We start from the raw sequence: 57,671 nt of genomic DNA on the forward strand, positions 1-57,671 counted from the left end.
AATCCATATGTATATTTTGTGCATTCCTATTACCTGGATGCAAAGGACAAGGCTGTTGTTGCTGCAACTACAGACTATGTGGTGCACATTGATGCAGCGGTGGAATATGGCAATGTGTTTGGTTGTCAATTTCATCCAGAGAAAAGCTCTGAAATTGGATTAAAAATTTTAAAGAACTTTTTGGAGGTGTAGAATGCTGACAAAGAGAATTATTCCGTGTTTAGATGTCAAGGATGGTCGAGTGGTCAAGGGCACACAATTTGTCAATTTAAAGGATGCGGGAGATCCTGTGGAGGTTGCCAAATTTTACGATCGATCAGGTGCTGATGAGTTGGTATTTTTAGATATTACCGCTTCTTCAGATGCAAGAGCTACAGTGGTGGATATGGTGCGAAAAGTGGCAGAGAATGTCTTTATTCCTTTTACAGTTGGGGGTGGAATTCGCACGGTGGAGGACTTTAAAATGCTTCTTCGAGAAGGAGCAGATAAGATTTCCATTAATTCTTCAGCAATTGATCGACCGGAATTGATTTCTGAGGCAGCAGATAAGTTTGGAAGTCAATGTGTAGTGGTGGCGATTGATGCAAGAAGAAGAGAAGATCAAAGTGGCTGGAATGTCTATAAAAATGGTGGGCGAGTGGACACTGGTCTAGACGCCATTGAATGGGCAAAGAAGGCAAATAAGCTTGGAGCAGGAGAAATTTTATTGACCAGTATGGACTGCGATGGCACAAAGGCGGGATATGATTGTGAATTGACAAGATTGATTGCAGATAGTGTTTCCATTCCTGTGATTGCCTCTGGGGGGGCAGGGACAAGGGAACACTTTTTGGATGCTCTGACAAGGGGAGGGGCGGATGCAGCTTTGGCGGCCAGTCTTTTTCACTTTAAGGAGCTGGAAATTCAAGATTTAAAGCAATATTTGGCTAGTCAAGGTCTGAGTGTGAGGTTGTAAAATGGGAATGATACAGGGAAAGTGGTTAGAAATTTTAAAGCCAGAATTTTCAAAGCCATACTATAGGGAGCTCTATCAGTTTGTGAAAAATGAGTATGCAACAAAAACGATTTTTCCACCAGCAGATGATATCTTTAATGCCTTACATTTTACACCTTATGAAAAAGTTAAGGTGGTGATTTTGGGGCAGGATCCCTATCACAATTTTTTGCAAGCTCATGGGTTGAGTTTTTCAGTCTTGCCAGGGCAAGAAATTCCGCCATCGCTTGGCAATATTTACAAGGAATTGCAGGATGATTTGGGATGTTTTATTCCAAATCAGGGATATTTAAAAAAGTGGGCGGATCAGGGTGTGTTGCTTTTAAACACAGTATTGACGGTGCGGGCACATCAGGCTTATTCTCATCAAAATCATGGATGGGAAAGGTTTACAGATGCAATTATTCAAGCAGTCAATAAAAAAGATGCCCCTGTGGTATTTATGCTTTGGGGAAAACCCGCACAGAGTAAGGCGGTGATGTTAGACAATCCAAAGCATTTGGTTCTTATGGCACCACATCCAAGTCCATTGTCGGCCTATCGGGGATTTTTTGGATGTAAGCATTTTAGTAGGGCCAATGCGTTTTTGATTGAAAATGGAGAGAGTGAGATTGATTGGCAAATAGAGAATAGATAAGGAGTGCAAAAATGAATATTATAGAGATTATTAAGGTCATTATTTTAGGAATTGTGGAGGGCTTTACAGAGTGGCTTCCCATCAGCTCTACGGGACATATGCTACTAGTGGATGATATTCTTCATCTCAACGTCAGTCCTGAATTTAAGACTATGTTTATGGTGGTCATTCAATTGGGTGCCATTTTGGCTGTGGTTGTGATGTTCTTTGGAAAATTAAATCCATTTTCTCCAAAGAAGAGTTCTCAGCAGAGAAAAGAAACTTGGATTATGTGGAGTAAGATTATTATTGCCTGCCTACCAGCGGCCATCATTGGTTTAGCCTTTGATGATTGGCTCGATGAGCATCTTTACAAAACACCAGTGATTGCAGCGACATTGATTATTTATGGTATTTTGTTTATTGTCATTGAAAAGCGTCATCAAAATGTTGAGCCAAGAATCAAGAAAGTTGAAGATATTGATTATGTGACAGCTTTTTCTATTGGAGCATTTCAGGTACTTTCATTGATTCCAGGAACTTCAAGATCTGGCTCAACTATTTTGGGCGGAATTATTTTGGGGGCATCAAGAACATTGGCTTCGGAGTTTTCTTTCTTTCTAGGTATTCCGACAATGTTTGGAGCAAGTTTTTTAAAGCTAGTGAAGTTTGGCTTTCACTACAGTGCACAAGAGGTTGTGTATTTGTTATTGGGTATGATTGTGGCCTTTGTAGTTTCTGTCTATGTCATTCGCCTTTTGCTCAATTGGGTAAAAAAACATGACTTCACCTTCTTTGGCTATTATCGAATTGTATTGGGCGTGATTGTACTGGTTTGGTCTGCGGTTCGCTCAATCTTGCTCGCATAGTAGTGCAAAGAGGTAGAGATTACAAAATGTTGTTTTAGATAGAGATGGCAGGCAATTTCATTGCTCTGACTGACATGCAAGAGGATGTGGGTAAAACCGGCCTCTTGCATTTTTTTTAAAATTTGTACAAGAATATTTTGACCAATGCCACGGTGTCGATATTCTGGGAATACAAAAAAATCATAGAGAAAACAATGGCTCTGGGAGAGAGGAAAAAGTCCATATCGGGCAATGAATTTCTCCTTATCCCAAACTTCATAGAGTTTATCTTTTTGATCGTCAAATGGCAAAAGGTGATAGGTGGAAGGTCGATTGGGTAGAGAAGAAAGTGAACGCTCCATTGTATATTCTGTATCTAGATATTGGGCAGAAAATTTTTTGAGCAGATGTTTGGTCTTTGGTGAAATCTTTGCGAGTATCCAAGTGAGTTGATCAATGGGATGCTTTTTTTTGGCATGGGAAAGAAGGGCTTGAAAATATCCCCTATTTTCAAAGCTTTTGTGGGTAAAGGCAAGAACTTCAAAGGATTGATTTTTAATGTGCAATAAAACAAGGACAGCTGCAGGAAGAAGGTCTTGATAATAGATAAAGTGCAAAGCATCTTCATCAAAAAAGGGGTAGTCTAGTCCATGGAGGAAAAGAGGGTCGATGCCTTGAAGGATGGATTGAATGTCTTTACATTGATTTGGCGTTAAAGATGTTGCTGTGATGATCATAGTTTTGTCTCCTTGTTTTTAGATAAAAAGTAATGTACACTGATAGTATAATTGATTTTTGAAAAAAGTGGAGGAAATATGACAAAAGAGGAAATTATTCAGATTGTAGAGGATGAAGATGTAGAGTTTATTCGATTACAATTTACGGATATGTTTGGAATGTTTAAAAACATTGCCATTACGAGCAATCAATTGGAGGCTGCACTGGATAACCGCTTGATGTTTGACGGTTCGAGCGTGGAGGGCTTTGTTGGAATTGAGGAGTCTGATATGTACTTACATCCAGATTTAGATACATTTGAAGTATTTCCTTGGCGACCACAACAGGGAAAGGTGGCGAGGCTAATTTGTGATGTGTATTTGCCTGATGGAAATCCATTTACAGCGGATCCTCGATTTATCCTAAAAAAAGCCATTACAAGGGCAAAAGAAATGGGATTTTTCCTAGAAGTTGGTCCAGAGTGTGAATTTTTTTTGTTTGATATGGATGAAAATGGAAATCCAACGACGACAACTTCAGAAAAGGCGGGCTACTTTGATGTTGGACCATTAGATATGGCAGAAAATGTGAGAAGAGATATTGTACTCAACTTAGAAGATATGGGCTATGTCATTGACGCTTCTCATCATGAAACTGCACCAGCACAGCATGAAATTGATTTTAAGTATACCGATGCAGTGAGTGCAGCAGATGAAATTATGACTTTAAAGATGGCGGTCAAGGTGATTGCCAGACGCCATGGATTTCATGCAACCTTTATGCCAAAGCCAAAGGCAAAGGACAGTGGCAGTGGAATGCACATTGGAATGATTTTGCGAGACGGTGAGGGAAGAAATGTCTTTGAGGCACAGGGTGAAAAATTGAGCGAGTTGGCCAATTATTTTATTGCGGGATTATTAAAATATATTGGAGAGCTTTCGCTATTGACTAATCCCATTGTCAATTCCTATAAGAGATTGGTGCCAGGTTTTGATGCACCCGTCTATATTAGCTGGAGTTTGTCATCGAACCGTTCTTCTTTAATACGAGTTCCCTCCATTCGGGGTGAGCACACAAAGATTGAACTTCGTTCGCCAGATTCTGCAGCAAATCCATATTTTGCAATTGCTGCCTGTCTTTGGGCGGGCTTGAGAGGAATTGAAGAAAAATTACTGCCACCAGAGCCAGTGAATAAAAATATGTTTGTGTTAGCAAATGAAGAGAGAGAAAACATAGAAAGTCTTCCAAGAACCCTTGGGCAGTCCATTCATTTATTTGAAAAATCAGTATTTGCTAGGGAGATTCTTGGAGAATATGCATATCAGCGCTATTTAAATGCAAAAAAGCGAGAGTGGGAGGAGTATTTAGAGATAATTTCAGATTGGGAAATTGCCCAATATTTGGAAAGATTTTAAGTAGTATCGGAGGAGAAGAATGTCGGAGCTTGTCGTCGCTTTTCCAAAAATGGAGGATGCAAAAGCCATTAAAAATATTTTGGCAAAAAATGGCTTTCGAGTGGCAGGGCTCTCGCAATCGGCTGCTGGGGCAATTCAACTATGTGATAGCTATGGCAGTGGGATATTAATTTGTGCCTATCAATTTGCTGATATGATGTTTGAGGAGGTTCGAGAAAATCTAAATCCTAATTTTCAGATGATTTTACTTTGTTCAAAAGCAAGGTTGAATGAAAACTTACCCGATAATGTATTTTTCCTTCCGATGCCCTTAAAAGTGCATGATTTTATTGATACCGTCTATATGATTGGGGATCGAATGCGCAGGGAAAAGAAAAAGAAGAATAAGAGGATAGAGCGAAGTGAAAAAGATGAGGAAATCCTAAATCAAGCGAAATTGCTTTTGATGGAGCGAAATGGCATGAGCGAGGAGCAGGCGCATCACTATTTGCAAAAAAGCAGTATGGAAAATGGTTGCAATCTCATTGAAGTTGCACAAATGGTAATTAGCTTATATGACAGCTGAGCAAAAGTATTATTTACTTGAAAAAAAGTGTGCTGTCTGATATAATTCATAAGATTAAGCAAAAATTGACAACAGTATAGAAAGGCAGGTCTGAATGAAAGCGTATCTGATTTTAGAAGATGGTAGCGTGTACGAGGGAGAGAGCTTTGGCTCGACCAAAGAAGTCATCAGCGAGATTGTATTTAATACCTCAATGACGGGCTATTTGGAGGTTTTGACAGATCCTTCCTATGCGGGACAAGCAGTGGTAATGACATATCCACTGATTGGCAACTATGGAGTATGTTATGAGGATATGGAGTCTGTTAGACCATGGGCGGATGCTTGGGTTGTAAGAGAAGTATCTGATCTTGCGAGCAACTTTAGAAGTGAGGGATCGATTCAAGAGTTTTTGGAGGAAAATGATATTCCAGCAATTTGTGGGGTGGACACGAGAGATTTGACAAAGCGTCTCAGAGAACATGGCACAATGAATGGAATGTTGACAACCAATGCAAACTTCAACAAGGAAGAGGTGTTAGCAAGGATTAAGGAATACTCTGTAAAGGGAGTAGTATTAGCATCGACCTGCAAGGAAAAGTATGTTCTTAAGGGGCAGGGAAAGAAAGTCGCACTTTTAGATCTTGGGGCAAAGGATAATATTGCCATATCTCTCCAAAAGAGAGGATGTGAAGTGACTGTGTGGCCAGCAAACACATCCGCAGAAGAAATTTTGGCATCAAATCCTGATGGAATTATGTTGAGCAATGGACCAGGAGATCCAAAGGAAAATGTAGAAATTATCAAGGAAATCAAAAAACTCTATGATTCTTCAGTGCCGATTTTTGGCATTTGTCTAGGACATCAATTGATGGCTCTGGCTACAGGGGCAGATACTTACAAATTAAAGTATGGACATCGTGGCGGAAATCATCCAGTGAAAGATCACGAGACAGGCAGGACCTATATGAGTTCTCAAAATCATGGTTATGCGGTAAATACAGAGACCTTAAATCCAGAGGTAGCCATACCAGCATTTACCAATGTCAATGATGGAACAAATGAGGGGCTTCGCTATGTGGGCAAGGATATTTTTACAGTACAATATCACCCAGAGGCTTGTCCTGGACCACAGGATAATGGATATTTATTTGACCGCTTTATTCAAATGATGGAGGAAAAGAAAAATGCCTAAGAATAAAAATATTAAAAAAGTCCTCGTTTTGGGATCTGGACCGATTGTCATTGGTCAGGCAGCAGAGTTTGACTATGCGGGCACACAGGCTTGTCGTTCATTGAAGGAAGAGGGAATAGAGGTTGTTCTTGTCAATTCAAACCCTGCGACAATTATGACCGATAAGGATATTGCCGATAAGGTCTATATTGAGCCATTGACAGTACAAGTTGTGGAGCAGATTATTAAAAAGGAAAAGCCAGATTCGATACTTCCAACCCTTGGTGGTCAGGCAGGTCTGAATTTGGCAATGGAGCTTGAAGAGGCAGGATTTCTTGACCGATATGATGTGAAGCTGATTGGTACGACGGCATTGACAATTAAAAAGGCTGAGGACAGAGAGACCTTTAAGGAGACCATGGAAAAGATTGGGGAACCAATTGCTGCTTCCAAAGTTGTTGAAAATATTGAAGACGGTATCGCCTATGCCGAGGAAATTGGATATCCCGTTGTCCTTCGCCCAGCATATACCCTTGGTGGCTCTGGTGGCGGAATTGTCAACAATAGGGAGGAATTAGAGGAGACACTAGAGAATGGTCTTCGACTTTCTCGTGTGCATCAGGTATTGGTAGAAAGATGTATTTCTGGATGGAAGGAAATTGAGTATGAGGTTATGCGAGATTCCATCGGAAATGTCATTACGGTTTGTAATATGGAAAACCTTGATCCAGTAGGTGTGCATACAGGAGACTCCATCGTAGTAGCTCCTAGCCAGACCTTGGGAGACAAGGAATATCAGATGCTAAGAACTTCGGCACTCAATATTATTACTGAACTTGGCATTACCGGTGGATGTAATGTGCAGTATGCTCTTCATCCTGAGTCATTTGAGTATTGTGTAATTGAGGTAAATCCTCGAGTGAGCCGATCTTCTGCACTTGCTAGTAAGGCGACAGGTTATCCAATTGCAAAAGTTGCTGCGAAAATTGCTCTTGGCTATACACTGGATGAAATCAAAAATGCAGTTACAGGAAAAACCTATGCATCATTTGAACCAATGCTTGACTATTGTGTTGTAAAAATGCCAAGGCTTCCATTTGATAAGTTTATTTCCGCAAGAAGAGAGCTCGGAACACAGATGAAGGCAACAGGCGAGGTCATGAGTATCTGTACCAATTTTGAGGGTGCTTTAATGAAGGCCATTCGTTCCTTGGAGCAACATGTGGATTCCCTCATGAGCTATGACTACACAGCACTGGATGTAGAGGCCTTAAAGAAAGAATTGAAAAAGGTCGATGATCGAAGAATTTGGGTGATTGCTGAGGCAGTAAGAAAAGGAATTGACTATGATACCATTCATCATATCACAAAGATTGATAAGTGGTTTATTCATAAGATTGCTCGCCTTGTCAACATTGAAAATAGATTAAAGACAGAGGAACTATCCATTGAACTCTTGAGAGAAGCAAAGCGAATGGAATTTCCAGACAAAATCATTGCAGATTTAACAAAAAAATCAGAAAAAGAAATCTGCAAGATGAGAAAAGATGCGGGCATTGTTGCTGCATTTAAGATGGTAGATACCTGTGCGGGAGAATTTGCATCGGAGACACCGTACTATTATTCTTGCTTTGATGGTGTCAATGAGGCACCAGAGACCAATGACAGAAAGAAGGTTTTGGTTCTTGGTTCAGGACCAATTCGTATCGGTCAGGGTATTGAGTTTGACTATTGCTCTGTACATTGTACATGGACATTTGAAAAGGAAGGCTATGAGACAATTATTGTCAATAATAACCCAGAGACAGTAAGTACAGACTTTGACATTGCAGATAAGCTCTACTTTGAGCCGTTGACACCAGAGGATGTAGCTTCCATTGTTGATGTAGAAAAGCCAGATGGTGCGGTTGTCCAATTTGGTGGACAGACAGCCATTAAGTTGACGGAGGCCTTAATTGAGATGGGCGTGCCTATCTTTGGAACTAAGGCAGAAGATGTGGATGCAGCAGAGGATAGAGAACTCTTTGACCACATCTTAGAGACTTGTCATATTCCAAGACCAACAGGTGGCACGGTATATACAGCTGAGGAGGCAAAGGCTGTTGCCCATCGTTTGGGCTATCCTGTCCTTGTTCGTCCATCTTATGTGCTTGGCGGTCAGGGAATGCAGATTGCAATTTCTGACAACGATATTGATGAGTTTATTGGCATTATCAATCGAATTGCACAAGATCACCCAATTCTTGTTGATAAATATGTTGTCGGCAAGGAGCTTGAGGTCGATGCGGTGTGTGATGGAACTGATATTGTCATTCCTGGAATTATGGAGCATATTGAGCGAGCAGGTGTTCATTCAGGAGACTCGATCAGTGTCTATCCAGCACAGACCATTAGTGATACCGTGCGAGAGAAAATTGTGGACTACACAAGGAAACTTGCCCTTGCCCTTCATGTCAAGGGAATGATCAATATTCAATTTATTGCCAGTGGAGAAGATGTCTATGTCATTGAGGTCAACCCTAGATCTTCAAGAACTGTGCCATATATTAGTAAGGTCACAGGTATTCCAATTGTCTCATTGGCAGCAAGAGTAATTTGTGGACACACTTTAAAAGAACTTGGCTATACACCAGGATTACAGCCAGCAGGGGAGTACATTGCAGTGAAGATGCCAGTCTTCTCATTTGAGAAGATTCGAGGTGCAGATATTTCTCTTGGACCAGAAATGAAGTCAACAGGGGAGTGCTTAGGTATTGCAAAGACATTTAATGAGGCCCTTTATAAGGCCTTTGAGGGTGCAGGGGTGAAATTACCAAAGCACAAGAAGATGATTATGACGGTAAGGGATGAGGACAAGGAAGAGGCAGTGGAAATTGCTCGAAGATTTGAGGCTGTTGGCTACAAGATTTTTGCCACAACAGGTACAGCAAAGGTACTCAATGAAAATGGTGTCAAGGCCTACCGTGTGAAGAAGCTTGAGCAGGAAAGCCCAAATATTTTGGATCTCTTACTTGCCCATGAGATTGATTTGGTGATTGATACACCAGCACAGGGCGCTGAACACAGCAAGGATGGCTTTGTGATTCGAAGAAATGCCATTGAGACAGGAGTCAATGTATTGACTTCACTGGATACAGCAAAAGCTTTAGCTCTTTCTTTGGAAAATCGGGCAAAGGAACTCACCTTAATTGATATTGCCACAGTCAAGAATGTAGAAACTAAGTAAATAACAAAACGAAAAGGTGTCGCAATCGATAGATAGGATTGCGACACCTTTTGCTTATCATTATGTTTTATTCGTCACTACCAGGACCGTTGGTAATGACTGGATCAGATTCACCAGAGCTACCACTATTGTCATTGTCATTTAAGTTTGTGCCAGGACCAGAATTGATTCGTTCGGTATTATCTTTCAATCCTGAACCATGTCGGCTGGCCGTAGGTGCTTCTGTATTGACAATAGGAGACAGCGTAGTTGCCTCAGTTGTTGGTGTGGTTATAGAAGAGTTTTTCTTTGAACTCTTTTTTGAATTTGAACTCTTCGAATTTGAACTATTTGAGTTTTTTGAACTCGAGCGATAACTTCCACCAGAATAGTAGGAGTCATCGGTATTGCCTTGATCGTCACTTGGAACGAGGATGGAAACTCCTCGACCAGATTTTACATGCTTATCACAATCTTCTGTAGGAACAGTGCCCTTAGCAAAGTATTCCTTGTATCTTGCATCGCCACGAGGATCGTACTCACATACACCAGGAGTAGGAAGCTTTCCGGATTTTCTACAAATAATTGCACTTTCAATGTTGTCAGGAGCCTTAAATCCAGGATCATCAAGCCCTTGATTGACCTTGGTCATAATCTTTCTCCAAATGTCTTTGTGGAAGGCGGTTTGATTGGCGTCACTGTCCAGTTTTTGATTTTCATCATAACCAGCCCAAATACCACCAGTGTAATGAGGTGTAAAACCAACAAACCAAACATCATTATTTCCAGATGTTGTACCAGATTTACCAGCTGCGGACATATTACTCAAGTGAGCACGTGTACTGGTTGAGCTGATGTAGATTCCTGGTCGAGTGAATTTTTGATGTGTTTCCATAGAGTCCTTCATTGCGTCGGTCAAAAGGAAGGCTGTGGTGTTTTTAATTACTCTATGTGTCTCTGGTTCATTGTCAATAAGTGTTTTTCCATTGTGGTCAATAATCTTTGTAAAGAAGACTGGTTTGGTGTAAATACCACCATTAGCAATGGCTGCGTATGCAGCGGTCAATTCAAGATTTGAAACACCCTTTGTGATACCACCCAGTGCAGTTGCTGCGTTGACATCGCCATCAGTTAAGGTTGTAATACCAAATTTCTTTGCATAGTCAACACCAACTTGAGGCGTTACAGTTTCAACTAAGCAGCGGACGGCAACGATATTCATTGAATAGATAATACCATCTCGAATGCTTGACCAACCAGTGTAACCTTGTTCTTTTTGATACCAGTTTGTAAATTCTTTGTCACCAACTTTATATGGACCATCATAGTAGACAGTACCTAATGTGGCCTTGCCCATATCAATGGCTGGTCCAAAAGCAGTGAGTACCTTGAAGGTAGATCCAGGCTGGCGAGTGGTGTTTGTTGCTCGGTTTAGAGTCAAGGACGCCGTCTTTTCACCACGACCACCACTGATGGCCTTTACCTGTCCGGTTTGTTGATCCATTAAGACAAAGCTGGTCTGTGGTTCAAGTATGGTCTTTAGGGACTCCCCAATGACCGTGTCGCCATTTTGGATAATTGATTCTTTGTATTTATTGACATCAGCCTGAGCTTCAGCTTCTGTATTATAGAGTCCATCAAAGTTATCTTTTAAAATGTCACTGTGCCATTTCTTAATATGTTCTTGAGAGTAATTTTTCGTATTTCCATCTGTATCTCGAATGGACAGACGATATTCCAAAGAATACTTTACAATTGGATAGTTACTTGGATCGTTGATCTCTTTATCTACAATCTTTTGTAAGTCAGGATCTTGTGTTGTGTAGATGGACAAACCGCCACTATACAACAAATTATGTGCCTGCGTCTCTGTGTAACCCAACTTTTCTACGAGAGTTTCCACCACCTGCTCGACAAGTTCATCTGTGAAGTAAGAATAGGTGTTGGTTGTCTCTTTATTTGTAGAATTGACATTTTGTATGCGAGCATAGACATCATCGGCTAGAGCATCTTCTTCTTCTTCCTTTGTGATGTAACCTTGAGTGTACATATTTTGCAAGATCGTCATTCTTCGCTCTGCATTGTCCTCTTTTCCAGTAATTGGGTTGAGGCGGCTTGGATTTTTCGTAATTCCAGCAATCACGGCACATTCTGAAAGGGTAAGTTGACTGACTTCCTTTCCAAAGTATCTTCGTGCAGCAACTTTTACGCCCAAAGTATTATTGCCGAGGTTAATCGTATTGAGATAATTGGTGATAATGAGCTTTTTATCCATGGTCTTTTCTAGACGCACGGCCAAGTACCATTCTTGGATTTTTCTCTCTAAAGTTGCACCAAAACTTCTTTCACGGCCACCATTAAAGACATTGTTTTTAATGAGCTGCTGTGTGATAGTGGATCCTCCACCTGAAGAGGAATTGTGCTTGAGCACACCGACAATGGCACGCATAATAGATCTTGTATCAATGCCATTGTGTTGCCAAAAGCGGGAGTCCTCAATAGAAACAAAGGCATCAATTAAATTTTGTGGCAATTCATCATAGGTAGCTTCTTCACGGTTTGAGCCAGCCATAACGAGCGTATCCGTCTGTTCGCCTTTTGCATTGTATACCGTCGTTGCAAAGCCCATAGGGACAATGCTCTCCACATTAATATCAGGCGCATTATCAATAATGCCCTTAAATACACCGACGGCAAGACTGCCAATGAGAAGTGCGATAAAGAGCAAACATAAGAAGATAGTTTTTCCAAATGTAAGCATGACTTTATTGGCATATTTTTTCTTTCTTGACGAGACGTTTTTTAGCTTTCGTTCCGTGGATTTTTTTCCATAGTTCATTTTTTACCTCCAAACTAGTATGACAGTACACTGTCTGCTAAAAACAACTTTATTATATCAAATTGAAAAAAAAGTGCTACTATTAGATTATACAGAAAAAGAGATAAGGGGAAGAGATGGAACAATATCAAATCTGTTATATTGGCGGTGAGGGAGAAATTGTAGAGAAAAAATCACGCTTTATTGCACATATTGCACCAATTGATGAGGAACAAGACGCAATGGAATTCATTGAAAAAATTCGAAAACAATATTGGGATGCGAGGCATAATTGTTATGCTTATATCACAAAAGATGGAAAAGTTTTGCGTTTTTCTGACGATGGAGAGCCATCACAGACGGCAGGAAAGCCAATGCTTGATGTATTGACGGGGAGAAATATTCAAGGAATTTGTGTTGTTGTGACGAGATATTTTGGAGGAGTACTGCTTGGAACGGGAGGGCTGGTTCGTGCCTATCAGGCTGCGGTTTTGGCTGGGTTAGAGAAGGCAACGATATGTACAGTATATGATGGCATTTTGGCCAAGTGGACGATAGAATATGACTCCTATGGGAAGTTTAACTATTTGATTGAGACTTTTCAAGTTGTGCGTCCAAGTATTAATTATGGAGAAAAGATTGATATTTTAACGGTAATGGAAACATCGACATTTATTTCTTTTGCAAAGAAAATTTTGGAAGAGAGTGCAGGAAAGATTGAGCCTCGTGAAAAAGAGAGTATTTATTTTATTGTTGTAAATAATGAGATTAAGATGATAAAAAAATAACAAAAACTGTTGACATTCCCATTGAGGCGTGTTAGAATATAAGCGTTAAAAAAATAACGCTACGAGAGGAAGGAAAGCACAATGAGTAAGGATATCATCGATAGTGTGGAAAAATTGCAAGAGAGGTTAAAGAAGATGCGCGCTGCGCAGAAAGAATTTGCAACATTTTCACAAGAAAAGGTAGACGCAATTTTTTATGCGGCTGCAATGGCTGCCGATAAGGCAAGAATCCCATTGGCAAAGTTGGCTGTTGAAGAGACAGGAATGGGTGTCATGGAGGATAAGGTTATTAAAAACCATTTCGCTTCAGAGTATATCTACAACGCATACAAAGACACAAAGACAGTAGGTGTTGTCGAAGAGGACAAGGCAGCAGGTTTGAAGAAGATTGCTGAGCCAATCGGTATTGTCGCAGCGGTTATCCCTACGACGAACCCAACATCTACAGCAATCTTTAAGACATTGGTTTGCTTAAAGACAAGAAATGCAATTATTATCAGCCCACACCCAAGAGCAAAGGCTTGTACAATTGCAGCAGCAAAGGTTGTTTTAGATGCAGCAGTTAAGGCTGGAGCACCAGAGGGAATTATTTCTTGGATCGATGTGCCAAGCCTTGAGTTGACCAATGAGGTTATGCGCGATGCAGATATTATCTTGGCTACAGGTGGTCCTGGAATGGTTCATGCAGCATATTCATCAGGAAAGCCAGCTCTTGGTGTTGGTGCAGGTAATACCCCAGTAATTATTGATGATACAGCAGATGTTGTATTGGCCGTAAACTCCATTATTCATTCAAAGACATTTGATAACGGTATGATTTGTGCTTCTGAGCAGTCAGTGACTGTACTTGACAAGGTATATGATCAGGCAAAGAAGGAATTTCTTGCAAGAGGATGTTACTTCTTAAAGAAGGACGAGCTTGATAAGGTGAGAAAGACGATCTTAATCAATGGTGCCCTCAATGCAAAGATTGTAGGTCAGAGTGCACACACCATTGCAAAACTTGCTGGAGTCAATGTTCCAGAAGCAACAAAAATCTTAATTGGTGAGGTGACTTCTGTAGATATCAGTGAGGAGTTTGCACACGAGAAGCTTTCCCCTGTACTGGCAATGTATAGAGCAAAGGATTTTGATGAGGCTCTTCAAAAGGCAGCAAAGTTAGTAGCAGATGGTGGTTATGGTCATACATCTTCTCTCTATGTTTCTACAACAGAGACAGAAAAGATGCATAAGCATGCTGAGGCAATGAAGACTTGTCGTATCTTAATCAATACGCCAGCATCACAAGGTGGTATTGGTGATCTTTATAACTTTAAGCTCACTCCATCACTTACACTTGGCTGTGGTTCATGGGGCGGAAACTCCGTATCTGAGAATGTGGGTGTAAAGCATCTTTTAAACATCAAGACAGTAGCAGAGAGGAGAGAGAATATGCTTTGGTTTAGAGTTCCAGAGAAGGTATACTTTAAGAAGGGTTGCATGGAGACTGCTCTTGATGAGCTTGGCACAGTAATGCACAAGAAGAAAGCATTTATTGTTACAGATTCCTTCCTCTACAAGAATGGCAATACAAAGCCAATCACAGATAAGTTAGACAAGATGGGCATTGTATATACTTGCTTCTATGAGATTGCACCAGACCCAACATTGCAGAGTGCAAGAAAAGGTGTTGAGGCCATGAGAGCATTTGAGCCAGATGTCATCATCGCTCTTGGTGGTGGTTCTGCAATGGATGCAGGAAAGATTATGTGGGTAATGTATGAGCATCCAGAGGCAAACTTTGAAGATATGGCTATGGACTTTATGGATATTCGCAAGAGAATCTATACATTCCCAACAATGGGTCAGAAGGCTTACTTTGTTGCTATCCCAACATCTTCAGGAACTGGTTCAGAGGTTACACCATTTGCCATCATTACAGATGCAGAGACAGGTGTAAAGTGGCCAATTACAGATTATCAATTGATGCCAAATATGGCAATTGTTGATGCTGACAACATGATGACTCAGCCAAAGGGATTGACTGCTGCATCAGGTATTGATGTACTCACTCATGCTTTGGAGGCCTATGTATCGATGATGGCATCAAGCTATACCGATGGTATTGCACTCAAGGCAATGAAGCTTGTGTTTGAGTATTTGCCATCTGCATATGAAAACGGTGCGAATGATCCAATTGCAAGAGAGAGAATGTCTGAGGCATCTTGCCTTGCAGGTATGGCCTTTGCCAATGCATTCCTTGGTGTGAACCACTCTATGGCTCATAAATTAGGTGCTTTCCACCACATTCCACATGGACTTGCCAATGCAGTAATCTTGACAAGAGTTATGCGCTACAATGCAGATCCAGTGCCAACAAAGATGGGAACATTCCCACAGTATACATATCCACATACAAAGGAGCGCTATGTTGAGTGTGCGAAGTATTGTGGTGTGACAGGAAAGAATGATGACGAAATCTTTGAGAATTTCTTGAAGAAGATCGAGGAATTAAAGGATATTATTGGTGTAAAGAAGACAATTAAGGAGTACAATGTAGATGAGAAGTACTTCTTAGATACATTGGATGATATGTGCGAGCAGGCATTTAACGATCAGTGTACTGCTGCCAACCCAAGATATCCACTTGTTCGTGAGATCAAGGAACTGTACTTAGATGCATATTACGGAAGATAATAGAAAGTAGGAAGAAAACTATGGACTTTGAAGAGATCATTGTAAGTAGAAAGAATAAGACGGTTTATCGAAATGGCAACACCGTAGTTAAGGTATTTGAAAAAGGTCACAATAAAGGAAATATCTTTGCTGAGGCAGTCAACACAGCCCGCATGGAAGAGTGCGGAGTTCCAGCTGCAAAGGTAATTTCTGTAGGCGAGCTTGGCGACAGACATGCCATCACTTTGGAGAGGATTGAGGGACAGACGCTTGAGGAGTTGATGCAGGCACATCCAGAGAAGATGGATGAGTATTTGAATACTTTTGTAGATTTGCAATTGTCTATTCATCAGAAGAATTGCCTACTTTTGACCGATTTGAAGGCAAAGTACAGAAGAATGATTGAGGGCATGACTGACATTGGAGACAACACCAAGTATGAGATTTTGACAAGACTTGATGGTATGAAGAGCCATAACAAGATTTGTCATGGAGATTTCAACCCAAGCAATGTGATTATCACAAAGGACAACAAGGCGTATGTGGTTGACTGGTCACACACGACAAAGGGAAATGCTTCTGCAGATGCAGCGATGACTTATTTGATCTTTGCACTTAAGGATCAGGCCTTGGCTGATAAGTATCTTGGTTTGTTCTCTGAAAAGAGTGGAATTGAGAAGAAGAATGTACAGATTTGGTTATCCATCGTAGCTGCTGCACAATTGTCAAAGGGCGTAGAGGAAGAGGCAGAGTTTTTGAAGAAGTGGATGGATGTATTTGATTTCCAGTAATACAGTATTAAGCGATAAATAAATTTTAGGGCACAGCCGAGCAATTCGGTTGTGCCTTTTTGTGAAGAAAAGGTTGAATTTAGGATATTTCGGTGCTATACTGCTATACTGTTAAGTCGCACACTAGAATATATCATAGGAAGTAGAGTTAATTATGTTGACAAAGAGAGAAGATATTAGAAATATTGCCATTATTGCCCATGTTGATCACGGCAAGACAACCCTTGTCGATCAGTTGTTGCGCCAAAGTGGTGTATTTCGAGAGAATCAAGAAGTTGTAGAGCGAGTGATGGATTCCAATGACATTGAAAGAGAAAGAGGAATCACCATTCTTTCAAAAAATACAGCAGTAAGTTATGGTGGGGTAAAGATCAATATTATTGATACCCCAGGACATGCGGATTTTGGTGGAGAAGTAGAGCGTGTTTTAAAGATGGTCAATGGTGTTGTTTTGGTTGTAGATGCCTATGAGGGAGCAATGCCACAGACAAAGTTTGTATTGAGAAAGGCCTTAGAGCTTGATCTTGATGTTGTTTGCTGTATCAATAAATGTGATCGCCCAGAGGCAAGACCAGATGAAGTTGTGGATGAGATTTTGGAGCTCTTGATGGATTTAGATGCCAATGAGCGTCAGCTCGATTGTCCATTTATTTTTGCCAGTGCAAGATCGGGCTGGGGAAGATATGATTTGGCGGATACCAATGAGGATATGATCCCATTGTTTGAAACGATTATTCGCCATATCCCAGCACCACAGGGAGATCCAGATGCAGCACCACAGGTGTTAATTTCGACCATTGACTTTAATGAGTATGTGGGAAGAATTGGTGTTGGAAAGGTGGATAATGGTGTTATTCGAGTAAATCAAGACCTCGCATTGGTGAACCACCACGAGCCAGATAAGTTAAAGAGAGTAAAAATTGGTCGACTGTATGAATATGAAGGCTTAAATCGCATTGAGGTGCAGGAAGCTGGCATCGGTGCCATAGTGGCAATTTCTGGTATTCCTGATATTCATATTGGAGATACTTTGACTTCACCAGAAAACCCAGAGTCTATTCCATTTCAAAAGATTTCTGAGCCAACGATTTCGATGAACTTTATGGTCAATGATTCTCCTCTTGCTGGTCAGGAAGGAAAGTTTATTACTTCAAGACATTTAAGAGATAGACTTTTTAAGGAATTAAATACGGATGTATCTCTTCGTGTGGAGGAGACAGAGTCTGCGGATTGCTTTAAGGTATCTGGTCGAGGAGAGCTACATCTTTCTGTGTTAATTGAGAATATGCGCAGAGAGGGATTTGAGTTTGCAGTAAGTAAGGCTGAGGTTATCTATCACTATGATGAGAATGGCAAGAAGCTTGAGCCAATGGAAAATGCCTATATTGATGTTCCTGATGAGTTTTCAGGTGCAGTTATTCAAAAGTTGACAGGAAGAAAGGGCGAGTTAAGAGGGATGAGCCCAATGCACAATGGGCATACAAGATTGGAATTTAATATTCCTTCCAGAGGTTTGATTGGATATCGTGGCGAATTTATGACGGATACGAAGGGAAATGGCATTCTCAATACAGAATTTGATGATTACGGTCCATATAAAGGAGATATGTTCTATAGAAAGACAGGTTCCTTGATTGCCTTTGAAAGTGGAGAGTCCATTACTTATGGTCTTTTCAATGCACAGGAGAGGGGAACACTCTTTATTGGTGCAGGTGAGAAGGTGTATGCGGGTATGGTTATTGGTAAGAATGGAAAGGCTGAAGATGTAGAGATCAATGTATGTAAGACGAAGAAGTTGACCAATACAAGATCTTCAAGTGCAGATGAGGCTCTTCGCTTGACCACACCAAAGATTATGAGTCTTGAAGAATCTCTTGAGTTTATTGATACAGATGAGCTTTTAGAGGTGACACCAACCAGTCTTCGCATTCGCAAGAAGATTCTTGATCCGACACTTCGAAAGAGAGCAGCCATTAAGAGTAAGACAATCTAAATAAAAGGAAACAAAAGATGAGTACAAGAAATGAAAAATCATTTTTGCACTCATCTTTTTTGTTACATTCTCTCTATGAGGAGAGAGAATGTAGGTGTTCATAAAAGTTTGGATAGGAAATCTTTACGCAATCTTTGTCAATGATTGGCAAATCCTGGCCAATGGCTCTTGAGAGTATGCTAAAAGTCATGGCAATGCGGTGATCTTTATGAGAATCAATTTGTGCAGAGTGAAGAGGATGTTTTCCATGAATAATCATACCGTCTTCCGTTTCCTCAATTTGGGCACCCATTTTAGAAAGTTCTTCAACCATCACTTTGATGCGATTGGATTCCTTTACCTTCAGTTCTTCAGCATCCTTAATTATAGTTTCACCTTCAGCAAAACAAGCTAAAGCTGCAAGGGCTGGAATTTCATCAATCATTGCAGGAATGATATCACCACCAAAAGTTGCTCCATGTAAATTTTGAGATTTTATGTGAAGGTCAGCAATTGCTTCTGTGTCTTCATTTTTTATGGATAGAATCTCAATCTTTCCGCCCATCATTTCAATGGCACGAAGGAGCCCATCTCTTGTTGGATTGATGCCGACATTGTGAAGAATAATGTCAGAATTTGGAATCATTAGTGCCGCAACAATAAAGTAAGCTGCTGAGGAAATATCTCCAGGGACCTCAATATTGCTTGCGAATAGTTCATCTGTGTGGTGGACACTTGCTGTGGTGTCGTGGCAAGAAACATCGGCTCCAAATGCTTTGAGCATAATTTCTGTGTGGTTTCTTGAAACAGAGGGCTCGATAACAGAGGTTTCTCCCTCAGCGTAGAGACCAGCGAGAAGAATGGCCGATTTTACCTGTGCACTGGCTACGGGTGAGTGATAAGTAATACCATGCAATGGGCGACCTGTAATTTGAAGTGGTGCACAGCCATTGTCACGGAGACTGGCAATGCTTGCCCCCATTTGAGTAAGTGGAAGTATAATGCGCTTCATTGGACGCTTTTGAATGGATTCATCTCCAGTGAGGGTAGAAGTAAAGTTTTGACCTGCCAAGATTCCGCTGATGAGTCTTGTCGTTGTTCCACTATTTCCACAATCAAGAATGGACTTTGGCTTTTTTAATCCTCGCATACCTTGACCTGTGACGGTGACCATACTTTCTTCTTGGTAGATTTCAATGCCCATTTGTCGAAAACAATGGATGGTGGAAAGACAATCTGCACCTGGCAAAAAGCCTTTGATATGGGATGTTCCCTTGGCAAGAGAAGCAAACATAACACTGCGATGGGAGATCGACTTATCTCCTGGAATCGTCAACTCTCCATGTAAAGGATTGGTATTATACATAATTAACCTCTTTCAATGATATTGTAGTGATAAGATTTTAGTAGTTTTGCCGCCATATGGCAGTCTTCCACGCCATAGAAGGCAATGCGAAGTGCACCCTCGCCAAGTTCACGATTGTGATTAATGCCAATGTTTTTAATGCTGATGGAATTAGCAGCAAGGATGGCAGAAATAATAGAAATGGATCCTGGTCGGTCAGCCACTTGAACAGAAAAACTGTACTGAGCACTGATGAGTCCTCGGACATTATCGCTGATAGAGTTTCGATAGCTGCGGGATTCTTCAAAGAGCTGATAGACTGTGGATGGGATATTATTTTTAATACCATCTCGGATTTTTTTTAGGGAGTCCAAATAAATGTCAAGGACTTTGAGAATGGCCTCGCGATTGGTCTCACAAATTTGTTCCCACATAATCGGAGAGGAAGAAGCAATTCGTGTGATATCTTTGAATCCCCCCGCAGCAAGTTGTTTCATTACTCCATTGGAATTATCCGTTTCCTTGACTAGATTGACCAGTGCAGCAGCAACTAAGTGGGGAAGATGGCTGATTGTTGCGACGGTTTTGTCATGTTCAGCACAATCCATAACAAAGGGAATGGCCCCCATCAGTTTGGTGAGTGCAGTGAGGGTATCTAAGTCTTTTTCCCTTGTCTTTTTTGTTGGCGTCAGAATATAGTAGGCATTTTCAAGAAGGAGTTCGTCGGAATTTTCATAGCCTGTCTTTTCTGAACCAGCCATAGGATGTCCACCAATAAAGTTTTTTTCTAGTCCAAGGAGCTTGACACTCTCATGGATGGATGATTTTGTACTGCCGACATCTGTGATTATGCATTTGGAATGGATAATCGGTTTTAATTTTTCGAGGTACTGAGCATTATATTCCACAGGAGTACATAAAAAGATAAGATCACAGTGGGAGAACGATGTATCAATGTCATCGAGAATGACATCGACAATGCCATCCTCCTTGGCCATTTCTAATTTAATATGACTTCTCATATAGGCATAGATGGTACAGTCGGGCAATTTATTTTTTAGTGCTTTGGCAATGGAGCCTCCAATTAGACCAAAGCCGATGAAGCCAAAAGTATATTTCTTCACAGTTGTAAGCTCCTTTTTTATTTTATCAGACCATTATAACATAGAATCTGCGAAATGTGAAATATGGAGCAGCTTGACAATTTCCACGACAAAATGTAATTTGAGCACAATAATCGTCAAAAAAATTGTATAAAATAAATAAATATATTGAAAAAAAGGGGAAAATTTAGTAAAATATAGTCATCACTTTTAGAGGAGGATTTACTATGAATGTTTATGGAACGCAGCAATTGAGAAACGTTGTGATTTTGGGACATGGTGGTGCTGGAAAGTCAACCGTTGCTGAGGCAATGGCATATGTAACCGGAGCAATTTCCAAGATGGGCAAAATTTCCGATGGAAATACTATCAGTGATTATGATAAAGAAGAAATAAAGAGAGGATTTTCAATTGCAACTTCAATTATTCCTGTCGAATATGAGGGCGAAAGTGGAATGGTCAAGGTCAACTTACTTGACACGCCAGGATATTTTGACTTTGTGGGTGAAGTGGAAGAAGCGGTGAGTGCAGCCGATGCAGCCGTTATTGTCATTAATTGTAAGGCTGGAATTGAAGTGGGAACAGAGCGAGCTTGGGAGATTTGTGAAAAATATAAATTGCCAAGAATTTTATTTGTCACCAATATGGATGATGATAAGGCCAGTTATCGAGAGCTATTGATTAAGCTCAACACCAAGTTTGGAAGAAAAATTGCACCATTTCATTTGCCAATTCGTGAAAACGGCAAATTTGTCGGATTTGTCAATGTCGTAAAGATGGAGGGAAGAAGATTTACCAACCTCTCTGACTATGAAAGTTGTGATATTCCTGACTATGTAGAAAATCATTTAAAAATCGCTAGGGAGTCTTTGATGGAAGCTGTGGCCGAGACAAGCGAAGACTATATGGAGAGATATTTGTCAGGGGATAACTTTAGTGATGAGGAGATTTCTACTGCCCTTAGAGAGAATGTTTCTGATTGCTCAATTTTTCCAGTTATGATGGGATCGGGCGTGAATTGTCAAGGATTTAAGGCATTACTTATGGCCATTGACAAGTATTTCCCATCGCCAGACCACGATGTTTGTGATGGTGTGGATGTCAACACAGGAGAGAGAATTGAGACAAAATATAATGCAGATGCACAGCTTTCGATGCGTGTATTTAAGACGATTGCGGATCCATTTATTGGAAAATATTCTCTAGTAAAGGTTTGCACAGGAACACTTCGCCCTGACAGTACCATCTACAATGTGGCCAAAGAGACAGAGGAAAAGAGCGGAAAAATCTATGTTCTTCGAGGCAAGGAGGCCATTGAAGTTAAGGAGTTAAGGGCTGGGGACATTGGTGCCATGGCAAAGCTTACAGTGACAGAGACAGGGGATACTCTGGCTCTTCGTGTAGCCCCAATTCTCTATCATAGACCAAAGATTTCTGTGCCATATACCTAGCCATATACCTACATGAGATATAAGGCGGTCAATAAAGGAGATGAGGATAAGTTAGCATCAGGTCTGGCCAAATTGATGGAAGAGGATAAGACATTAAGGGCTGTTGTCGATGCAGAAAATCGACAATCTCTTTTGTATGGCATTGGAGATCAGCAATTGGAGATTGTGGCCAGCAAGTTAAAGTCAAGGTATAAAGTGGAGATCGCCCTTTCTAAGCCTAAATTTGCCTTTAGAGAGACCATTCGCAATAAGGTTGAGGCAGCAGGAAGATATAAAAAACAGTCAGGAGGACATGGCCAATTTGGTGATGTTAAGATGAGCTTTGAGCCATCACATAATTTGGATCAACCATATGTATTTGAGGAGACTGTATTTGGTGGAGCAGTGCCAAAGAACTATTTCCCTGCAGTAGAAAAGGGAATTGCAGAAAGTTGTCTGAGTGGACCATTGGCTGGATATCCAGTGGTGGGCATCAAGGCGACCTTGCTCGATGGTTCCTATCACCCAGTTGATTCTTCAGAATTGGCGTTTAAGATGGCAGCAAGTATTGCCTTTAAGGATGGTTTTTTGAGGGCAAACCCAATGTTATTGGAGCCTGTGGCAGAGCTCAGTGTAGTTGTGCCAGATAAGTTTACGGGTGATGTCATGGGAGATTTAAATAGGAGAAGGGCGAGAGTGCTTGGAATGGAATCTGTGGCCAATAAAAAGCAAAATATTCGTGCAGATATTCCAATGTCTGAATTGTTTGGCTACAGCACAAGTCTTCGCTCAATTACGGGAGGTCTTGGCGAATTTTCGTATGAATTTGCACGCTATGAACAGGCACCAGGAGATGTACAAAAGAGAGAGATTCAAGCAAGAGCTTCAAAGTTAGAAAAAGAGGAATAGACCATAGAAAAAAGATGTGTTATTCTTAATGTGTCAGCGGCCGACCTTTTAGGTGATGACTTGTAACTGCCAGAGATCCTATCAGGATCTCACAGTAGCGTTAGGCCATTTGTAGTTGATGACAAAACAATAAGTTATACCCAATCCGGTGTAAGAGCACGATACTCTACCATAGTTTTTGAAAGGAGGAGGCGGCTCAACCCCATGGATCTTTTTAGGATCAGGAGTGGGTAAAGTCGCTGAGACATGATGGGAAACAAATTGAAAATGGCACTCTCATCAATTTTTGTGATGGGAGTGCTTGTAGGTTCATTCTTATTGGGAAGACCTACACTGATTTATGCCGATATTTCAAGCAATGTTCAAAGACATTCAAAAGAAGAAATTCAGGCATATTTAAGTGCACATCCATACAATATCGATATGGAAGATGCATACGACATTGCTCCTGATGGCACTAGAGATGTTGCTGGAAAGCTGAGCGAGAGCACAGTACAAAATGCACTAAATGAAGTCAATTATTATCGCTATATAGCAGGCGTAAAGGAAGCAAAAGTATTGCCAGAGTATACGGATTTGGCACAAAAGGCATCGACGTTAATGATGGCGACAGATACACTTTCTCATGGAAATTATAATCAACCTAATGGGATGAGTGAGACTTTTTTTCAAGAGGCAAAGGCGGCAACAGCAAAATCCAATATTGCGGTGGGGGCACCCCATTCGATTGCAAAGGCAGTGAAATTGTGGGTTGATGATGACAATGTCAATTCACTGGGGCATCGAAGATGGGCATTGCACCCAAATATGACAGAAATTGGATTAGGAAGTGCGGGAAAGAGCACAAAAGGCGCTGTTTACAGTGCAATGTATTTTAATTACGGGGAAGGAACTACACTTCCTTGGATGGCAACACCCAATTCAAAGTATTTGACATTGCAAATGGACAATAATTTCGTGATTTGGCCAGCACAGAATATGCCAGTGAATTTGGCACCAAAAGTTTGGTCTGTACAACTGAATCGAAATGTATTTCGACATGGCAATGTTACGATCACAATGAAAAATGTATCGACGGGACAGACACAGATTCTTCCGACATCTATGGTGACTTATGATGAAGCATCCTCCTATGGAGATGCCATTGTTTTTCGCCCAAATGTATCAATGAAGGAAGGAGATACTTATGAGGTCAGCATTAAGGGATTGCTCGATGCGAATACCTTGATGGAAAGTGAGAAACTAGTTTATACAGTTCATTTCTTTGATATGACAAGCACCGCAACACAAAATACTTCAAATACCCAGCTAAAGAAGTCAACAATGAATCATATCAAATATCCAACTTCGACTCATGCCTTGGCAACAACAAAGGTGATTTCTGGGCTCAATATGAAGCCAGAAAAATCTTTTGTTTGGCAATTTACGAATGGTCGTTGGACACATGATGCTGAAAATGGGCAAATTTTAAAGGACACCTGGTCGTATTTATATAATTCTTTCTCTGGAACCAAGGGATGGTTTCGCTTTGGAAAGGATGGAACGATGCTAACAGGTTGGATATTCGATCAAGATGAAAATTGGTATTATTTAAACCCAGTATCCGATAATAATCTTGGTGTTATGCTCATTGGTTGGCAATGGATTCGCTCGGGCAATATAGAAAAGTGTTACTATTTCAACCCAGTTTCTGATGGCACAAAGGGAAGGCTATTGACCAATACAAATATTGATGGATACAGCGTCAATGAGAATGGAGAATGGGTTGTCGATGGTATTGTGCAGATAAGAGAGGTAGCTGAATAATCTCAAAAAATTGAGAATTATTCTTGACGGTGCAATTTGCTACTGCTATGATTATTAGCGGTGTAGCAAAGAAAAATATTGAAGAAAAACAGAATGGTCTTGTAAAGTATTCTTTCAGACGACAAGTCTTTCAGTAAGTTGCGTTGTTGCCTGACGGCCATTGCCAATCTGTGAAAGTCCATACTTTGTCAGTGGATAGTTCTGGTGATTTCTTCAAAAATATTTTGAGTTCGTTGCTTAAATGTTCTTTGATTGTTTCACAGAACTATTTACAATAAAGACGATTCCCCAAGAATCAATATTTTGCTGCATTAGTTTTATTTCAAGGGGGTAATCGTGGATAAATACATTAGAGAAGCAATTCATTGCTTAATACTTACAGTCGTTTTGATTGTGGGTATGAGTGTATCAAGTTTGGGTGCCGTTGCCGAAGTAGCAAACTCAAATCCTGTTGCAAGTCACAGTCAACAGGAAATCAAAAGTTATTATATGGAACATACATTTGATCTTGAAAGGGAGGATGTATGGGAAGTGGCTCCAGATGCAGGGGCTGGAATCGAAGGGGTGCTTTCTGAAGAATCACAAAAAAATATGCTAAATGCATTAAATTTTGCTCGCTATGTTGCGGGTTTAAATGAAGTGAGTTTGGCAAAGGATTATACAAAGAAGGCACAGGCAGGAGCAGAATTGCTTTCTGCCACAGGGACACTTTCGCATTACCCGGCAAGACCGGACAATATGAGTGCAGCATTTTACTATCAAGCGATTCAAGGTTTAAAGAGATCCAACATTGCAGCAGGCTATAAAGTCGGTGCAGATGCCGTGATGAGTGGTTGGATGAAGGATGGCAATACAAGTAAGATGACAAAACTTGGAAATCGAAGGTGGATTTTGGATCCTGATATGAAGTACACAGGTTTTGGAAGAGCTAAGGGATATACTTTGATGTATAGTTTTGATGGCTATAATCAAAACCAAAGTTATGATGCAGACTATATTGCATGGCCTGCAGTCAATATGCCAAGTAAATATTTTTCGGGGAAATGGTCGATACAACTAAATCCAGCTAAGTATGGCGATTCAGAAGATATCACCGTGGAAGTGAAGGATATGAATGGCGAAAATGTTACCATTTTGGATAAATCAGAAAAAAAGAAATTGCAATATGACTATCAGAGCGAGGGAAGTTATGGTAGAAGCAATGCAATTATCTTTGATCCGTCTGTTTCTACAGAGGCTGGAAGCAGCTATCAAGTGAGCGTGCGTGGGCTAAAGGATCCAAGTGGCAAGGCCGTAAAAGATCTTGTCTATGAGGTACATTTTTTTGATATTGATCAAACACAGGTGGCTGAAAGTAAGCAAGAGTCACCAAAAAGTCAATCAAAGAAAGAAACCGCAGCGGTAATGAAAAAGGACGAAACCGTTGGAAAAGATGGCAATGCACAGGATGAACGGGTGACTGATGAAGGAAGATGGGAACAAGTCGATGGAAAGTGGAGATTTATTTCCTCCACAGGGGAAGTGCTAAGGAATAAATGGGCTAGGCTCTATAACCCTTACGCTTTGGAGAAAAAGGATAAGTATGGCTGGTATCGGTTTGACCAATATGGAGACATGATGGTTGGCTGGTATAAAGATACGGATGGAACTTGGTATTATCTAAATAAGAATACCGATGGGACGCTTGGCAGTATGGCTACTGGCTGGCATAAGGAAGCAAATGGCAACCTCTATTATTTCAATTCCACCAATGAAATGATTTTGGGAAGCATGGCAACTGGCTGGCAGTGGATCGAAGATAATGGAGTGAAAAAATGTTATTATTTCTATCCAAAATCTGATGGCTTCCAGGGATTTTTGATGAAAAGTACCCAAGCAAACAGTTGTACAGTCAATGAAAATGGAGAATGGACAGTTGATGGAGTTGTGCAGACAATGTGATGCGCCTTATTGACATACCTACTAATTTCATGCTATATTTTCTTAGTTAAACACCTAAGGAAATACGCAAATGGATCTTGCATCTACAATAGGTGCAAGATCTTTTTGTTTATCAAAAGAATGGGAGGAATGCAAATGGCCACACAATATAATCACAGTGCCGTAGAAAAAAAATGGAGAAAGAATTGGCAGGAGCATCCAATCAATGTAAATGATGGAAAGAAGCCAAAATATTATTGTCTTGATATGTTCCCTTATCCTTCGGGAACAGGTTTGCATGTGGGACATTGGAGAGGATATGTTATTTCAGATGTATGGAGTAGATATCAGATCTTGAAGGGGCATTATGTAATTCACCCAATGGGCTGGGATGCCTTTGGACTTCCTGCAGAAAACTATGCAATTAAGATGGGAACACATCCAGCAAAGTCAACAGCATCCAATATTGCCAATATTAAGAGACAGATCAATGAGATTGCTGCGGTATATGATTGGGATATGGAAGTCAACACAACCGATCCAAAGTTCTATAAGTGGACACAGTGGATTTTTGTCCAGATGTTTAAGAAGGGGCTTGCCTATGAAAAGGAATTTCCAATCAACTGGTGTCCTTCTTGTAAGACAGGTCTAGCCAATGAGGAAGTAGTCAATGGTGCGTGTGAGCGCTGTGGTACCCCGGTGACAAAGAAAAATCTTCGCCAGTGGATGTTAAAGATTACAGAGTATGCCGATCGCCTTCTTGACGATTTGGATACCTTGGATTGGCCAGAAAAAGTAAAGAAGATGCAGGCTGATTGGATTGGAAAGTCCTATGGAGCAGAAGTTGACTTTGCAGTGGATGGAAGAGAGGACAAGATTAAGGTCTACACTACAAGACCAGATACGCTCTATGGAGCAACATTTATGGTACTTTCTCCAGAGCACGCATTGGCAAAGTGCCTGGCCACAGAGGATAATCAAGAGGCAGTAGAAAAATACATCTTGGACGCGTCAATGAAGTCCAATGTCGACCGCATGCAGGCTAAGGAAAAGACAGGTGTATTTACAGGAAGTTATGCCATCAATCCATTAAATGGCAAAAAGACACCAATTTGGCTTTCGGACTATGTATTGGCTGACTATGGTACAGGAGCAATTATGTGTGTACCTGCCCATGACGAGAGAGATTTTGCATTTGCAAAGAAATTTGATCTTCCCATTGTTCAGGTGATTGCCAAGGATGGAAAAGAGATTGAAAATATGCAAGAGCCATACACCGATGCAGCAGGTACAGTGATTAATTCTGGCGAATGGAATGGAATGGAATCAGCAGTGCTCAAAAAAGAGGCACCAGAAATCATTGAAAAGATGGGATTTGGAAAAAAGACCACAAATTACAAGTTAAGAGATTGGGTATTCTCACGTCAAAGATACTGGGGAGAGCCAATTCCAATTATTCACTGTCCAAATTGTGGAAATGTTCCTGTTCCAGAAGATCAGTTGCCACTTCTTCTTCCTGATGTAGAGTCCTATCAGCCAACGGGAACAGGAGAATCACCATTGGCTGCGATTGATGAGTGGGTCAACACGACCTGTCCTTGTTGTGGTGCCCCAGCAAAACGAGAGACAAACACAATGCCACAATGGGCAGGATCGAGCTGGTATTTCCTTCGCTATGTTGATGTTCACAATGACAAGGAATTGGTGTCTAGGGAAAAAGCAGATAAGTATCTTCCAGTGGATATGTATATCGGTGGCGTTGAGCATGCGGTGTTACATCTACTGTATTCAAGATTTTATACAAAGTTCTTGCACGATATCGGTGTCATTGACTTTGAAGAGCCATTTATTAAGCTATTTAATCAGGGAATGATTAATGGTAAAAATGGTATTAAGATGAGTAAATCAAAGGGAAATGTGGTTTCTCCTGATGATTTAGTGAGAGATTATGGTTGCGATGCCTTGAGAATGTATGAACTCTTTGTTGGACCACCAGAGCTTGATGCAGAGTGGGATGACAGAGGAATTGAGGGAGTGTCAAGATTTCTTGGAAGATTCTATAATTTGGTGATGGATTCAAAGGATAAGCGTATCGAAGTGACACCAGAAATGATGAAACTTCGCCATCGCTTAGTTGCAGATATTGAATATCGCTTCCAGTCCTTTAGTTTAAACACCGTGATCGCAGGATTTATGGAGTACAATAACAAATTGATTGATCTTGCAAAGAAGACGGGTGGAATTGATTTAGACACTTTAAAGACATTTATTGTCTTGATTGCTCCATTTGCACCTCATATTGGCGAGGAGTTGTGGGAGGCTGTCGGAGAAAAGGGCAGTGTGTTCCATGCACAGTGGCCAGAGTTCGACGAAGAGGCCATGAAAGACGATGAGATTGAAATTCCTGTTCAGATCAATGGAAAGACCAAAGTGACCGTGAGTGTTCCAGCAGAGATTGCAAAGGATGAGGCGCTCGCTGCAGGAAAGAAGGCACTTGAAGAAGCGGGAAAGCTTGAAGGCAATATTGTCAAGGAAATTTATGTTCCAGGAAGAATTATTAATTTTGTAGTAAAATAGGAATAATTATTGATTTTTATGAGTACAAAGAAACAAAATTTGTTCTTTGTACTCTTTTTTTTATGGCAATATAGATTACATAATTTTTTTGTGATATAATATAGTCGTCCTATAATATCTTTTTGAGTTGCCTGTATACATAGTGTAAACTGGCATGAATCTTCGTGATGCAGACAACTTGATGGAAGAACCCAGATATTTCATTAAAGGATCCCAGATTGCTTCACTTAGAAAACTCTTACACATAAGTAGGACGCAGTTAGAAAAAAAAGGAGTTTTTAGAGTGATCGAAGCAAAGAATAAGAATACAATGCGCAGTATAGTAAAGCGTATTGTGGCGATGATACTGGTGGTCTGTATGATACTTACAAGTACAGACTTTTCGGCACTTTGGGGTGGGCCAGCCTTTGCGTACGCAGAGACAGGGGTAGCTACAGCTTCAAATGCCACAGCACCAACGACAGAATTGGGAGGAGAGGAGGTACAAACTCAGACTTTACCGCTGCAACCTTCAACTGAAGAGGGTGAATTAGAGAATAATATGGCGATGGCCACAATGTTGAGTATGTCCCTGATGGCCATACCCAATGTAACTTTTCACACCAGACCAGCAGCGGGTCAATTGGTGGAATCAGGAAATTTTCTCGTACAGGAAACAACAGACGGCGCAGTGATTTGGGGATTTAAGGATGGAGTGACAGACACCACCGTAACCATCCCAGATACAGTTACAGTGAATGGTCACACACTCAATGTTGTAGAGATCGGTGAAGATTCTTTTGCACATGTAAATTTAACTGCGCTTACTTTGGGAAGCAATGTTAAGTTAATTGGAGACAATGCCTTTTCAGGAAATCAAATTTCTAGTTTGACTTTGCCAAATAGTGTAGAGGAAATTGGAACAGATGCTTTTCGAGACAATGCATTGACCACCTTGGACTTAAATCAAGTCAAAGATGTGGGAGAGAGAGCATTTGCCGATAATGATTTGACAACCTTAAATCTTGGATCAGCAATTGAGGGAATTTATGCGGATGCATTCCGCAATAATAACTTAACGAGTGTAGATTTTCCAAATACTTTGCAGGTAGTAGAGCCGGGAGCATTTGGTTATAATCACCGCTATGTGCGTGTGACAACTACAGTGAATCCTCTACCAGTCGGTGTTCCCCAGAAGGATGTCGTCAGTGGCGGATATGGTTATGTAATGAATCCCATTCGTTTGACTGTTGTTCACAAGGACAGCACGACGGGCGAAAAAATTGCTCCAGATGTAGTGATTGAGCCAGATTTAACCAATAATGGTGATATCTATGTAAGGGATATGTTACAGACCTATACAGGTCAGGCAATTCCAAATTACACTCCAGATACCACGGCCAATCCAAACGGAGAGGTAACTTTTACACCAAATAGTGATGACTATACCATTGAAGTCAAGTACACAAAGTTACCAGAGTCTATTTTCTTGACAAGAAACACGGCAGTGCAGCCGAATATTGCACCTTTTACAACAACACCAACAGATGATGATGTAAAAGCAACTCTGTTGAGCTTTATTAAGGCAACAGATGCAAATAATGCAGACTTAAGTTCAAGTGTTGAGTTTGCAGATCCATCGGTAATTGCGACAATTAAGACCGCAGCAGCGGGAACAACCATTCCGGTGGAATATATATTGAGAAATCCAACAACGGGCGAAGAAAAGCGCCTAAAGGTGGATGTCTTAATGGGAACGAATATGAAAGATTTTCCACTCGGAAACGGCTGGGTACTCGGTGACTTCGTCTATGGCGGTGATTCAGGTGTCGGTGGTGGACGAGGTGTTGTACAGGGGCTTTCTCCACAGGGTGTGGCAAAGTACAACGCAGGAAATCATGACCTTATTCTTCCTCACATTAATCCGACAACAGGTGATGCCATCACAGAAATTGGTGCAGGAGTTGTGCCAAGTGGAAGTTTGGCTTTTAAAAAGCTGACACAAGACTTTACTGTGACGGATTATGCAGGCAATATTGAAAGTATTGCAGGTGATGCCTTTAATGACGGAAATGGAAACAATGGAGTGACAAAGGTCAGTTTGCCAAATGTAAAGACCGTAGGGAGGACAGCATTTTTCCGTGCAAGAAAGTTGAGGGAGTTTGACTTTAGCAATGTGGAAACGATCAGAGGGCAGGGGTTTTACGAGACAGGACTTACTTCAGTCAATGCCCCTAATTTGACCACACTCGAAAATGCGGCATTTAGTCTTTCAAAGGTGGGTAGTGACCCAAGCTATCCGCAGGGATTTTATTTTCCTAAATTGACAGTAATTCCACCAAGTACATTTCAAAATGCGAAGCTGACTTATGTCAAAGTTAGTGAGCAGATGCCTCTGGTGACGACGATTGAGAGCAATGCCTTTTTGCAAAATGAGATTCGTTCTGTCGATATCACAGGAGTAACTGCGGTTAGAAGTAGTGCATTTTCAAATCAATCGACGACAAATGGTGGTTTGACTACATTGGTAGCACCCGATTTACAGGACATTGGAAGGGCTGCCTTTGAGGGGAACAGGATTGTCAACCTCGATTTGCCAAGTGCAACCATTGTTCGAGGAACTGCGTTTTACAATAGTGGAACAATAGAAACTTTGAATGCACCAAATTTGCAGGTCTTAGAGAGCGGATATAATTTCTATAACAATAAATTACAGGAGTTAAATTTGCCAAGTCTAATTCGTGCGGAGGGCATTCGAGACTTTGGTATGAATTATATCAAAGAGGTTCACTTTGATGTGGCACAGTCTCTGGGAACAGATATCTTCTATACGCCAGAATGGCCTAGAACCATTACCTCGTCAACGGCGAGAAACCCGGGTCTATCTGCCTATGGTGGAAATATTGTGGTTCATACCAATGGCACAACAGGACTAAGTAGTAAGGAAAATTATATTGTCGATCCTGTGGAAGATGTCAGTGGTGATTTTGATGAAAATGATTTTACTTGGGATGCAGCAGATCCTTCAAGGGTCACAGGACTGACATCTAGAGGTAAGATGAAATTGCTCAACAATGGACGAAATCTTGTGATCCCAAATCGTGCAAAGAAAGTGGGAGCAAATGCGTTCAACAATGAGAACATTTCTAGTGTACGTGCAGATGCGGTTGTCGAAATAGAACGAGAGGGCTTTAATAGCAATCCTTTGAGCAGTGTGATTATGCCTGCCTTGACAACGATTGGAGACCGGGCTTTTTCAAACAATATTTCAAATGCAGGTGCAACAAAGTTACAAAACTTTGATTTTTCGCATGTCACAAGCATTGGAAGGATGGCCTTTTATTCTGCAGGATTATCAGGAAATCTGAATCTTCCACTGTTGACTAGTGTACCAGAGAGTGCATTTACAAATAATACCATTACTTCAGTCAATGCACCAAATTTGACCAGTATTGGACAAAATGGATTCCTTAACAATAGCTTGAGTAGTGTCGATAGTTCGCAATTTCCAGCTTTGACAACGATTGCAGGTGGTGCATTTCAGAACAATCCAGTCAAGAGATTGGATATTCCGGGATTGACACAGATGCAAGGCTCAAATGAGTTTGTATTTAGTGATCTTCGAAACACTATCGAGTGGGTAATTCCATCGGGCACAACCGTTCGGGGTGGCAATACAGCACTTTCAAACAGCACCTTTAATGCCTATACTCCATCTGGTCAGGGAACATATCCTCGTCCGGGAGCTCTTGTCTTTACAAATCCAGTCAATGCAGATGGAACATTGAATCGAAGTAATCCAAAAGGATATACAGAGACCATCAACAGGATTGGAAATGCTAAAGTCAGAAAAGCGGTAATTAATCCAGGTACTATTAAGGTCAATTATCGCATTGAGGGAACGAATGAAAGTTTTGATGGAACATCAGGAAAGCCAAGTGTTCCTGATTACAGAGAGTACATCTATGAGGAGATGGAGCCAAGAGATGCTGCAGGAAATTTTGCAACATCAAGAAAGTATTCTGCAAAATTGATTCCAGGCTATGCACTGGTTAGTTCAACAGATACGACAGGAAGCAATGTGGCAGGAAGAAGTGATATCAATGTTCCATTTGAGCCAGATGGTTCAAGAACAGACCGAGAAATCACATTTATCTACAAGAAATTGGAGATGAATGTTGACCCATCATTAAAGCTTGATTTTGATTTACAGAAAAATTCTTCTTCACCAAAGAAGAAGGAAGAGACTTATCAGGCTTCGGGTAATCTATTGCCAATTATTCCAACCGTATTTTCATTGAATAAGATTGGAAGCAATAATATTCCATTGCAAAATGCAAAGTTGATCATTACTTTTGATTCTCCATACATTGATGCGACAAAGACAGTTGTAGCCAATGATGCAGCGACAGCGACTTTATACAATCCAAGTGGAGTGCGACTCTTGCCAAATGGCGTGGAGATTTCTCTAAAGAATGCCACAACATTGAGTGCAGTCAACGATGTTCCGATTAACTTCTACTACAAGACAGGTGAAGTTCCAGATGGAGCACAGGCCCATTTTAATATTGTGTTACAAAATACCATCAATGGAGAGCTAAAGACGGTAGCACAAGGTACAACTTTGACGACAACGGCAAAGATTGAAAAGCCAAAAATTAGATTGTATGCTGAGCCACTGTCTCCAGATTACAATTATACGAATCGAGGAATGGACATTGATGGACCGAGACATTTTGGTACAGTATCCCTTTCATCATCGGGAGTAAAATATGTTTCTGACCCAACAGTGGTTAGTTACCGTTATTTTATGTCACCAGTTTCTCAACCAATAAAGAGTTATTCATTGAAGCAGGAGGTTCCAACATATACGGCCTATGATCCTGCGACAAACACAACATCTACAAAGCGTGCAGTCTTTGATCCTGCACTTAATTCAGGATGGGAATTGCAATCCGATGGTGTGACTTTGGTGTATACAAAGGAATTGAATCAGACGACAGCAAGATCACTCAACTTTAATGAGATGCCATCGTTGAAGTTTACTTTCCCGAATATCCAGACAGATAAGCCGGTGTATGAAAAAGTGGATTTGTCCGTCACAGACCAAGATGATCCTATCAATCCAGATACACCGACTATGCAGTATGCTGCGAGCGATGACATTACCATTTATCCAATTGGGAGTTTTCGAACTTGGACGGGTAGAGAGTATATCTATGAAAAACTTGCTGCTGGTTCACCTCGCCTTATAGGAAATTTGACCACAATCTATGACACACCGGACGATCGAACAAAGGATATTTCTTACGAAACTTACTTTGCGGCGACCAATCAGACGATGGATGTCAAAAATGTGTCGATGATTGACTATGACTTGGATGATAGACTCTATTATAAGAGAATTGAGTTTACACAGTCAGCGACAGCTGCGGGTAATCGTCACGCAAGAATTACGGCCTATAAGAAATTGGGCAGTATTGTCAATCCGACCAGTGACCGTGTAATTTTGGATCAGGAAGTTCCAATTAGTACAGGTACGGGGGTGGATATTCCAAGGAATGATGTAGATTATATCAAGATTTCCATTGTGGAGACGGACACAGCACCACTGGATACTACCATTGTGGCAAAGGTGTGGGCTGGTGTTAAGGATCCTTCGACAAAGTTATTGTCTGGAGGAAGACCAGATTATTTAAAAAACCATGCCTACTTTATTGCCAATACCTATGCAAAGGGCACGGATCGCTTGACGAGAGCAAAGGTAACCGATCCAGAGTTTGCAGGGTTTGATGCAAACTTGGTTGGAAAGGAGGATGCGTCTGTCTATATTCAGCCATTCCTTTCAAAGATTAGCTTGGTCAAGGGATTACAAGATCGAACTGTACCTCTGTCCTACGAGAGTTATCCCGATTACTCTAGTGGAGATACCGCTCTTGGTGGTCAGACGGGATACTACCATATTAGCTTACAGAGCGAAGTTGGCGGAGTATACAATACGCCTTTGACCGATGTGTTGAAAAACTTTGAAATCTATGATGTCTTACCAGATGGATTGGAACTCAATGAAAGTGATATTCAGCTTGATCCCCAATTTGTTCGTGCAGGTGGTCATATGGAAGTCATTGGTCGCTATCAGACCATTGAAGATGGCACAGCAGTAACTCGCCGTGCAATTCGTTTTTATGCAGATCGCTTGGATTTGAAGCAATATACGAATTACTACTATCCAGTGGCACATATTAAGTCCAAAGTACTTGGGGATTCTCTGGCGGAAAAATTAGTTAACAGGGCCTATATGCACTGGGACCCACAAGAAAATGTAGAGCTCAATGGCAATGTGCGTCGCACAAAGCCAAATGGACAGACGGACACACAGGATTGGGGCTATGCAGAAGTTCCTATTAAAATAAAGAAGGCTTCGGCACTTTCAGGAAAATTGGAAATTCGAAGAAGAACCGATTATATGTGGACGAATTCTATTTTTACAGAGTCAGAAGAGCCATTTGATTATCGAATGACGGTGTCTCAGTTGGACAGAAATTCAGGATCGGGAAATTACGGCGGCGTAGAGCTTGTCAATATCTTTCCAGGTCAAAATGATGTGCAACAGAGTAAATCAGGACCTAGAAATAGTGATTTTAGCAATACATTTGACACTAGTCGTCTGTCAGATATTCGTGTGTATACCACGGATGCCAATGGGGTGGAGACGACGCTTGATCCATCAAAGTACACATTGAGTTATCTCAATACCAATAGTGGAGCAGATACACTTTTAATTGGTGATACCGTGGACACTTTGGCAGACAATTTGAGTCGGTGGTCTTCAACGCCAGCATCCAATACAAAGGCGATGAAGGTCAAATTGGATCGAAACTTTATTCTTCCATACGGTCAGAAACTGCAAATCGAAGTGCCAATGAAGGCACCAAGATTAAGTGGTGTCAATGACACATTGGTTGACAAAAAGGCTGTGGATTCTTTCTCTCTTCGCTACTATGCGACAGGTGCAACAACACCGGAACACTTTAGAGAGGTCAATAATGTTCAAAACATTATGGCGATACAAAAGGGAACATTGCACTTTAAAAAGTATGGTCGAGTGGGAAAGACAACACCAGACAATCAGGCACAGCCACTAGAAGGTGCGACCTTTGAAGTCCGAGATATGACAAGCAATGCGTTATACTATGCAACTTCAGATAGCAATGGTGTCGTTACAGTCAAAGATCTCGATGTTCGCCACAGTGTGGTAATTCGGGAGGTTACTGCTCCAGATGGCTATATGAGGTCCGGAAATACGATTTTAGTCAATTTGACACAGTATTTAAAGGCGGACAACAATTTTGAGGATACATTGCCAGATTCCATGACACTTCGTCCATTTATGAATACTAAGCCAGTGGAAGGCTCATTAAAGATTGTGAAAAGGACGGTTGATCCAAGTGTCAATCTTCCATTTGTCAGCTTTAATATTAAGGGAACTACAGGCGGAGCGTATTCGAATACGGATGTCAATATGAATGTATCGACTGGCACAGATGGAACGGTGACAGTCAATCATCTTCCAGAGGGAAATTACAGCGTAAAGGAGATTGCAAGTTCTGCAAATCTTCGCTTTACCGATGTATCGACAAAGAATGTCACTGTCGATGCAAGCAATACAAGCTTGAGCGTTGAATTTACCAATGAAAAGATGCAGGTGCCATTTAGAAAAGTCATCACAAAAAATGCAAATGATTTAGATCCAAGTCAGTGGGATAAGTTGACAGATTTCCAAAAGGAAAAGATTGCAGGTTATCGCTTTAAGGTGACTGATGAAAGTGGTCATTCTGTATATACAGGAAATACAGATGCAAATGGTGAGGTTATTTTAGGTAATTTAAAGCCAAATGTTGTCTACACTGTTACTGAGGAGGCCACTCAAGCCAGCCCTCAAGTCAATTTGTATCAGCACAATACCAATTCCTATAAGTTTAAACTTTCGCCAACAGGTAAGCTATTAAATCCAGATAATGGCAATGTGTTTATGCAAAGTGCATTGAATTTCCCGAATATGCCAAAAAATATTAAGGGAAAGATTGTCGTCAATAAGACAGATGATCAGGCCAGAGCACTTGTAGGAGCAAAGTTTGAGCTATTTAAGGTAACTTATGCGGCGGATGGAAGTGTGGCTTCGATTACTTCCACTGGACAGGTCTCTACGACATTGCAAAATGGAGCGAGAGCACAGGCGGTATTTGACCAACTAGAGCCAGGAAGTTATCAGGTAAAAGAGGTCGCAGCACCGGGAGGATTTTATCTTTCCACAACACCGATTGCCTTTAATGTGACAATTCCAAGCACAGCACCAGCCAATGCGTCTACAGATGCAAGATATAATTTGTCAGGAAATGATATTGTGTATACACATACACAGGATGTTTCTAACAAATCAGTAAAGGTTGATGCCATCAAGGGAGAAGATCTGGAAGGATATATCAATGTTCCGACAGCACAGGCCCAAAGCTATGTCAATGCCCATGCAGGATATAAGCTTCGCTCTACAGGCGATGGTCTGGCTACAGTATATAAGCCATTGGCTGGAGTTGTATTTGAACTCTATGAGACCAATAATGGTGTCAAAGTAGGAAGTGCCATTCCAATCAATGGAAATACCGATATTGTCAGCGATGCCAGTGGAAAGTTGAATTTAAACTATCCATTTGATCAGGATAAGGAATATTCCATTTTTGAGAAGACTGCCCTTTCAGGATATGAAAGAATGTTATCTCCAAAGACCTTTCGAATTGCAACTGAGGCAACAAGACCGGGATTTGATGGAACAATTTCCATCTATATGAACAACAAAAAGTATGTGGGAAGTATTTTGGTCTCTAAATACGATTCGTTGACAAGAAGACCACTTGGTGGTGCAAAGTTTAGATTGTATTCTGGACATGGTGCAATTGCAGCGGATTCCTCGGGATATATCAAGGAAGTGGAATCGGGAGCAGATGGTTTTGCTTTCTTTGGCAATTTACCACTTGGTGATTATACTGTGCGAGAGATTACCGCACCGACAGGTTATCGGGAGCCTTTAGTTACTGCTCGAGACAAACAATTTAGTATCACCCAGCAAAACCTTAACCTCAGTTATATTGTCTATAACACAAAGGTGAAGGATATCAAGGTGACAAAGACCTGGACGGGAGGTTCAGAGGCCAGTGTACAAGTGAGATTGATGCACAAAGCCAGCAATGAAACTTCATTTACACCAGTAACAGGCAATGTTTTGATTGAAACAACGCCAGCAACGACGGCAGCAGATGGCAGTGTAACTTTGCAAACAGCAGCAGATGGCAGTGTGCCAGAGCTGACATTTAAGGATGTACCACTGGCCAATGACAGTGGACGAGAGTACACCTATGAAGTTCAAGAAGTCAGTGTAACGGCAGCGGATGGTACGGTTACCTCCGTAGTCAATAGCCAGATTGGCAATGATTACAATGTCTTAATTGGTGGCGACATTACCAATGGATTCCACATCCAGAATGTGGCAAAAGATGATAGCAAAAAGAGTGTAATGGTATCGAAGAAGTGGCAATGGGCTGATGGTAGCACAACTCCTCTTTTAAACAGCCGAGTTGTGGTAGCTTTGATGCAAAAGGTGGGCAGCAATGCGCCAACGGAGATTCGACGACAGAATTTGGATGCAAGCAACAATTGGACTGCAAACTTTACTGGTCTTGAGAGCCGAATTGGCGGTCAGGTGGTAAATTATTCTGTTATAGAATTGAGTGATACTACAGGATTTCATAGTTCTGTTGTGGAAGATGTGGCACAAAGAACTGCAAATTCCAATGTATTTAAGATCACAAATGAAGCCATTAAGCGTCAAGAAATTCGATTCACAAAGAATTGGGTTGGTGTGGATCCAAGCCGAGCACCAAGTGTTGTGTTGAAGCTATATGATAGTCAAAATATGACGACACCACTCTTTACACAGCCAGTGACTTTGCAAAGTGATGGTTCTTATCAGGCCATCTTTACGAATGTGCCAAGTTATGCCTACAGTGTAGAAACAAATCCGCTACTTGCAGCGACAGATCCACAGAGTGCAAAAGTTGTGGCAAGGAAGATTCAATATGTAGTTCGTGAGGAGTTTGCCGATGGACAGACCAGAGCAGGTTACACCAATACGACAACATTGGACGATGCAGCATTTGCAAATTACAGCACAAATGCGAACATTGCCAATAACTTAAGTTTTGATGTGACCAATACAATGGAGCAAAAGTCCATTACAGTAAAGAAAAAGTGGACAGGAGTTGACATCAGTCAGGCACCAAATGTTGAGGTGGAATTGATGGATGAAACTCCAGGTTATACTCCAGTATCTGTAGGTCGTCAGACATTGTCCTATAATACGACAGATCCTTCGTCGAGCTTTACATATACTTATGCAAATCTGCCAAAGTATAAGCCAGATGGAATTACTGAGATTACCTATACAGTAAAGGAAAATACAACACTTGATGGCTATGATGTCAATGTTGGTACAATGGAGCAGGATGCATCCAATGCAACTCACTTTAGTGTAGAGATTACCAATGCAAGAAAGACAAAAAATATCGACATTAAGAAGCAATGGGATCAGCCAGAGGAGAGTTTTAGTGGATCAAATGCCAATACACCAGCTGTTCGTGTTGACATCTATGCAGATACAACCAATGATGGTGTAGTCAATCCGACACCGTATACTCAGACAGGAGTTCAAACGAGTGGCATTGTTTTGGATGGAACAAATCAATATCGAACAATCATCAATGGTTTGAGTGAGTATACTGCGGATGGACAGACAAAGATTCAATACTATGCGAAGGAAGTTCCAGTGCAAGGGTATACTGCACCAGTAAATACTTCGGTGGCTAGTGGAACTGATGGACAGGGACTAATTGCACTTAGCGATGTTTCTGGTGTACTTTCGGGAACATTCATTAACAAGAGAGAACGAATTGATTTGGATGCAACTGTCATTTGGAATGGTATGAATTTATATACCCCAGCAGAACGCACAAATTTACCAGTTCCTCATGTAGATGTGTATGATATGACCGATCCAACCAATCCAAAACTTGTGCGTGAAAATGTGCCAATGACTCTCCAAGAGGACTTGACACATACCGATCGTTCGAGATGGACGGCAAGTATGAGCGATCTTCCAAAGTACACAGCTGATGGTCAGACAGCGATTGTCTACAATGTAGTGCAGAGGGAGCGATATAATGGTTATACGACAACCGAAAACACAGATCCTCAAGATCGAAGCGGAACGGTACTCAATATTCGTGATGCAAGTGGAAATGTCATCACCAATCGAGCACAGACAACACCTGCACTGGCCACGGTGACGCATTGGCATGCCGACATTGTCAATACACCAAAGACAAGAGACATTACAGTGAATAAACACTGGGAAGGTACGCCAGGAAATAGTGCACAGGTTTATCTGACTAGAGAGGGTGTAAGAATCAATGGTGATGCGACACAGCCAGGATCAACACCACAAGCTGTGACATTAAATGCAGCAAATCATTGGACACACACATTTAGTGGAATGCCAGTGAGCAAAATTGATGGCAGTGGAGATTACACTTACAATATTGAGGAAGAAAACATTGTCAATTATGAACAAAGTATCCACAGTAGTTTCGTGGCCAATACTAATTCAGCTTTGCCGAGCAATATTGTCTTTGATGTGACCAACACATTTAAGACCATAGACATTACGGTGAAGAAAAATTGGGTGGGTGTGGCAGAAAGTGATGCACCAGCGGTGACTTTACAATTGATGGATGTGACAAACCCAACCGCACCAGTTGCAGTAAGTGGGGTAACAGCGACACTGAACAGTGCAAATCACTTTACAGCAGTTTTGAATGATTTGCCGAAGTTTAAGTCAGATGGCACAACACGCATTCAATATGCTGTGCAAGAGCCAAGTATGCCAGGCTATCAATTTAGTACTTCTACGACTTATTCTGATGCTGCACAGACAGATGCACCATTTGGTACAGCTGTAATTCATGCGACAAATACCAGACTAAAGCAGGAAGTGAAAGTGACAAAGAACTGGGTTGGTGTAGATCCAGCAAATGCACCAAGTGTTGTGGTTGAGCTTATGGATGTGACCAATGCAGCTAGTCCAATTTCTTTGGGAACAAAGACATTGAGCTACAGTGCAAATCCATCAGATAGCTTTAGTGCAGTATTTGATAATCTTGACAAGTACAAGGCTGATGGTGTGACTGAGGTCAAGTATGCGGTTAGGGAGAATACAAATCTTCCAGAATATGATACACAAATTGGTGTAGTCAACACCGTTGATGCGACACATAAAGAGGCGACGATTACCAATACCTACAAGACAGTGGATGTTCATGTGGATAAGACATGGACAGATGTAGCACTTACGGATGCTCCTGAAGTGACATTGCAGCTTGTCGATGTCACAGATCCAAATGCACCAGTGGATGTGGTAGGAAAGAGTCTAACGCTCAACAATGCAAATCACTTTGCAGGAGATTTTAGCGATCTTCCAAAATATAAGTTGGTAGCGGGTGCAGCAGTGGAGATTCAATACAGTGTAAAGGAGACTCCACAACTTGCGGGATATCAATTTAGTGTCAATACAGTGAATTCAGCTTCACCAACAGCGACAGCACCATATGGTAGCGTCACGGTGACAGCAAACAATAGCAGAGTAAAGCAAGAAGTGAAGGTGACAAAGAACTGGACAGGTGTCAATCCAACAAGTGCTCCTAGTGTAGTTGTTGAACTTATGGATGTCACTGATACAGCAAATCCAATTTCTTTGGGAACAAAGACATTGAGCTATAATGTAAATCCAGCGCTTAGCTTTACAGATACATTCTCCAACTTAGACAAATATAAGGCGGATGGTGTGACGGAAGTTCAATATGCTGTCAAGGAAAATAATCAAACTGATGGTTATCAGACAAGCATTAGTGCCGTGCGTACAGATGATGCGACGCATAAGAGTGCAGAGATTACAAATGTCAGAGTTTTAAAGCAAATTGCAATTGCAAAAACTTGGGATATGGCTCCAGAAATTTATGCAGGATCTTCTGCCAATACGCCGCCAGTGACGGTCGATATTTTGGCAGATACAACTGATGATGGCGTAGTTAATCCAACGCCATATACACAGACAGGCATTCAAACAAGTGGTATTGTGCTCAATCGTGCTAATCAATATCGCATGACATTGACAGGCCTCAATGCGTATACTGATGATGGAGTGACAAAAATTAAGTACTATGTCAGAGAGCATGCACTTCAAGGTTATACAGGTCCAACTGATCCGACAGCAACATCCATTGCCGATGGAACAGGACGACTGATGCTCATTGAAGATGCACAGGGAGTACTTGCAGGTGATATTGTCAATACACAGGATGTCATTGATCTTGATGTTGTGTTGAATTGGCATGATTTGGATATTTATCCAACTTCTGAGCTGGCAAATCTTTTGGTGCCAACCGTGGATGTGTACGATCGAACTGATCCAACCAATCCAAAACTTGTGCGTGCCAATACGCCTATGCAACTTGTGGAAGACACAACAGTGCCAGGTAGAGTGCGCTGGACTGCAGATATGACTCGTCTTCCAAAGTATACAGCCGACGGAACGAAGGCAATTATCTATGATGTTGTACAGCACAGCCCAATCAATGGCTATACGACGACACAGAAGACAGATCCATTCAATGGCACAACACCAATTTCAATTCGAAATGCCAATGGTGAAGTGATTGATGATCCAACACAGACAACGCCATTGCTCTCTAATGTGACGATTTGGCATGGTGTGATTGATGAGACACCAAAGACAAGAGAAGTGAGTGTGACAAAGACTTGGCAGGGAGCAATACAAAGTCAGGCCAATGTCTACTTGACAAGAAATGGCTCGAGAATAAATGCCGACCCAACACAGGCAAATCATCCAGCGGTTCCAGAGACACTTTCTGCAACAAATGGTTGGGCACATACTTTTGTGCGTCTACCAGTGACAAGTATTGATGGAACTACAGATTACAACTATGGTGTGGAGGAGGTGGCCATTCCAGGTTACACACCACAGGTGACAAGAACTACTTCGCCAAGTGGAATAACAGGGGTTGACAATCTTCATTTTGCTATTCACAATACACAGCAAAGTGTGGATGTGACCGTGCAAAAGAATTGGTCAGGTGTCAATGTAAATGATGCACCAAGTGTTCAAATGCAATTGATTGATAATACAGATCCAACCAATCCAATCACTCTTACTGGATTGGTGACAACATTGGATCACACCAATAACTTTACAGCAGAGTTTAATGATCTTCCAAAGTTTAAGGCCGATGGAACGACAAGAATTGAGTATTCGGTTGTAGAAGTGAATACAATGCCAGGCTATACCTTTAGTGTGGCGACAACCAATAGTGATGCACCAACAGTGACATCACCAGATGGAACCGTGAGCATTGTGGCAACAAATACAAGGGTTACCCAAGAAGTAAAGGTGAATAAACAGTGGGTTGGAGTGGCAGATAGTACAGCTCCAAGTGTCAATGTGGAGCTTTTGGATGTTACAAATCCAACTTCACCAATTTCACTTGGAACAAAGCTTTTGAGCTACAATGCCAATACAGCACAAAACTTTACGGATGTCTTTACAAACTTGCCAAAGTACAAAGATGATGGTGTGACAGAGATTCACTATGAAGTGAAGGAAGTTAGCCCACTTCCAGAGTATGAGGTCAATGTATCGGCGGTGACAGATGTGGATGCAAGTCACAAGACGGCAACGATTACAAACACCTATAAGACAGTAGATATTCATCTAACAAAGTCTTGGGTAGGAGTGAACACAGCAGATGCACCAGCAGTGACGATGCAACTAGTTGATGCAACAGATGCAAATCATAAGGTAGATGTTGCAGGAAAGACAGTGACTTTAGATGCAAATAATGGATTTGCTGCAGACCTTACGGATTTGCCAAAGTATAAGAGTGATGGAACAACGAGAATTCTCTATGAGGCAAGAGAGGTCAATGCTTTGCCGGGTTATACCTTTGCAATGCAGTCTACATTTGACGACACACCAGTGTTGCCAGATGCACCATTTGGTACAGTAAATATTGCAGCAACGAACACAAGGCGTAAGCAAGAAGTCGCTGTACAAAAGAATTGGACGGGTGTGGATACATCAGAAGCACCGAGTATTGAAGTAGAACTTTTGGATATTACCGATGCTGCTCATCCAATTTCTCTGGGCACAAAGACATTAAGTTACAATACAAATCCAGCACAAAACTTTAAGGATGTGTTTACTAATCTTGAAAAGTATAAGGCGGATGGTGTGACAGAAGTCCAATATGCGTTGAGAGAAAATACACAATTAGATGGTTATGCTTCAAACAGTAGTAGTGTCATTACTATTGATGATGAGCATAAGAGTGCAAGCATTGATAATGTACGTAAGACAAAGAATATTCGAATTGCTAAGATTTGGAATATGGCACCAGAGATTTATTCTGGTTCGGCAAACGATACGCCTCCAGTAGTTGTCGACATCCTTGCGGATACAAACAACAGTGGAAATCCGATGCCATATACACAGGCAGGAGTAAATACAACAGGAATTGTTTTAAGTGCAGCAAATAGCTATAACCTGACGATTTCAGGTCTCAATGAGTATGCAAGTGATGGTCATACGAAAATTGTGTACTATGCGAGAGAGAGATTGATGCAAGGCTATACAGCACTCAATTCAGGTCAGATTTTACTCACCGAAGATACCAGTAATCAATATGCAGGAGATATTGTCAATACACAGGATGAGATCAATTTAAATGTTGTCTTAAATTGGCATGGTCTTGATCGCTATCCAGCGTCAGATCTTAGCAACCTTCCAGTGCCACATGTAGATGTCTATGATCGCACAGATCCAGCAAATCCTAAACTTGTACGAGAGAATACGCCAATGCGACTGGAAGAAGATCCAACTGTACCAGGTAGAGCAAGATGGGTAGCCAATATGGATCATTTGCCAAAGTACACCTCAGATGGTACAAAGGCTATTATCTATGATGTAGTACAAAGGGAAAACTATCCTGGATATCACACTGAGCAGATCACCAATCCAACAGATGGCTCTGGAAATATCATTTCCATTCGTGATGGTGCGGGAAATGTGATTACTGACCCAACAGTGACTACGCCGAGATTGAGCAATGTCACCACATGGAAAGCTGTGATTGACGAAACACCTCGTCTTCGCGATATGAAGGTTGTCAAGAGTTGGGAGGGAAGCATTGAACAAAGTGTACAGGTATATTTGACAAGAAATCACACACGCATTAGTGCTGACCCTACACAGGCTAGTATTACGCCGGTGGAGATTTCAGAGCACACACCTGGACAGAGTGATGACTGGAGCTATGTATTTAGAGATTTGCCATATTGGATGATTGATGGTCAAACTGTAGCAGATTATGGCATTGAAGAAGTTCAAATTCCAGGCTATGTACAGACCTTACAAGTGGTAGAGGACGGTCAAAATCTTTTGGCAAAGCTACATAATAAGCGAAGTATCATAGACATTACAGCGAAGAAAAAGTGGAATGACCATTCCGATGCTCTTTCCCTTCGTCCAAACAGCGTAGATTTTACATTGACGAGAACAACACAGAATAACCCATTACCTGAGCTTGTGCAGACACAGACCTTATCGGGAACAGGCGATGAGTGGAGCTATACATTTAGTCAATTGCCTGAGTTTGATCACAATGGTGATCGCTACATCTACAAGGTAGAGGAAGTTGTCGTGCCTCAGTTAAACAATTATCAGGCACACAATGAAAATGATACGACGATCACAAATGATGTGGTGACAAGATCGATTCCAATTCGGACAGTTTGGGTGGACAATAGCAATGAGCACAAATTGAGACCTTCAGGTAACAAGATTGAACTGATTCGCACATTGCCAAATGGTTCGAAAGAAGTGGTAAAGGTGGTTGAAAATCCACCAGGAACTTCAGGAAATACTTGGAACAATGTCGTTGAGAATATGCCAAAGTACGATCGAGATGGAAATCCATACACATATAGCATTCGACAATATGATGAGAATGGACTTAGAAATTACGATACAACATATTCAAACGATGGGGATACCTTAGTGGTGACCAATGTCTTTAGAACGATTTCTGTTCAAGGACAAAAAATTTGGAACGAGCTAGGAAATGGTGCCCGACCAACATCTGTTGCGGTTGATTTGTACCGTTCAGACGATCCAAGTCATGTATATCGCAGCACAAATATTAGTGCAGAGAATGCAAGCAGTGCAACAACTTGGGGATATCAATTTGATAATCTTCCACAATACGACCAAAATGCAGTACCATTTGAGTATAGCGTTAAGGAGCACAGTGCACCGAAGTACTATGAAAGTAGTGTCGTTGGTATGGATATTACCAACACCTATCATCCAGAGCCAGTAGATTTTAACTTTGCTTTAAAGAAGTTAATTTTAGCTAGACGAATTGGATTGGATACTTTCCATTTTGTGATGCAAGGTGTCGATGGTGCACCAATGCCAAGCGGTGCAATCAATGGTGAGATTCGATTGAGTGGAATCAATGGTGTTCATAACTTTGGTGATGTGACCTATTCTCATGTGGGGCAATATGTCTATCGCTTCTATGAAGAGGCTGGCACAAATCAAAAGTTTACTTATGATACTTCTATTTTGACGATGATTGTCAATGTGACCGATGTTGATGGAAAGTTACAAACAGGTTATCGAGTGACTAGAGAAAAAGACGGTCAGGTGATTGACGAGGGAGGCAAGTTGGAAATCAAGAATATCTATCACTATGATGGAGATTCTGATGAGATTGGTGGAGGATCTGGAGGTTCTGGAAATTCAGGATCTAGTAGTGGTGGTTCAAGTACGACCAAATTGATTGAAAGGGAGAAAAATCAAACTTCCAATCAGGTGGCCAAAGATAAATCTAATCCAGAGGAGAAGGTGACGCTTGAAGAATCGAAAGATCATCAAAAAGATCCTGATCAACCAAATCGAGGAGAAGATAAGTCAACTTCATCAAAGACTTCGTCCAATACTTCAGCAAGTTCTGATCAGGTGGCGAAGAAGAAAAAGAAGAAATTTGGTATTCCAAAGACTTCGGATGCTTTTAACTTTATTCCTTGGGCAATTTTCATTGTCATTGGACTTGTTCTTTTGGTTATTGTACTGATAAAGAATAGGAAAAATAAGGAGAAGAAGTAGAATTTTTAGCCAAAATAGTGGGAGTCGATGGTGCATTCATTGCATCATCGGCTCTTTTCTATATTTACAAATTATGCTATATTGGTAACATAACAAAATAGAAGGAGTTTGGGATGAGCATAAAGCATTGGGGGCGAAAGTTTGCTATTTTTTTTGCCATTGTGGTTGCAATTGTATTGCGATTTTCGCCAATAGAAAAGCAGGTAGGGGAAGCACCGCTGCCAAAAGTTGAAGAATCATTAAAGAGTGAGCAGGTTAAAAAAGAAGTTGGATTGAGTGTGACTAGCCTTTCTACAGATACATTGGAGTTGGATGATCATGCAGAGCGCTTTTTTGATCGAATTCGTGTGAAGTTTGAAGCAAATCATACTAACGGATATTCTAGTATACAAGTTACCTATAAAATAGACGAACATTTGGAGCCGGATCTGGATGCATTGGATGAAATGCAGTTACAAAGTATGCGTTACAATGTGAAAAACGATAGTGTGACAAAGCGAGAGGTTTTAGACAGTGATTTATTTGATATTCGCTGGGATGGAGAGAAGAATGAGTTTACACTTTCGACAGATCAACTGGAACTTTTAGGGAAGTTTTATGAAGCAGAGGAAGGATATGTAAGGTATCTAGATATTATTTTGCCAATGAGAATAAAGAGTGAGGATGTGGTTGAAAGTGGAACATATTCGGATGAAGCTAAGGTCATTATTAATGGCGATGAGCAGTATCAATCCAACCCAACAACTGTACATTTGGCTGAAAATCCAAAAAAGAATATTAACATTACAGCAAGGGTACATTGGCAGTCAGAGCTTAAGCAAGCCTTCCCTATGGTAGTTGAATTGCATAGAAGGACAGATGAAGGAAGAGATGAAATTGTAAAAAAGAAGATTTTTAGGGTAAAAAATCCAGTCACCATTGCAAAAGATGCAAGAGAATACACTTGGAAGGATATGCCACGCCTTGATGACGAGGGGCATCTATATGTCTATTATGTGAAGGTTTTAAAAATTGGAGACGATGTGGTTCGCGATGGTTTAGCTGGAGACATTGTAGTTAAGGAAAAGGGACTCAATATTATGAATAGTATAAAGGAGAAAACAGGTGGAGATTCGACTCAGTGACATCGTAGATAGAGAACAAATTATGGAAATTTATGCACAGGCAAGAAAGTTCATGATAGAGCAGAATAATCCACATCAATGGGCAGATAGTGGATACCCTTCAATTGATTTGATAGATGAAGATATTGAAAAAGAAAGAAGTTATGTCTGTGTAGAAAAGGATAAAGTATTGGCGGTATTTGTCTACAGTGAGGGGGTTGACCCAGATTACAGAGAGATTACCCATGGGCAGTGGCCAGATGATGAGACAGATTATGGAGTGGTACATCGTTTGGCTGTTCTTAAGGGAACCAATGGCATTGGAGCTTATTGCCTGGATTGGGCCTATAATTTGAGTGGAAACCTTCGTATTGATACACATAGAGACAATGTACCAATGCAAAATTTATTAAAAAAGCTTGGATTTACACAATGTGGGATTATCCACATATCTGATGGCAGTGAGCGACTTGCCTATTACAAAAAGAAAATAATTCGATTTTAGTATAAGGCACTTTTATATCTTCTATGCAATATCTGTCATTGACTTTTCGACATTAGATTGATAGAATTATACGTAAAGTTTTTAGGAGGTAATGATATGAGAATTGTATTGTCCTTAATTGTTGATAATACAGCAGGTGTGTTGAGCCGAGTAGCTGGACTCTTTTCCAGAAGAGGTTACAATATCGATTCATTGACGGTTGGTGAAAGCAAAGATCCAAGATATTCGAGAATGACTGTAGTTTCCATGGGCGATGAAGTGACTTTGCAGCAAATTACCAGTCAGCTGGGAAAACTTGAGGATGTGCGAGATATTAAGGTACTCTCCGAAGGACAGAGCGTTTATCGCGAGTTGATGATGGTGAAGGTGAAGGCGGATGCAGCACAGCGTCAAGCGATAAGTGCAGTGGCATCGATGTTTAGAGCCAATATTGTCGATGTGGCGAGGGAATCACTGACCATTATGATGACAGGAGATAGAGATAAGTTAGAGGCGATTGTTCATTTGCTGGAGGACTATGAAATCCTTGAGTTGGCAAGAACAGGTCTCACTGGACTTTCAAGAGGCTCAGAGGATATTCGAAGTATATCCTAATTTGTTGTTGAAAAACAGTTGTTTTCAACTTGTTTTTTACATATATTTTATTTATTCACAGGAGGCTAGTTATGTCTAAGATTTACTATCAGGAAGATTGTAACTTATCAATGCTTGAGGGAAAGACAATTGCGATTATTGGTTATGGTAGCCAAGGTCATGCACATGCATTAAACTTAAAGGAAAGTGGATGTAATGTTATTGTTGGTCTCTATGAGGGCAGCAAGTCATGGGCAAAGGCTGAGGCACAGGGCCTTGAAGTGTTTACAGCAGCAGAGGCTGCAAAGAAGGCTGATATCATTATGATTTTGATCAATGATGAGCTTCAGGCTGATATGTACAAGAAGGATATTGAGCCAAATCTTGTTGCAGGAAATATGTTGATGTTTGCACACGGCTTTAATGTACACTTTGGTTGTATCAAGGCACCAAAGGATGTTGATATCACAATGATTGCCCCTAAGGCACCAGGTCACACAGTTCGTTCAGAGTATCTTGCAGGTAAGGGAACACCTTGTCTTGTTGCTGTAGAGCAGGATGCAACAGGCAAGGCACTTGAGCTTGCACTTGCTTATGGTGCAGCTATTGGTGGTGCAAGAGCAGGACTTTTGGAGACCACATTCCGCACAGAGACAGAGACAGATTTGTTTGGTGAGCAGGCTGTTCTTTGTGGTGGTGTTTGTGCACTTATGCAGGCTGGATTTGAGACTCTTTGCGAGGCTGGTTATGATCCAAGAAATGCTTACTTTGAGTGTATTCATGAGATGAAGTTGATTGTCGATTTGATCTATCAGTCAGGATTTGAGGGAATGAGATATTCTATCTCTAATACAGCTGAGTATGGCGATTATATCACAGGACCAAAGATCGTTACAGAGGATACAAAGAAGGCAATGAAGAAGATCCTTTCTGATATTCAAGATGGTACATTTGCTAAGGAGTTCTTGCTTGATATGTCACCAGCAGGTCGTCAGGTACACTTTAAGGCAATGAGAAAGCTTGCTTCTGAGCATCCATCAGAGCAGGTTGGTGCTGAGATCCGTAAGCTTTATAGCTGGAACAGCGAAGATGATAAGTTAATCAACAACTAGTTTTTACTATAGAAAGCGAGAGGTATAGTGTATACTTCTCGCTTTTTTTAGATATAATTAAGAACATAACAAAATAGAGTTGAGTTTTTTTTGGAAATAGAATAAAATAAAAGTGGCTTTGTCTATACAATAGTATAGTTATAGAAAAAGTTAATATTCTATTCAATTTTTAAGGATGGAGGTTCTCTATGAGTCAAACAACAAAAAAGTCAGCAGCAATCAGAATTGAAAAGTTGCTCGATGACAACAGCTTTGTTGAAGTTGGTAGCTATGTAACAGCAAGAAGCACAGACTTTAATATGGCTGAGACAGAAACCCCAGGTGATGGCGTAATCACAGGTTACGGAACAATTGGAGGCTGTTTAGTGTATGTATACAGCCAAGACAATTCTATCCTTGGTGGATCGATGGGTGAGATGCATGCAAAGAAAATCGTCAACATCTATGACCAGGCAATGAAGATGGGAGCACCAATTATTGGTCTGATTGACTGTGCAGGTTTGCGTCTTCAAGAGGCGACAGATGCACTGGATGCATTTGGAAAAATTTATCTTAGTCAGACCATGGCCAGTGGAGTTATTCCACAAATACAGGCAGTTTTTGGAAACTGTGGTGGTGGCATGGCGGTGAGCACAGCACTTGCAGATTTTACATTTATGGAGTCAGAAAAGGCAAGTTTGTTTGTGAGTGCACCAAATACTTTGGATGGAAATCACATTGATATTTTAGATACTTCTAGTGCAAAGTACCAATCAGAAACTACAGGACTTGTGGATGGTACAGGTACAGAAGATGAAGTAATTGAGCAGATAAAGACACTGGTTTCTGTTCTTCCTGCAAATAATGAAGATGATATGTCCTATGATGAGTGCACAGATGATCTCAATAGAGCAGTGGACATTGCAGGATGTGTTGAGGATGCCGCATTGGCACTTAGCTACATTTCAGACAATAATTTCTTCTTTAGTGTGAAGAAGAATTTTGCACCTGAGATGGTCACGGCATTTATTCGCCTCAATGGTCAGACTATTGGTTGTGTGGCTAACACAAGTAAATATTTTGATGAAGATGGAAATGTGGCCTTAGAATGTGACAAGACGCTCACAGCAAAGGGAGCAAGAAAGGCAACAGAGTTCATTGATTTTTGTGATGCCTTCCAAATTCCTGTACTCACTTTAGTTAATGTCAAGGGCTATGCAGCGACCAAGGGAACAGAAAAGCATATGGCAAAGGCAGCAGCAAGATTGACCTATGCTTTTGCAAATGCAACTGTACCAAAAGTAAGTGTCATTGTCGGCGACGCATTTGGCAGTGCATATCTTAGTATGAATTCAAAGTCTATCGGTGCAGATATGGTATATGCTTGGCCACAAGCAAAGATTGGTATGATGGATGCGAGAGAAGCAGCAAGAATTATCTATGAACAAGAAATTGAAGCGTCTGATGATCAAGTGGCAACAATCAATGCATATACAAATCAGTACAATGAGTTGCAGTCTTCTGCAATTTCCGCAGCGAGAAGAGGATATGTGGATGATATTATTGATCCAGCACAAACTCGTCAGAGATTGATTGCAGCATTTGAGATGTTATTTACAAAGAGAGAAGATCGTCCAGCTAAGAAACATGGTACGATTTAATACGAGGTGACATAATGAAGCAAAAGATGAGACAGGTATTGTTCTGTCTAGTGATGGTGCTTGGAATTATCGGCCTTGCAGGTTGCTCTAGCAAGAAGAAGACACAGATTGATGCAGGTGTGGAATCACAGATTACTAGTTATGTCAATCAAATGATGTCACAGCTAGAGAGTGCCGATGATAATACATTGACAAGTGCAATCAAGCAGTACGAAGATAGTGATGATGCAACACAGGTTGCATTTGGAACTGCACTGCAGAACTGGGTAGATAATAAGGAGATCATTGGTAAAATTTCTGGAGATCCTGCAGATGTAAAGATCAAGGAAGGTGATAACAAGGGATACGATGTCAAGTTTAAATTGACTGGAGAAAAGAGAAACGCAAGCGTCAGCCTTGGGTTATCAAAAAAATTAGAATTGACTAGTTTATCATTCAATCCAGTTTATAGCGTTATGGAGAAGATGGAAAAGGCGTTTATGAACTTGTTGATGGGAATGGGAACTGTGTTTGTAATCTTGATTTTTATTTCCTGGTTGATCAGCCTTTTCAAGTATATCAATGTATTTGAAGCAAAGGTAAAAGCTACAAAAGAAGTGAAGGTTGAACAAGTAGAAGAGGTGATTGCGACTGAATCACCTGTACAAGAAAACGAGCCAGAGCTTAGTGATGATCTAGAATTGGTTGCTGTAATTACAGCAGCAATTGCTGCCTATACAGGAAATAGTACAGATGGTCTTGTTGTTCGCTCAATTAAGCGAGTAAGCAAAAAGAGAAGATAGTAATCGGAGGAAAAATCTCAATGAAGAATTATACAATTACAGTAAATGGAAACACATATCAAGTACAAGTAGAAGAGGGCGAAGCTAGTTCAGTTTCTTCTCCAGTGACACCACTTGCAAAGCCTACTCAAGCTGCACCTAAGGCAGAGGTTAAGGCATCAACAGGTGCTGCAGGATCTATTAAGGTGGAGTCTCCAATGGCTGGAAAGATTCTTGCAGTAAAGGCTAATGTTGGACAGAGTGTAAAGAGAGGCGAAGTTTTACTTGTTCTTGAGGCAATGAAGATGGAAAATGAGATTGTAGCACCAGAAGATGGAACAGTTGCAAGTATTAATGTGGCGGCAGGTGATGCTGTTGAGACTGGTCAGGTATTGGCTACATTAAACTAAGATTGAACATCTTATGGAGGGATTACAATGGATTACATTTTTAATACGCTAAGCAATCTCCTTCAGCAAACCGCATTTTTGAGTATGACGGGTGGAAATATCTTAATGATTTTGGTTGCTTGTGTATTTTTATACTTGGCAATCGCAAAGGGATTTGAACCACTACTACTTGTTCCAATTGCGTTTGGTATGCTGTTGGTTAATATTTATCCAGACATTATGCTTGCACCAGAAAATTCAAAAAACGGTGTGGGTGGATTGTTACACTATTTCTATATTCTCGATGAGTGGAGTATTTTGCCATCATTGATTTTTATGGGTGTTGGTGCTCAGACAGATTTTGGACCTCTAATTGCCAATCCGAAGAGCTTTCTGCTCGGTGCAGCTGCACAGTTTGGTATTTATGCAGCCTATTTGATTGCTATTTTGATGGGCTTTAATGATAAGGCGGCAGCAGCAATTTCTATTATCGGTGGTGCCGATGGACCTACATCCATCTTTCTTGCAGGAAAATTGCAGCAGACAGAATATTTAGGACCAATTGCTGTTGCTGCGTATTCCTATATGGCTCTTGTGCCAATTATTCAGCCACCAATTATGAAGATGTTTACAACAGAAGAGGAAAGAAAGATCAAGATGGGACAGCTTCGTCCAGTATCAAAGCTTGAAAAAATCTTATTCCCAATTATTGTTACCATCGTTGTGTGCTTAATTCTTCCGACAACAGCCCCACTTGTTGGTATGTTGATGCTTGGAAACCTCTTTAAGGAGAGTGGCGTTGTTAAACAGCTTACTGAGACAGCAGCCAATGCAATGATGTATATTGTGGTTATTTTACTTGGTACATCTGTTGGTGCAACGACGAGTGCAGAAGCTTTCTTGAAGGTAACAACAATCAAAATTGTTATTCTTGGATTGGTTGCCTTTGCATTTGGTACTTGGGCAGGAGTTGTATTTGGAAAATTGTTGTGTAAGGCAACGGGTGGAAAGGTTAATCCTTTGATTGGCTCGGCAGGTGTTTCTGCTGTGCCTATGGCGGCCAGAGTATCACAAAAGGTTGGTTCTGAGGCAGATCCTACAAATTTCCTTTTGATGCATGCTATGGGACCAAATGTTGCTGGTGTTATCGGTACTGCGGTTGCGGCTGGAACATTTATGGCAATCTTTGGTGTGAAATAGAGAGGAGATTATAATGGCAGATAAGAAATTAGGGATTGTTGAGACCGTTCTTCGAGATGCTCATCAATCTTTAGTGGCGACAAGAATGACGACAGAGCAGATGCTTCCAATTATTGACAAGATGGATAAGGTTGGTTACCACGCAGTGGAATGCTGGGGTGGAGCAACATTTGACGCTTGTTTGAGATTTTTACATGAAGATCCATGGGAGAGATTGAGAAAGCTAAGAGATGGATTTAAAAATACAAAATTACAGATGCTCTTTAGAGGACAAAATATTTTAGGTTATAATCACTATGCTGATGATGTTGTAGAATATTTTGTACAAAAATCTGTGGCAAATGGAATAGATGTCATCCGTATTTTTGATTGTTTAAACGACATTCGAAATTTGGAAACAGCAGTAAAGGCAACAGTGAAGGAAAAGGCTGATGCACAAATTGCTCTTTGCTATACTTTGGGAGATGCCTATACTTTGGACTATTGGAAGGACATCGCAAAGAGAATTGAAGATATGGGGGCAACATCTTTGTGCGTAAAAGATATGGCGGGCTTGTTGACGCCATATACAGCACAGGAGTTGTTATCGGCACTTCGCTCTTCTACCTCACTTCCAATTGATGTTCATACTCATTACACATCGGGTGTGGCTTCAATGACCTACTTAAAGGCTGTAGAAAATGGTGCAAATATTATTGACACGGCGATTTCCCCATTCGCTATGGGAACTAGTCAACCAGCCACAGAGGTTATGGTACAGACATTTAAGGGAACGGAATATGATACCGGTCTTGATCTTGATCTTCTTTCTGAAATTGCGGATTACTTTAGACCAATTAGGGAAAAGTTTATGGCTGATGGTCTGCTAAATCCTAAGGTTTTGGGTGTCAATATCAATACATTGCGTTATCAGGTACCAGGTGGTATGCTTTCAAACTTAATCAAGCAATTAAAGGATGCTGGTAAGGAAGATAAGTACCGCGAGGTATTGGAAGAAATTCCAAGAGTTCGCAAGGATTTTGGTGAACCACCACTAGTTACACCATCATCTCAGATTGTTGGAACGCAGGCCGTAATGAATGTACTTTCTGGAGAAAGATACAAGATGGTTCCTACAGAATCAAAGAAGATTCTTCTTGGCGAATTTGGTCAGACCGTAAAACCATTTAATGCAGAGATTCAAAAGAAGATTATTGGTGATGAGAAGCCAATCACGGACAGACCAGCAAATCATATTGCACCACAGTTGCCAGGATTTGAAAAGGCTTGTGCACAGTGGAAGCAGCAGGATGAAGATGTGCTTTCTTATGCATTGTTCCCTAAGGTAGCAGAAGATTTCTTCAAGTACCGCGAGGCACAGCAATCAAAGGTAGATGTAGAAAAGGCAAAGGCAAAGTCATACCCTGTGTAATTGTTTAGTATTTTGTCAGTGTGCGAAGGAAGCCCTTCGCACACTTTTTGTGTTTTAGGAGGAAAAATGATTCAAAATTATGATGTATTACAAATTGGATTTTATGAATATGGGCAATGTTTTACAGGAAGTGACACAGGAATGAGGTATCGTATTGCGAGGGAACCACTTGAAAATGTTCACTTTACACCAATGGACAAGCGAGGAGAGGCACATTTAAAAGTTACAATTTGGCCAGAACCCTTTGCTTACGACAAGACAGCAGAGGAATTGAAGGAAGATAAATTATTTGAGTATTCTCAGCAGGGGCTTTTAGAAGCTGTTGCGTGGTTGAATCAACAGCGTTCTTCAAGAGAATGGTAGAATATAAAAACAATACTAGTATACAACTTACAAAATATATCAGCACTCTAAATAATTGAGTGCTAAAAATGAATTGACTTTTCTTTTCTATTGACTATAATAGTAGATAGTAAGTTAAGAAAGGGAGGAAGAGACAGTGAAAAAAGGAAATTTGTCTATTCATAGTGAGAATTTATTTCCCATTATTAAGAAATGGTTATATTCAGATCATGATATTTTTGTTAGAGAGTTGGTATCAAATGCAACCGATGCCATTACAAAACTAAAGAAATTGGCATTGATTGGGGAATTCAATGCACCAGAAGATGAAAAGTATAGTGTGCAGGTGGAGATTAGTCCAAGTCAAAAGGTAATCACAATTACAGATAATGGTATTGGTATGACGGAAGACGAAATTGATGAATATATCAATCAGATTGCTTTTTCAGGGGCACAGGACTTTATTGAAAAGTACAAAGACAAAGCAAGTGATGATCAGATTATTGGTCACTTTGGATTGGGATTTTATTCTGCCTTTATGGTGGCAGACAAGGTGACTATTGATACTCTTTCTTACAAGGAAGGTGCAAAGGCCGTAAAGTGGTCTTCTGATGGCGGAACAGAATATGAGATGGGAGAGAGTGACCGAACAGAGCGAGGAACCAGTATTACACTCTATT

Annotated in this window: 31 protein-coding genes and 1 pseudogene (2 of these 32 running past the window's edge); 28 read left to right on the forward strand and 4 right to left on the reverse strand. The window is 40.9% G+C overall.

The window, feature by feature from the left end:
* The 4 genes in view from hisH to J5A74_08315 are tightly spaced (at most 11 nt apart) and all read left to right on the forward strand, a layout consistent with a single transcriptional unit that may run on beyond the window.
* Positions 1-192, forward strand: the 3' end of a protein-coding gene (gene hisH / locus J5A74_08300) for an imidazole glycerol phosphate synthase subunit HisH (protein QUI95378.1). Its footprint begins 426 nt before the window's first position; only the last 192 of its 618 coding nucleotides appear in the window; the start codon falls outside the window, past its left edge; it ends in the stop codon at positions 190-192.
* 1 nt (position 193) lies between these two features.
* Positions 194-955, forward strand: a complete 762-nt coding sequence (hisF, locus tag J5A74_08305) for an imidazole glycerol phosphate synthase subunit HisF (protein QUI95379.1) — start codon at positions 194-196, stop codon at positions 953-955.
* Between the two features lies 1 nt (position 956).
* Positions 957-1,631, forward strand: coding sequence for a uracil-DNA glycosylase (locus tag J5A74_08310; GenBank protein ID QUI95380.1), 675 nt, complete (start codon positions 957-959; stop codon positions 1,629-1,631).
* 11 nt (positions 1,632-1,642) lie between these two features.
* Positions 1,643-2,479: an undecaprenyl-diphosphate phosphatase gene (locus J5A74_08315; GenBank protein QUI95381.1), complete on the forward strand. Its 837-nt coding sequence runs from the start codon at positions 1,643-1,645 to the stop codon at positions 2,477-2,479.
* Here the strand turns inward: J5A74_08315 and J5A74_08320 are convergent.
* A complete protein-coding gene (locus J5A74_08320; protein ID QUI95382.1) occupies positions 2,413-3,195 on the reverse strand; it encodes a GNAT family N-acetyltransferase in 783 nt (260 codons plus the stop codon). The two genes, J5A74_08315 and J5A74_08320, sit on opposite strands and share 67 nt — an antisense overlap.
* A gap of 78 nt (positions 3,196-3,273) precedes the next feature.
* Here J5A74_08320 and glnA point away from each other — a divergent pair, with 78 nt between their 5' ends.
* From glnA to carB, 4 genes are all read left to right on the forward strand, one after another.
* Positions 3,274-4,590, forward strand: a complete 1,317-nt coding sequence (gene glnA, locus J5A74_08325; GenBank protein QUI95383.1) for a type I glutamate--ammonia ligase — start codon at positions 3,274-3,276, stop codon at positions 4,588-4,590.
* Between the two features lie 19 nt (positions 4,591-4,609).
* Positions 4,610-5,155: an ANTAR domain-containing protein gene (locus J5A74_08330; protein ID QUI95384.1), complete on the forward strand. Its 546-nt coding sequence runs from the start codon at positions 4,610-4,612 to the stop codon at positions 5,153-5,155.
* A 94-nt stretch (positions 5,156-5,249) separates the two neighbouring features.
* The gene (locus tag J5A74_08335) at positions 5,250-6,329 is read left to right on the forward strand and encodes a carbamoyl phosphate synthase small subunit (GenBank protein QUI95385.1); all 1,080 of its coding nucleotides are present in this window, start codon (positions 5,250-5,252) and stop codon (positions 6,327-6,329) included.
* Positions 6,322-9,534 (forward strand): carbamoyl-phosphate synthase large subunit, encoded by a 3,213-nt coding sequence (carB, locus tag J5A74_08340; protein ID QUI95386.1) that lies wholly within the window; start codon positions 6,322-6,324, stop codon positions 9,532-9,534. Before J5A74_08335 ends, carB begins: the two co-directional genes overlap by 8 nt.
* A 67-nt stretch (positions 9,535-9,601) precedes the next feature.
* Here carB and J5A74_08345 read toward each other — a convergent pair whose 3' ends face one another.
* Positions 9,602-12,352 carry a transglycosylase domain-containing protein gene (locus tag J5A74_08345; GenBank protein ID QUI95387.1) on the reverse strand — a complete coding sequence of 917 codons (2,751 nt, stop codon included), beginning with the start codon at positions 12,350-12,352 and terminating at the stop codon, positions 9,602-9,604.
* 116 nt (positions 12,353-12,468) lie between these two features.
* On the opposite strand from J5A74_08345, the gene J5A74_08350 reads away from it, so the two are divergent.
* From J5A74_08350 to typA, 4 genes are all read left to right on the forward strand, one after another.
* The gene (locus tag J5A74_08350; protein QUI95388.1) at positions 12,469-13,119 is read left to right on the forward strand and encodes a YigZ family protein; all 651 of its coding nucleotides are present in this window, start codon (positions 12,469-12,471) and stop codon (positions 13,117-13,119) included.
* A gap of 81 nt (positions 13,120-13,200) precedes the next feature.
* A complete protein-coding gene (adhE, locus tag J5A74_08355) occupies positions 13,201-15,795 on the forward strand; it encodes a bifunctional acetaldehyde-CoA/alcohol dehydrogenase (protein ID QUI95389.1) in 2,595 nt (864 codons plus the stop codon).
* 20 nt (positions 15,796-15,815) lie between these two features.
* Positions 15,816-16,565: a phosphotransferase gene (locus tag J5A74_08360; GenBank protein QUI95390.1), complete on the forward strand. Its 750-nt coding sequence runs from the start codon at positions 15,816-15,818 to the stop codon at positions 16,563-16,565.
* A gap of 154 nt (positions 16,566-16,719) precedes the next feature.
* Positions 16,720-18,558 carry a translational GTPase TypA gene (typA, locus tag J5A74_08365; protein ID QUI95391.1) on the forward strand — a complete coding sequence of 613 codons (1,839 nt, stop codon included), beginning with the start codon at positions 16,720-16,722 and terminating at the stop codon, positions 18,556-18,558.
* A 73-nt stretch (positions 18,559-18,631) separates the two neighbouring features.
* Here the strand turns inward: typA and aroA are convergent, their stop codons facing one another.
* Entirely contained in the window at positions 18,632-19,903 is a 1,272-nt protein-coding gene (gene aroA / locus J5A74_08370) for a 3-phosphoshikimate 1-carboxyvinyltransferase (GenBank protein QUI95392.1), read from the reverse strand.
* Positions 19,904-19,905: 2 nt separating this feature from the next.
* The gene (locus tag J5A74_08375) at positions 19,906-21,006 is read right to left on the reverse strand and encodes a prephenate dehydrogenase (GenBank protein ID QUI95393.1); all 1,101 of its coding nucleotides are present in this window, start codon (positions 21,004-21,006) and stop codon (positions 19,906-19,908) included.
* A 206-nt stretch (positions 21,007-21,212) separates the two neighbouring features.
* Between J5A74_08375 and J5A74_08380 the strand changes: the two are divergent.
* The 16 genes and pseudogenes from J5A74_08380 to htpG all read left to right on the forward strand — a co-directional run.
* Positions 21,213-23,324, forward strand: a pseudogene (locus J5A74_08380) (elongation factor G).
* 291 nt (positions 23,325-23,615) lie between these two features.
* On the forward strand, positions 23,616-25,130 hold the full coding sequence (locus J5A74_08385) for a hypothetical protein (protein ID QUI95394.1): 1,515 nt from the start codon (positions 23,616-23,618) through the stop codon (positions 25,128-25,130).
* Positions 25,131-25,466: 336 nt separating this feature from the next.
* Complete coding sequence (locus J5A74_08390; GenBank protein QUI95395.1) at positions 25,467-27,071, forward strand: hypothetical protein; 1,605 nt, start codon at positions 25,467-25,469, stop codon at positions 27,069-27,071.
* A gap of 135 nt (positions 27,072-27,206) precedes the next feature.
* Positions 27,207-29,627 carry a leucine--tRNA ligase gene (gene leuS, locus J5A74_08395; protein ID QUI95396.1) on the forward strand — a complete coding sequence of 807 codons (2,421 nt, stop codon included), beginning with the start codon at positions 27,207-27,209 and terminating at the stop codon, positions 29,625-29,627.
* A 283-nt stretch (positions 29,628-29,910) separates the two neighbouring features.
* A complete protein-coding gene (locus J5A74_08400) occupies positions 29,911-47,955 on the forward strand; it encodes a Cna B-type domain-containing protein (GenBank protein QUI95397.1) in 18,045 nt (6,014 codons plus the stop codon).
* A gap of 113 nt (positions 47,956-48,068) precedes the next feature.
* Positions 48,069-49,079, forward strand: coding sequence for a hypothetical protein (locus tag J5A74_08405; GenBank protein QUI95398.1), 1,011 nt, complete (start codon positions 48,069-48,071; stop codon positions 49,077-49,079).
* A gap of 22 nt (positions 49,080-49,101) precedes the next feature.
* Positions 49,102-49,563 carry a GNAT family N-acetyltransferase gene (locus tag J5A74_08410; GenBank protein ID QUI96866.1) on the forward strand — a complete coding sequence of 154 codons (462 nt, stop codon included), beginning with the start codon at positions 49,102-49,104 and terminating at the stop codon, positions 49,561-49,563.
* A gap of 96 nt (positions 49,564-49,659) precedes the next feature.
* Positions 49,660-50,157 (forward strand): acetolactate synthase small subunit, encoded by a 498-nt coding sequence (gene ilvN / locus J5A74_08415; GenBank protein QUI95399.1) that lies wholly within the window; start codon positions 49,660-49,662, stop codon positions 50,155-50,157.
* A 71-nt stretch (positions 50,158-50,228) separates the two neighbouring features.
* On the forward strand, positions 50,229-51,248 hold the full coding sequence (gene ilvC, locus J5A74_08420; GenBank protein QUI95400.1) for a ketol-acid reductoisomerase: 1,020 nt from the start codon (positions 50,229-50,231) through the stop codon (positions 51,246-51,248).
* A gap of 188 nt (positions 51,249-51,436) precedes the next feature.
* Positions 51,437-52,888, forward strand: a complete 1,452-nt coding sequence (locus tag J5A74_08425; GenBank protein ID QUI95401.1) for a carboxyl transferase — start codon at positions 51,437-51,439, stop codon at positions 52,886-52,888.
* Positions 52,889-52,914: 26 nt separating this feature from the next.
* Positions 52,915-53,670 (forward strand): OadG family protein, encoded by a 756-nt coding sequence (locus J5A74_08430; GenBank protein ID QUI96867.1) that lies wholly within the window; start codon positions 52,915-52,917, stop codon positions 53,668-53,670.
* Positions 53,671-53,690: 20 nt separating this feature from the next.
* The gene (locus tag J5A74_08435) at positions 53,691-54,059 is read left to right on the forward strand and encodes a biotin/lipoyl-binding protein (GenBank protein QUI95402.1); all 369 of its coding nucleotides are present in this window, start codon (positions 53,691-53,693) and stop codon (positions 54,057-54,059) included.
* Between the two features lie 27 nt (positions 54,060-54,086).
* On the forward strand, positions 54,087-55,238 hold the full coding sequence (locus J5A74_08440) for a sodium ion-translocating decarboxylase subunit beta (protein ID QUI95403.1): 1,152 nt from the start codon (positions 54,087-54,089) through the stop codon (positions 55,236-55,238).
* Positions 55,239-55,251: 13 nt separating this feature from the next.
* Complete coding sequence (locus tag J5A74_08445) at positions 55,252-56,649, forward strand: oxaloacetate decarboxylase subunit alpha (protein QUI95404.1); 1,398 nt, start codon at positions 55,252-55,254, stop codon at positions 56,647-56,649.
* A gap of 66 nt (positions 56,650-56,715) precedes the next feature.
* Positions 56,716-57,012, forward strand: coding sequence for a hypothetical protein (locus tag J5A74_08450; protein QUI95405.1), 297 nt, complete (start codon positions 56,716-56,718; stop codon positions 57,010-57,012).
* 136 nt (positions 57,013-57,148) lie between these two features.
* Positions 57,149-57,671, forward strand: the 5' end (the start) of a protein-coding gene (gene htpG, locus J5A74_08455; GenBank protein QUI95406.1) for a molecular chaperone HtpG. It continues 1,340 nt past the right edge of the window; the window shows 523 of its 1,863 coding nt (coding positions 1-523); the start codon lies at positions 57,149-57,151; its stop codon lies beyond the right edge, outside the window.

Source organism: Lachnospiraceae bacterium oral taxon 096, assembly GCA_018141845.1.
Taxonomy (GTDB): Bacteria; Bacillota; Clostridia; order Lachnospirales; family Lachnospiraceae; genus F0428.

Bases quoted from the DNA above. Each gene is read 5' to 3' on its own strand.
- J5A74_08310 (QUI95380.1), top strand. From the start codon at position 957: ATGGGAATGATACAGGGAAAGTGGTTAGAAATTTTAAAGCCAGAATTT.
- adhE (QUI95389.1), top strand. From the start codon at position 13,201: ATGAGTAAGGATATCATCGATAGTGTGGAAAAATTGCAAGAGAGGTTA.
- J5A74_08445 (QUI95404.1), top strand. From the start codon at position 55,252: ATGGCAGATAAGAAATTAGGGATTGTTGAGACCGTTCTTCGAGATGCT.
- J5A74_08330 (QUI95384.1), top strand. From the start codon at position 4,610: ATGTCGGAGCTTGTCGTCGCTTTTCCAAAAATGGAGGATGCAAAAGCC.
- hisF (QUI95379.1), top strand. From the start codon at position 194: ATGCTGACAAAGAGAATTATTCCGTGTTTAGATGTCAAGGATGGTCGA.
- leuS (QUI95396.1), top strand. From the start codon at position 27,207: ATGGCCACACAATATAATCACAGTGCCGTAGAAAAAAAATGGAGAAAG.
- J5A74_08425 (QUI95401.1), top strand. From the start codon at position 51,437: ATGAGTCAAACAACAAAAAAGTCAGCAGCAATCAGAATTGAAAAGTTG.
- aroA (QUI95392.1), bottom strand. From the start codon at position 19,903: ATGTATAATACCAATCCTTTACATGGAGAGTTGACGATTCCAGGAGAT.
- J5A74_08335 (QUI95385.1), top strand. From the start codon at position 5,250: ATGAAAGCGTATCTGATTTTAGAAGATGGTAGCGTGTACGAGGGAGAG.
- J5A74_08385 (QUI95394.1), top strand. From the start codon at position 23,616: ATGGGAGTGCTTGTAGGTTCATTCTTATTGGGAAGACCTACACTGATT.
- J5A74_08320 (QUI95382.1), bottom strand. From the start codon at position 3,195: ATGATCATCACAGCAACATCTTTAACGCCAAATCAATGTAAAGACATT.
- J5A74_08440 (QUI95403.1), top strand. From the start codon at position 54,087: ATGGATTACATTTTTAATACGCTAAGCAATCTCCTTCAGCAAACCGCA.
- glnA (QUI95383.1), top strand. From the start codon at position 3,274: ATGACAAAAGAGGAAATTATTCAGATTGTAGAGGATGAAGATGTAGAG.
- J5A74_08360 (QUI95390.1), top strand. From the start codon at position 15,816: ATGGACTTTGAAGAGATCATTGTAAGTAGAAAGAATAAGACGGTTTAT.
- J5A74_08450 (QUI95405.1), top strand. From the start codon at position 56,716: ATGATTCAAAATTATGATGTATTACAAATTGGATTTTATGAATATGGG.
- J5A74_08345 (QUI95387.1), bottom strand. From the start codon at position 12,352: ATGAACTATGGAAAAAAATCCACGGAACGAAAGCTAAAAAACGTCTCG.
- J5A74_08435 (QUI95402.1), top strand. From the start codon at position 53,691: ATGAAGAATTATACAATTACAGTAAATGGAAACACATATCAAGTACAA.
- J5A74_08430 (QUI96867.1), top strand. From the start codon at position 52,915: ATGAGACAGGTATTGTTCTGTCTAGTGATGGTGCTTGGAATTATCGGC.
- J5A74_08405 (QUI95398.1), top strand. From the start codon at position 48,069: ATGAGCATAAAGCATTGGGGGCGAAAGTTTGCTATTTTTTTTGCCATT.
- J5A74_08315 (QUI95381.1), top strand. From the start codon at position 1,643: ATGAATATTATAGAGATTATTAAGGTCATTATTTTAGGAATTGTGGAG.
- ilvC (QUI95400.1), top strand. From the start codon at position 50,229: ATGTCTAAGATTTACTATCAGGAAGATTGTAACTTATCAATGCTTGAG.
- J5A74_08410 (QUI96866.1), top strand. From the start codon at position 49,102: ATGGAAATTTATGCACAGGCAAGAAAGTTCATGATAGAGCAGAATAAT.
- J5A74_08350 (QUI95388.1), top strand. From the start codon at position 12,469: ATGGAACAATATCAAATCTGTTATATTGGCGGTGAGGGAGAAATTGTA.
- carB (QUI95386.1), top strand. From the start codon at position 6,322: ATGCCTAAGAATAAAAATATTAAAAAAGTCCTCGTTTTGGGATCTGGA.
- typA (QUI95391.1), top strand. From the start codon at position 16,720: ATGTTGACAAAGAGAGAAGATATTAGAAATATTGCCATTATTGCCCAT.
- ilvN (QUI95399.1), top strand. From the start codon at position 49,660: ATGAGAATTGTATTGTCCTTAATTGTTGATAATACAGCAGGTGTGTTG.